Source organism: Tautonia sociabilis (assembly GCF_003977685.1).
GTDB lineage: Bacteria > Planctomycetota > Planctomycetia > Isosphaerales > Isosphaeraceae > Tautonia > Tautonia sociabilis.
The window spans coordinates 1-57671 of sequence record NZ_RYZH01000036.1; the positions used below are offsets into that span (position 1 = coordinate 1).

33 protein-coding genes and 1 pseudogene (1 of these 34 running past the window's edge) are annotated in these 57671 nt (G+C 70.6%); 8 read left to right on the forward strand and 26 right to left on the reverse strand.

The window, feature by feature from the left end; genetic code table 11:
- Positions 1 to 112: 112 nt before the first annotated feature.
- The 7 genes from TsocGM_RS17485 to TsocGM_RS17515 form a co-directional block, all read right to left on the reverse strand.
- The gene (locus tag TsocGM_RS17485) at positions 113 to 826 is read right to left on the reverse strand and encodes a DUF4396 domain-containing protein (protein ID WP_199756816.1); all 714 of its coding nucleotides are present in this window, start codon (positions 824 to 826) and stop codon (positions 113 to 115) included.
- A gap of 439 nt (positions 827 to 1265) precedes the next feature.
- Complete coding sequence (locus TsocGM_RS17490; protein ID WP_126726754.1) at positions 1266 to 2753, reverse strand: proton-conducting transporter transmembrane domain-containing protein; 1488 nt, start codon at positions 2751 to 2753, stop codon at positions 1266 to 1268.
- Positions 2753 to 4141 (reverse strand): proton-conducting transporter transmembrane domain-containing protein, encoded by a 1389-nt coding sequence (locus TsocGM_RS17495; protein WP_126726755.1) that lies wholly within the window; start codon positions 4139 to 4141, stop codon positions 2753 to 2755. The genes TsocGM_RS17490 and TsocGM_RS17495 overlap by 1 nt, the downstream gene beginning before the upstream one ends.
- A complete protein-coding gene (locus TsocGM_RS17500) occupies positions 4138 to 7260 on the reverse strand; it encodes a YbcC family protein (RefSeq protein WP_199756817.1) in 3123 nt (1040 codons plus the stop codon). The genes TsocGM_RS17495 and TsocGM_RS17500 overlap by 4 nt, the downstream gene beginning before the upstream one ends.
- Before the next feature lie 85 nt (positions 7261 to 7345).
- Positions 7346 to 8059 (reverse strand): PTS sugar transporter subunit IIA, encoded by a 714-nt coding sequence (locus TsocGM_RS17505; protein ID WP_126726756.1) that lies wholly within the window; start codon positions 8057 to 8059, stop codon positions 7346 to 7348.
- A 70-nt stretch (positions 8060 to 8129) separates the two neighbouring features.
- Positions 8130 to 8315, reverse strand: a complete 186-nt coding sequence (locus TsocGM_RS17510) for a toxin-antitoxin system HicB family antitoxin (RefSeq protein WP_126726757.1) — start codon at positions 8313 to 8315, stop codon at positions 8130 to 8132.
- Between the two features lie 169 nt (positions 8316 to 8484).
- A complete protein-coding gene (locus tag TsocGM_RS17515) occupies positions 8485 to 9414 on the reverse strand; it encodes a LysR family transcriptional regulator (RefSeq protein ID WP_126726758.1) in 930 nt (309 codons plus the stop codon).
- Between the two features lie 264 nt (positions 9415 to 9678).
- Between TsocGM_RS17515 and katG the strand changes: the two genes are divergently transcribed.
- Entirely contained in the window at positions 9679 to 12090 is a 2412-nt protein-coding gene (gene katG / locus TsocGM_RS17520; RefSeq protein ID WP_126726759.1) for a catalase/peroxidase HPI, read from the forward strand.
- 195 nt (positions 12091 to 12285) lie between these two features.
- Here the strand turns inward: katG and TsocGM_RS17525 are convergent, their stop codons facing one another.
- A complete protein-coding gene (locus TsocGM_RS17525) occupies positions 12286 to 13401 on the reverse strand; it encodes a 3-isopropylmalate dehydrogenase (RefSeq protein ID WP_126726760.1) in 1116 nt (371 codons plus the stop codon).
- Positions 13402 to 13779: 378 nt separating this feature from the next.
- On the opposite strand from TsocGM_RS17525, the gene TsocGM_RS17530 reads away from it, so the two are divergent.
- Positions 13780 to 15303, forward strand: coding sequence for a serine/threonine-protein kinase (locus TsocGM_RS17530; RefSeq protein ID WP_233578995.1), 1524 nt, complete (start codon positions 13780 to 13782; stop codon positions 15301 to 15303).
- 180 nt (positions 15304 to 15483) lie between these two features.
- Here TsocGM_RS17530 and TsocGM_RS17535 read toward each other — a convergent pair whose 3' ends face one another.
- Positions 15484 to 15798 carry a hypothetical protein gene (locus tag TsocGM_RS17535; protein ID WP_126726761.1) on the reverse strand — a complete coding sequence of 105 codons (315 nt, stop codon included), beginning with the start codon at positions 15796 to 15798 and terminating at the stop codon, positions 15484 to 15486.
- A 64-nt stretch (positions 15799 to 15862) separates the two neighbouring features.
- Positions 15863 to 18232 carry a hypothetical protein gene (locus tag TsocGM_RS17540; RefSeq protein WP_126726762.1) on the reverse strand — a complete coding sequence of 790 codons (2370 nt, stop codon included), beginning with the start codon at positions 18230 to 18232 and terminating at the stop codon, positions 15863 to 15865.
- Between the two features lie 270 nt (positions 18233 to 18502).
- Here TsocGM_RS17540 and TsocGM_RS17545 point away from each other — a divergent pair, with 270 nt between their 5' ends.
- Positions 18503 to 22237, forward strand: coding sequence for a HEAT repeat domain-containing protein (locus TsocGM_RS17545; RefSeq protein ID WP_126726763.1), 3735 nt, complete (start codon positions 18503 to 18505; stop codon positions 22235 to 22237).
- 25 nt (positions 22238 to 22262) lie between these two features.
- On the opposite strand, the gene TsocGM_RS17550 is transcribed toward TsocGM_RS17545, so the two are convergent.
- On the reverse strand, positions 22263 to 23717 hold the full coding sequence (locus TsocGM_RS17550; protein ID WP_158633611.1) for a glycosyltransferase family 39 protein: 1455 nt from the start codon (positions 23715 to 23717) through the stop codon (positions 22263 to 22265).
- Positions 23718 to 24110: 393 nt separating this feature from the next.
- Between TsocGM_RS17550 and msrA the strand changes: the two genes are divergently transcribed.
- Positions 24111 to 24830, forward strand: coding sequence for a peptide-methionine (S)-S-oxide reductase MsrA (msrA, locus tag TsocGM_RS17555; RefSeq protein ID WP_126726765.1), 720 nt, complete (start codon positions 24111 to 24113; stop codon positions 24828 to 24830).
- A gap of 291 nt (positions 24831 to 25121) precedes the next feature.
- Here msrA and TsocGM_RS17560 read toward each other — a convergent pair whose 3' ends face one another.
- Positions 25122 to 26819 carry a SpoIIE family protein phosphatase gene (locus TsocGM_RS17560; RefSeq protein ID WP_126726766.1) on the reverse strand — a complete coding sequence of 566 codons (1698 nt, stop codon included), beginning with the start codon at positions 26817 to 26819 and terminating at the stop codon, positions 25122 to 25124.
- Between the two features lie 78 nt (positions 26820 to 26897).
- Positions 26898 to 28589 carry a serine/threonine-protein kinase gene (locus TsocGM_RS17565; RefSeq protein WP_126726767.1) on the reverse strand — a complete coding sequence of 564 codons (1692 nt, stop codon included), beginning with the start codon at positions 28587 to 28589 and terminating at the stop codon, positions 26898 to 26900.
- 605 nt (positions 28590 to 29194) lie between these two features.
- Here TsocGM_RS17565 and TsocGM_RS17570 point away from each other — a divergent pair.
- Complete coding sequence (locus TsocGM_RS17570) at positions 29195 to 31018, forward strand: hypothetical protein (RefSeq protein WP_233578996.1); 1824 nt, start codon at positions 29195 to 29197, stop codon at positions 31016 to 31018.
- A 12-nt stretch (positions 31019 to 31030) separates the two neighbouring features.
- Here the strand turns inward: TsocGM_RS17570 and TsocGM_RS17575 are convergent, their stop codons facing one another.
- Positions 31031 to 32179 carry an alpha/beta hydrolase family protein gene (locus TsocGM_RS17575; protein ID WP_126726768.1) on the reverse strand — a complete coding sequence of 383 codons (1149 nt, stop codon included), beginning with the start codon at positions 32177 to 32179 and terminating at the stop codon, positions 31031 to 31033.
- A gap of 194 nt (positions 32180 to 32373) precedes the next feature.
- Between TsocGM_RS17575 and TsocGM_RS17580 the strand changes: the two genes are divergently transcribed.
- The gene (locus TsocGM_RS17580) at positions 32374 to 33840 is read left to right on the forward strand and encodes a sulfatase (protein WP_158633612.1); all 1467 of its coding nucleotides are present in this window, start codon (positions 32374 to 32376) and stop codon (positions 33838 to 33840) included.
- A 19-nt stretch (positions 33841 to 33859) separates the two neighbouring features.
- Here the strand turns inward: TsocGM_RS17580 and TsocGM_RS17585 are convergent, their stop codons facing one another.
- The 6 genes from TsocGM_RS17585 to TsocGM_RS17610 all read right to left on the reverse strand — a co-directional run bounded on the left by TsocGM_RS17585 (position 33860) and on the right by TsocGM_RS17610 (position 43198).
- Complete coding sequence (locus TsocGM_RS17585; RefSeq protein ID WP_233578998.1) at positions 33860 to 35290, reverse strand: DUF1501 domain-containing protein; 1431 nt, start codon at positions 35288 to 35290, stop codon at positions 33860 to 33862.
- A 37-nt stretch (positions 35291 to 35327) separates the two neighbouring features.
- Entirely contained in the window at positions 35328 to 38690 is a 3363-nt protein-coding gene (locus TsocGM_RS17590) for a PSD1 and planctomycete cytochrome C domain-containing protein (RefSeq protein ID WP_126726770.1), read from the reverse strand.
- A 130-nt stretch (positions 38691 to 38820) separates the two neighbouring features.
- Positions 38821 to 39555: a Bax inhibitor-1/YccA family protein gene (locus TsocGM_RS17595; protein ID WP_126726771.1), complete on the reverse strand. Its 735-nt coding sequence runs from the start codon at positions 39553 to 39555 to the stop codon at positions 38821 to 38823.
- A 100-nt stretch (positions 39556 to 39655) separates the two neighbouring features.
- Positions 39656 to 40510, reverse strand: coding sequence for a S1 family peptidase (locus TsocGM_RS17600; protein ID WP_126726772.1), 855 nt, complete (start codon positions 40508 to 40510; stop codon positions 39656 to 39658).
- Between the two features lie 101 nt (positions 40511 to 40611).
- The gene (locus TsocGM_RS17605; RefSeq protein ID WP_126726773.1) at positions 40612 to 42303 is read right to left on the reverse strand and encodes a hypothetical protein; all 1692 of its coding nucleotides are present in this window, start codon (positions 42301 to 42303) and stop codon (positions 40612 to 40614) included.
- Positions 42304 to 42451: 148 nt separating this feature from the next.
- Positions 42452 to 43198: a peptidase gene (locus TsocGM_RS17610; protein ID WP_126726774.1), complete on the reverse strand. Its 747-nt coding sequence runs from the start codon at positions 43196 to 43198 to the stop codon at positions 42452 to 42454.
- 172 nt (positions 43199 to 43370) lie between these two features.
- Here TsocGM_RS17610 and TsocGM_RS17615 point away from each other — a divergent pair, with 172 nt between their 5' ends.
- Positions 43371 to 44222, forward strand: a complete 852-nt coding sequence (locus TsocGM_RS17615) for a transglutaminase-like domain-containing protein (protein WP_126726775.1) — start codon at positions 43371 to 43373, stop codon at positions 44220 to 44222.
- Positions 44223 to 44373: 151 nt separating this feature from the next.
- Here the strand turns inward: TsocGM_RS17615 and TsocGM_RS17620 are convergent, their stop codons facing one another.
- The 6 genes from TsocGM_RS17620 to TsocGM_RS17645 form a co-directional block, all read right to left on the reverse strand.
- Complete coding sequence (locus TsocGM_RS17620) at positions 44374 to 45369, reverse strand: transglutaminase family protein (protein WP_126726776.1); 996 nt, start codon at positions 45367 to 45369, stop codon at positions 44374 to 44376.
- A gap of 34 nt (positions 45370 to 45403) precedes the next feature.
- Positions 45404 to 46369, reverse strand: a complete 966-nt coding sequence (locus TsocGM_RS17625) for an alpha-E domain-containing protein (protein ID WP_126726777.1) — start codon at positions 46367 to 46369, stop codon at positions 45404 to 45406.
- A 1-nt stretch (position 46370) separates the two neighbouring features.
- Positions 46371 to 47852: a circularly permuted type 2 ATP-grasp protein gene (locus TsocGM_RS17630; protein ID WP_126726778.1), complete on the reverse strand. Its 1482-nt coding sequence runs from the start codon at positions 47850 to 47852 to the stop codon at positions 46371 to 46373.
- Between the two features lie 341 nt (positions 47853 to 48193).
- Positions 48194 to 52924 carry a PAS domain S-box protein gene (locus tag TsocGM_RS17635; protein ID WP_126726779.1) on the reverse strand — a complete coding sequence of 1577 codons (4731 nt, stop codon included), beginning with the start codon at positions 52922 to 52924 and terminating at the stop codon, positions 48194 to 48196.
- Positions 52925 to 53260: 336 nt separating this feature from the next.
- On the reverse strand, positions 53261 to 55480 hold the full coding sequence (locus TsocGM_RS17640; RefSeq protein WP_148114882.1) for a glycosyltransferase family 39 protein: 2220 nt from the start codon (positions 55478 to 55480) through the stop codon (positions 53261 to 53263).
- 17 nt (positions 55481 to 55497) lie between these two features.
- The gene (locus tag TsocGM_RS17645; protein ID WP_126726781.1) at positions 55498 to 56955 is read right to left on the reverse strand and encodes a bifunctional glycosyltransferase/class I SAM-dependent methyltransferase; all 1458 of its coding nucleotides are present in this window, start codon (positions 56953 to 56955) and stop codon (positions 55498 to 55500) included.
- A 214-nt stretch (positions 56956 to 57169) separates the two neighbouring features.
- Between TsocGM_RS17645 and TsocGM_RS17650 the strand changes: the two are divergent.
- Positions 57170 to 57671, forward strand: a pseudogene (locus TsocGM_RS17650) (prolyl oligopeptidase family serine peptidase) (its annotated part continues 1943 nt past the right edge of the window); the annotation flags it as partial.

Genomic DNA, 57671 nt, shown 5'->3' on the forward strand with positions numbered 1-57671 from the left:
GCCACGGTGCGTCGTCGGATGCCTGACGCGGCATGGGTGCGGCTCCCGGGCGGGGCGATCGGACCCGCCGCGGGTATCGTCGCGTCGACTCAGCTCGCTTTCCAGACGCGGTTCATCGGACGGTTACCCCGGGCATGCTGCCGCCTGGGCGGACCGTCATCATCCCGTGCTTCAGATGGTTCGAGACCAGCCACCAGTTCGCCGGGTACGCCACCACGGCCCCGACGAGGAGGGCCATCGACATCACGAACCAGAACGCCGGAGAGGAGGGATGGTGACTCCTGGGGATCGCCTTCATCGCGATCACCATGACCGGAACCATCCCGGACATCAGCATGTTCATCGAAATCAATTCGGGCAGGAACGTGCTGGCCATCGCCTTGCGGTAGGTCCCGCCCGCCATGTCCTTCATGAAGAGGGCCTGGAAGATCGCCCATCCGAATCCGAATCCGAGGACGTATTCCAGGGCGATCTCCCCGAGGCGGGGGAGGGCGAGCAGGCTGCCGACCACCGCGCCGACGAGGATGCCCACGCCGTCCCCCGCGACGCAGTGCATCGTCGACCCCAGGGCCTGCCGCCATCGCGCCGAGACGTATTGCTCGTGGGTGCCGGGCAGCGGCTCCCGGCAGCCGAGCACATACAAAAACGCGCCGATGGGCCCCGAGTACGCGGTCACGAGGACGAAGCCCCACTTCATCACCGGCGACTCAGGCGTGGAGCGGATGTCGATCGCCACGAAGGCAACCGAGGCCGCCGTCAGCAGGAACCAGAGCAGCATCACCCCGTCGAGCATCGGCACGCCTCCTTCGGCAGGAAGATCGGCCATCCCGCCGGATCGGCTCAACCTTCGGGTCCTCCGTCGCCGGACAGCAACGGCAATCGATCGATCCAAGGCTCCCGATCACCCGCGCCAGCGCAATCCCTGCCGGCCGGCCAGCCAGAGCCGCAACGACAACCAGCTCAACCGGCTCGACCCGCGACATCATGCCGGAGCACGCAAGTCCTCGACTCGGCCGTCGGGGCGGGGAGAAGAAGGTCGACGACGGCTGCCTGACAAGGAGCCCGTCAACACCGACTCAACCGCCGCTGACCGCGTGTTCCGTCTGGGCGTCACTCGCCCCCCACGATGCTGCAACTGACCCATACAGCCGGGTTTGCTCCTGCTCGATCCGGTCCTCCCGGAAGGAAACGACAGCCGAAGGTGCGCCCGGCGGATTGAATGCGACATTTCACCGAGGAATGCCCAATTGACCACTGGTTCGAGCTTATCGACGCTCATCGCGGCGGGCCTGTGGAAGGGACGAGGGCGTCCCCGTCGTCGACGGATGGTGGGCCAACATCGGAGGCGGCCCGGGGGGGGAGGGGCTGTCGGCCGGCGTGTGCCGGCGCCGGGCCTCGACCAGCTCCAGGGCGGCTCGATAGCGGCTCGACACTCCGGGCTGGGGGATCAGCCCGCCGCCGAGGATCAGGGCCATCAGCGTCAGGACGGCGATCCGCTCCGGGCGGCGGATGCGCAGGTCGATCGAGGTCGGGTTCGGCTTCCCGGTGAAGATCCGGAAGAAGGCCTGCATCACGGCCAGGCCGTTGAGCGCCGTGATGATCACCACCGACGCCTCCAGAATCGACGAGGATCGGGACGCCCCCTCGACCAGCAGCTCCAGGCCGACGAAGCCGGCGGTCCCGGGGAAGCCGATGCTGGCCAGGCCGGTCAGCAGGAACAGCGCCGCCAGCATCGGAACGTGCGCGTCGAGGCCGTGGAAGTCCGCCAGGGAGACGCGGCCGATCCGAGACTCGACGGACCGGATCGTCAGGCCGAAGCCGGTCAGGGCCAATGCGACCGACAGCCAGAGGCTCAGCGCCCCGGTCAGGCCGATCGGCGTCGCGGCCTCCATCCCGACGAGCACGAGCGAGGAGTGGCTCAGGAACAGGTAGCAGAAGAAGCGCCTCGCCTCCCGTTGCACCAGGGCCATCCCGGCGGCGTAGGCCGCCGTGATGATCGAGGCGATCGAAATCGCCTCGAGGATCCCCGGCGGAGCGACGGGCAGCACCAGCCTCGCCATGCCGTACACCCCGACCATCGGCGAGACGAACAGCAGGGCCGTCCCGAACGTGGCGTGCTCGAACAGGTCGGTCATCCAGCAGTGGACCGGGACGATCCCGACCCGGAGCAACAGGGCGGCGGTCAGCAGCGCCGCGCCGAGGGTGATCGCGCCCCCTCCTGCGACCAGCGCCCGGCCCGCGACGAGCAGGGCGACGAACAGGGTCATGTGCGCGACGAAGACGCGGGTCGGTCGCCGGCGGGCCCGAAGCTCGAGGAACGGGGGGACCGCCCCCGCCGCCAGCAACACGACCAGGCCCCAGGGCCGGACGCAGGCGAGGGTCGCCAGCAGGATGGCCTCGGCGGCGAGGGACCGGGCGAAGGAGAAGACCCGGAACTTGGCCCTCAGGGTCGCCAGGTTGGTCAGGAAGCAGATCAGGGCGGCCATTGGCAGCAGCGGGGCCGTCAGCTCATCGACGGCGAACAGGGGTTCGCCGAGCAGGGGCGCCAGGGGGTCCCAGCGGTCCTGGGAAGACGGCGAGGGGAGCCGGGCGAAGTCCTGCCAGGCGGCGAGCGCGCAGGCCAGGGCCAGCCCGGAGGCGATGAGGCTCAGCCTCCGGGCCGCTCCCGGCTCCCGGAGGGTCGCGACCCGGGCCGCCGCGGCTGCCGGGATCAGGATGCAGAGTTCCAGCCAGGGGACGTGCAGCCCGAACATCACGACTCCTCCCCGATCGGGGACGAGGGCGGGACCCGATCCGACTCCCGGGAGCCGGAGCCGGTCAGCAGGTCGGTCCAGCGCCGCTCCATGCGGTCGCACCAGCGGAATGCCTTCAGGAAGGGGCCGACGACGAAGCGGTCGATCGCCGCGTCGAGGTGCCCGCGCTCGAAGCCGAACCGGCAGATCGCCCGCCGGGCCCGTTCCGGCAGCCAGCGATCCGCCAGGCCCTCACCTCTCGGCAGGTGGCCGCCGATGGCGTTCTCGAGCTGGTGGTAGTCGTGCAGCAGCGAGGGGGCCCGGAGCAGCTGGAGGGTCCGCAGGCAGGCGTGGCCGATCATGTGGATCAGCGGGATGTACCGCAGCCCGAGGCCGATCTCGGCGGTGATGATGCCGACCTGCGTCAGCGAGGCGAAGGCCAGGGCCGACTTGGCGTCGGCCTGCACCCGGCCGGCGATCGCCGCGAAGACCGCCGAGGCCAGGCCGACCGCCACGACCGCGGCGCCGAGGGTCTCCGAGCGGTCGATGATCGGGCTGGCCCTCAGCAGCAAGAAGGTCCCCAGGTGCACCGAGAGCGCCCCGTAGAAGACGGCGCTCGAGGGGGTCGGCCCCTCCATCGCCCGGGGCAGCCACCCCGAGAACGGGACCAGGCCCGACTTGCCCGACGCCGCGACGAGCAGGAGCAGCCCGACCCCCAGCGCCTGGCCCGGGGAAAGAGCCGCCTCCCCCTCCGGCCACGGGCTGGTCCCCGTGATCGTCGCGAAGTCTCCCTCCCCCGAAACGCGGTGCAGCGCCACCGCCGCCAGGAGGAAGGCCGCGTCGGAGATCCGGTAGACCGACCAGATCCGTTGGGCGTTGATCACCGGCGCGGCCCGCTCGTAGAAGAACGCCACCAGCAGCGCCGACGAGAGCCCGACCAGCTCCCAGCCGAGGAAGAGCGTCTCGATCGTCCCCGCGAGCGAGGCCACGACCATCCCCAGCAGGAAGACGGCGAACGACCGGAAGAAACGGCCGTACCCCGGCTCCCGGTGCAGGTAGCGGTCGGCGAAGGCTCCGATCGTCCCGACCATGACGAGGGTCAGGATCAGGAACGGCGTCGAGAGCCGGTCGAAGATGAATTTCAGGCGGAAGTGGAAGTGCTCGCTGGGGATCGCCACCCAGTCGCCGAACTCGACGGGAACGTGGCGCTGGCCCGTCGCCAGCATCAGGGCGAGCACCCCGAGGGCCGAGAGGAGCCCGGCCACCACACACGAGGCGGTCCAGCGGGCGATCGCGGCCTCTCCCATGGGCCGGCCGACCGAGGGGGCCAGCCCCAGGACGGCCAGCAGCAGGGCCGGCGACGCCAGGACCCCCAGCCCCAGGACCCCAGAGATTGAATCGATGGTCATCGACTCGAATCCTCGGCCCTCGCCGAAGGCAGCGGGCCCGCTCCGGCGCCGATGAGGGCGAACCCCAGGTGGTCTCGGGAGCCCCGATACCACGCCTCCGAGGTTGGTGCCCAGGGAAGAGCCGCCCCCCCCGGGGTGTATCGCTCGAACCGCCCCCCCCGGTAGACGTGGATGGCTGGCCCGTCCGGGTCGAGGGTCGCCAGCCGGACCCACTCGTTGCGCACCAGGCGGTCGATCGCCTCCTCTCGTTCGAGAATCGTCGCGAGAATCTCCGGCGTCGTTTCCACGACGACGAGCAAGCGCATCGGTTCGTGGATCTCGACCATCTGCCAGGACAGGCCGGGCCTCAGGTCGCTGGACGCGCCGTCCATCACGCCGAGCAGAGCGGTGAGGTTATGCGGCAGTTTCGTCCCGCAGCCATATCCGACGGGGTCGACCGCCGAAAAGAAATACTCCAGATTGATCCCGGCGCAGACCGGGATGACCGCTCGAAGCGAGCAGGCCAAGATCGACCCCGCGCCATCATCCGAGGTCGGGTCGTAGGACGCCAGGAATGCCCGGCGGTCGAGGAACAGGCCCCGAGTGCGCCGGCGACGGCCGACGATGCAGACCGCGTTGGTGGCGTGGCCGAGTTCGGGGCGGGTTTGCGAAAGGTCCTCGGCCCGGCGTTCGACGTGGCGAAGGGCCTCCTCGGGGGTGATCGTCAGCCTGGCCGACTCGAACCGCCGGCACCGCTCGTGCGCATTGCGCCGCCGGGCGGCCTCGACGGCGGATTGGACTTGGGCGAACGCTTCGAGATGGGAGCTCGGCAGGCGATCGAGGTCGAAGTAGGTCACCGAATCATCGCAGGTGTTGTGCTGGGCACCGAGGAAGTGAACCTCGTCGGGAAGGACCAAGCCGGTCGCGGCCAAGGCCCGGCGCACCCGAGGATCGTTGGCCATCTGGGCGAAGGCGCGGGCGTTCGGCCCTCCCGGGGCGCCGCCGCAGGCGCCGCAGTTGTAGGCGGCCTCCTGAGGGTTGTTCAGGCTCGACGAGCCGTGCCCCAGGACGAGCACGATCGGGGCGAACGCCTTCGTCCAGCCGATCGAAGTGAGCACGCCGCCGACGATGACCGCCATCTCGTCCACTCGGAAGCCGATCTGGCCGATGCCGGGGCCTGGCTCGGGCCGGGACCGTTCGAGCCGGAGCCGGGTCACGGGAGGCGTCACCAGTCGGCCGACCAGGCGTCGGACACGGGACGCTCGCCGGGGCAGCAGCACGCTCATGAGCAGCGGGACCGAGGCGATCGACCCGAACAGCCCCGTCACGACCCCCCCAACGACGGTCCGGGTTCCGACGTGCAGCAGGTGCCCGAGCCGGCCGAACCGACGGCGGGCCGCCTCCTGGAGTCGGCTGGTCTGCTCCAGAGAGAGGACCGTCTCCTCCCGAACGAAGTGCCTTGGCCGGATGCTGACCGGGCAGAGCGGCCGGTCATGGGCCTCGGCGACCCCCCTGTAGTACATCGCGACCCCAAAGAATCCGGCGACCCCGAACGTCTCGCAGCCCGGAGCGACCTCCTCCAGATGGCGGCGGAACGATTCCTCCCGTTCGTCGAGGCAGCAGATGACCTGAAAGCCGGAGACCTCTGGCTCCTTCGACCGGTCCTCGCCGGGGTGGGCCGCCAGCGCGTCGAGCACCTGGTTCCGGAAGCGGCGCTCGAAGGCGAGGTGGTAGACCCGTCGCCGTTCGACCCCGCCGAACGACTCGATCTCCTCGACCAGCCGGGCCCACTCCGCCTTGGAGCGACGGTACAGCTCCTCGGGGGTCCAGCCCCTCACCTGGGCGAGCTGGAACACGAGGTACGCCCCCTGGTCGACGCTCACCCGCGGCGGGTGCGGCAGCCGGTGCCGAAGCTCCTCCCGCAGGTCGGGCAACGGCGGATCGGCCCCCAGGGCCTCTCGGACGACCCAGGCCAGCGCGAGCCGGTCGAGGATCAGGCGGATCGCCAGGTACTCTGTCAGGGTCCCGGGAGGGGCCGGGTGGGCCGCCCATTCCGCGTTCGTCTCCATTTGCCGGAGGATCCCGGACCACCCGCGCAGCGCCAGCAGCGTCTCGGAGATGTAACGCTCCCGCTCCCCCTCGGGGACCCCCAGCAAGCGGAGCGACTCGTCAATTGATTCCGTCGGCGAGAGCCCCTCGCGATCGATCCGGCGCAGTTCCCCGGGCAGCCCCCGGAGCCACGAGGAGATCGGCGACGCGTCTCGGTAGAGATCCGAGAAACACCGGAAGAACCCGGCGTCCCGGCCAGGGAGGGCCCAGCGGGCGAATCCCTGGTCGAGGAACGCGGCGCAGAAGCGGATGAGGAGGTCGTGGACCAGCAGGTCGGTGTCCCTCCCGGTCGCCAGCAGGAGCAGGTCGCGATGCCGGGACGGTTGCGGCGGCGCCTCGTCGGTCCGGCCCAGCCCGTGCACTCCCTGGTGGCAGACGCGCCACAGCAGGTGCAGGGTGAAGGACTCCCAGGTCCGCTCCGACCAGCGTTCGATTCCCTCGGCGCCGAACCGATCGAGCAGCGAGCGGATCGGCCCGCCGCCGGGCTCCCCCGAACCGGGCCCGGTCGCGAGGTAGTCCCTCAGGATCCAGCGCCGGGTCCGATCGACCAGGCGACGCCTCGCCTCCGGGGGGGCCTCGGACCGGAAGCGATCCAGGGCGTCGGTCTCGGCGACGAGCCAGCGCAGCTCCTGGTCGGTCCCCAGCCGAAGCGGGTGCTCGATCATCGCCAGCCGGAGGTGATAGCGCGTCCCCATGAAGCCGAGGAGCAGGTCGGCGTCCTCGCCGAGGTCCTCCAGCAGCGCCTCGGCCAGGTCGTCCGGGCCGATCCGCCCCCGGGCGACCTCCCGGCGATAGCAGGCCTCCGGAAGGTAGGGCTGGCAGCCGTAGGTGGCCGCGCCCCGCCGCACCGCCTCGTCGAACCGAAGCTCCTCGAAGGCGTGAAGGGTGTTGTGGTGGACGAAGACCGTGATCGGGCCCTGCGACGGCAGCAGGTGCGCCGCGTGGTCGATGAGCGCCTCGAGGACCTCCGTATGTCGGTCCTCGCCCCGACCGAGCCCGCCAGAGGGCCCGGGAGTCATCGCGTCGTGCACGGCAGTGGATCCGATTGTCGGAACAAGAGCGCCGGGCGACCAGAGAGACCAGGAGGACTGGACCGCTTGCCCCCCGACCGGGCGATCAGTCAGAAGACCGGGCAGCGGGAGCAGGCTGACAATGGACGGCCAGCCGCCCCTCGGCCTCCCGCACCTGGGCAAGGATCACCTGCCGGGGTGCCTGGGTGCTGAGGCTGCGACGCACCTGGGCATCTCGGAGGACGAACGTCAGCGTTGAGAGCAGATGGAGGTGCGCCCTGGTCGTCGGGCTGATGATCGCGAACAGGATGGAAACCGGGTGGCCATCCAACGCCCCGTAGTCGATCGGACGCTCCAGGAAGCCCAGCGCGATGGTGGGCCGGTCGATGTGCAGGACAACCGGATTGCGCACATGAGGGATGGCGATCCCCTCCCCGACGGCCGTCGACGCCATCGCCTCCCGGGCCAGCAGAACCCGGAGCAGGAACTCGCGGTCAACCTCCCCAGGGAGCCTGAGAAGCTGAACCAGCTCCCTCAAGACCGACTCCTTGTCCGTCCCCGAGATTCGATAATGAACCCCGCCCGCCTCCAGCGCCTCGACCAGCGAGGGGACCGGCTGGCCCAGCGCCTCCGGCTCCGAGAGCAGCTCGCTGGAGACACTCAGCCGCCGAGAGGTGGCCCATTCGAGGATCTCAGCCCGGTTGAAGCGGTACTGTTCCTGGACCCGGTAGGCGGGGATCGACTGCTGCTTGATCCACCGGTAGATCGTCTTCTCCGAGACGCTCAGGAGCCGGGCGGTCTCACGAACCGAGAGATTCACCAGTGCGTCCTTCCCTCTGCCTCCCCCCGGAGTCGGGCGCGACTCCAAGGCGTCGGGAACGCCGGGCCGATCAGCGAGCCGACGGCTCTCCCGGCGGATCAGCCGTCCCGTCCCGCCCGGAGCACTCCTGCTCCCGCTGCAGGATGGAAACAATCAGCGCGTTCAGCGAGGTCTTCTCCGACCGCGCCCGGCTCGCGAGATGCTCGTGGAGCGAAGGCGGCATGCGGACCTGGAAATGGACAACCGTCTCGGGCATCTCGGATCTCCGACAGGGCCGCGCGGACACACCGGGAAAGGGCCAATCGTGGACGACCCAGGACATTGATGGACATTGTGGCGTCAGCGTCCCCTAATGTCAATGACACAACCAGAATGCCCAGAGCTCAGAACGCAGGGGGACCCGCCGGACGCACGATGAAACGCAATCACGACGTGATGGGCTTCTTCGGAATGATCGGCGTCGGCGGTGGTGCGTTGCGCCGAGCGGCGTCGCGGTGAAGATGGGTTCGGAAGGCCTTCAGCAACCGGCTCTGGAAGCGGTAGGGGTTCCAGGCGACCGCGATTGTGCGTGTCGGCTTCGGGCGACAGAGCGATCGGTAGACGCGGCGGTCGCTCTGGTCGCGACACCGGGCCATCTCGGGGATCATGGAAACGCCGTGGGACAGGGAGACCAGCTCCTGGACCATCGTCAGTTGGCTGGTCCGCTCCACGGCAACGGGCTGGAACGAGCGCTGGCGGCAGAAGGACACGATGGTGTCGGAGAGGCAGTGTGCCTCGTCGAGCAGCACGAACGGGAAGGGCTCCACGTCGCAGAGGCGGATCTTCGGCTTGTCGGCCAGGGGGTGATCGAGCGGGAGGACGAGCAGCAGCTCTTCCTCGAAGAGTTCCTCGAGCTCCAGGTACTTCGCCTGGATCGGGAGGGCGACGATCGCCAGGTCGATCTCCCCTTGGGTGCAGGCCTTCAGCAGCAGGTCGGTCGTGTTCTCCTGGACAATGATCGTGGCCCGGGGATGAGCGGCGGAGAACCGGCCGAGGACCTCGGGGAGGAAGTAGGGGGCGATGGTTGGGATCGCGCCGACCCGGACGCGGCCGCTCTCGCCGTCGTCGGTGATCTCGGCCTTCGTGTCCTCGAGGATGGAAAGCACCTGCTGCGCCCTCCCCTGCAGCAGCGTGCCGGCGTCGGTTAGGGAGACGGATCGCGTTTTTCGCTCGAAGACCGGCTGGCCGAGTTCCTCCTCCAGCCGCTGGATCGACCGGCTGAGCGCCGGCTGGGAGATGTTCAGGTCCTCGGCGGCCCTGGTGAAGTTGCCCCGCCGGGCGACCTGCAGGAAGTAGCGCAGCTGATCGAGTTCCATGAAGGGATTCCTCGCTCCTGGCGTGAGAACGATGCACGGAGGGTATGATACCCATCCGACGAATGCATTGGATCTCGGGGGGCGTCTCGCGAGATACTCGACCCTTGGCCGGGCATCCCCTGGCCCGGGGCCGAACCATGCTTCTGACGCATCGACCCGAACCGCCAGATGCATTGGGAAGATCGCCCGGAGTGTCCTCGGATCGCCCTCGGCGGGCCGGTCCGGCCGCGAACGATGCGCTTCACCCCCAAGCCGGGAGAGATCATGACGTCGACAACCAATCTCGCTCGTCTGCTGACGAGCCTCGCGGTGCTGTGCGCCGCGGCGTCCGCATCTGCCCAGCAGGCCCAGCCCGAGGGGCCGCACGGCCCGGGGGCGGCGGCCGGCTCCAGGTGTCCTGTGACCGGCGCGATCCGGGCGCTGACATCCCTGACGGCCGCGGTCGAAGGTCCCGGGAACCAAGACCAGGAGGCCCCCCCGGCCGTCGAGGCCCCCCGGCCGAAGCCCCGGTCGAACCAGGACTGGTGGCCCCAGGCGCTGAACCTGGGGATGCTCCACCAGAATTCCCCCATGGGCAATCCGATGGGGGAGGACTTCAACTACGCCGAGGAGTTCAAGACGCTCGACCTCGACGCCCTGAAGAAGGACATCGAGGAAGTGCTGACGACCTCTCAGGACTGGTGGCCGGCCGACTACGGCCACTACGGGCCGTTGTTCATCCGCATGGCCTGGCACAGCGCCGGCACCTATCGCGTCGCCGACGGCCGGGGAGGCGCCTCGGACGGCACGCAGCGGTTCGCTCCCCTCAATAGCTGGCCCGACAACGCCAATCTCGACAAGGCGCGTCGGCTGCTCTGGCCGATCAAGCAGAAGTACGGCCGGAAAATCTCCTGGGCCGACCTGATGGTCCTGGCCGGCAACGTCTCGCTCGAGTCGATGGGGTTCGAGACTTTCGGCTTCGGCGGCGGCCGAGAGGACGTCTGGGAGCCGCAGCAGGACGTGGACTGGGGGCCGGAGGCCGAGTGGCTTGGCGGTGAGCGCTATGACGGCAAGAGCATGCCCAACCCGCTCAGCGCCACCCAGATGGGCCTGATCTACGTGAACCCGGAGGGGCCCAAGGGCAAGCCCGACCCGATCGCCGCGGCCCAGGCCATCCGCCTGACGTTCGGCCGCATGGCGATGAGCGACGAGGAGACCGTCGCGCTGATCGCCGGCGGCCACACCTTCGGCAAGGCCCACGGCGCCGCCTCCCCCCACGAGTACCTCGGCCCCGCTCCCGAGGGGGCCGACATCACCGAGCAGGGCCTCGGCTGGAAGAACCGCTACCGGTCGGGCAAGGGCGCCGACACGATCACCAGCGGCCTGGAAGGAGCCTGGTCCTCGACGCCGACCAAATGGTCCAACGAGTACTTCGAGAACCTCTTCGGCTACGACTGGGAGCTGACCAAGAGCCCGGCCGGCGCCTGGCAGTGGACCCCCAAGGGGGGCGAGGGGGACGGCACCGTGCCCGACGCCCACGACCCGACCAGGTTCCACGCCCCGATGATGTTCACCACGGACCTGGCCCTGCGGATGGACCCGGCCTACGAGACGATCTCCCGGCGGTTCCTGGAGAACCCCGAGGAGTTCCGGCTGGCCTTCGCCAAGGCCTGGTACAAGCTGACCCACCGCGACATGGGGCCCGTCTCCCGGCTGCTCGGCCCGGAGGTCCCCGAGGCGCAGCTCTGGCAGGACCCGATCCCTCCGGTCGACCACTCGCTGATCGACGAGCAGGACATCGCCCGGCTGAAGCGAGCGATCCTCGACTCCGGCCTGACCACCGAGCAGCTTGTCTCGACCGCCTGGGCGTCGGCCTCCTCCTTCCGGGGCTCCGACTACCGAGGCGGCGCGAACGGCGCCCGCATCCGCCTGGCCCCCCAGAAGGACTGGGAGGTCAACGAGCCGGCCGAGCTGGCCAAGGTCCTGCCGGTCTTCGAGCGGATCCAGCGGGAATTCAACGACGCGCAAAACGACGACACGAGGGTCTCGATCGCCGACCTGATCGTGCTGGGCGGGTGCGCCGCCGTCGAGCAGGCCGCGAGGAAGGCGGGCGCTGAGGTCGAGGTCCCCTTCACCCCCGGCCGCACCGACGCCTCTCAGGAGGAGACCGACGTGCAGTCCTTCGCCGTGATGGAGCCGATCGCCGACGGGTTCCGCAACTACCTCGGCTCCAGCAGCGACCGGAGGCCGGAGGAGCTGCTGGTGGACAAGGCGCAGTTGCTCACGCTGACCGCCCCCGAGATGACGGCGCTCGTCGGAGGCCTCCGGGTCCTAGGCGCCAACCACGGAGACTCCCCCCTCGGCGTCTTCACCGACCGGCCCGGCACGCTGACCAACGACTTCTTCGTGAACCTGCTCGACATGGGCACGGAGTGGCGGCAGTCGGCCGAGGGCGCGGGCGTCTTCGAGGGGATCGACCACAAGACCGGCGAGGTCAAGTGGACCGGCTCTCGGGTCGACCTGATCTTCGGCTCGAACTCGCAGCTCCGGGCCATCGCCGAGGTCTACGCCTCCAACGACGCCCGAGAGAAGTTCGTCAAGGACTTCGTCTCGGCCTGGGTCAAGGTGATGAACCTCGATCGGTTCGACCTGGATCCGGCCCTGCGAGGCGGCTCGGGGGCGGTCGCTCGGAATTGATTCGACTCGAGTTGTGTTGACTTGACTTGACTCGACTCGACCCCGCTCCGAGCCTCGGAGCGCTCGCGATCGCACGGCGGCCTCCCCCTCGGGGGGCCGCCGTGTGCGATTGACGCCCGCGCCGCCCGGCTCCCCTCGTCCCGAGGGGGAGCCGGATCGACCGAGGCGGGGGAACGATCGAGCGGCCTGCCGCCGTCACTTCGCCGCGATCGCCTCTCGGACCGCGCGGCCGACCTCGCTGGTGGTGGCGGTGCCGCCCAGGTCGGGGGTCTTCGGCGCTCCCGGATCGGCCAGCACCCGGGCGACGGCCGACCGGACGTCGGCGGCGGCGTCGGGGGAGCCGAGGTGGTCCAGCAGCAGGCCGATGGAGAGGATCGCGGCGATCGGGTTGGCCTTGCCGGTACCCGCGATGTCGGGGGCCGAGCCATGCACGGGCTCGAACATGCTGGGATAGGTCCGCTCGGGGTTCAGGTTGCCCGAGGCGGCCACGCCCATACCGCCCTGGAGCACGGCGCCGAGGTCGGTGATGATGTCGCCGAACATGTTGGTGGTGACGATCACGTCGTAGCGCTCGGGGCTGACGACCAGGCGCATGCAGCAGGCGTCGACGTGGTGGTAGTCGGTCTTGATCGCCGGGTAGTCGGCGGCGACCTCGCGGAAGGCGCGGTCCCAGAGGTCGTGGGCGAAGGTCAGCACGTTGGTCTTGGCCACGAGGCTGACGAGCCCTCGCTTGCCGGCGGCCCGATCGGCGTCGGAGAGGCCGGGGAAGACCCGGGCCTGCGCGCGGCGTCCGGCCAGGTCGAAGGCGTAGCGGAGGCAGCGCTCGACGCCGGCTCGGGTGTTGATTGAGGTCTGGATGGCGACCTCCTCGGGGGTTCCCTTGCGGGTGAAGCCGCCGGCGCCGACGTAGAGGTCCTCGTTGTTCTCTCGGACGACGACCAGGTCGATCTGCTCGGGCCCCTTGCCCTTGATGGGCGTCTCGACGCCGGGGAAGAGCTGGACGGGGCGGAGGTTGATGTACTGCTGGAAGTCGAAGCGGAGCCTCAGCAGCAGCCCCTTCTCCAGCACGCCGGGAGGGACGCGGGGGTCGCCGATCGCCCCCAGCAGGATGGCGTCGCAGCGGGAGAGCTCCTGCTGGACCGACTCGGGCAGCACCTCGCCGGTGCGGAGGTAGCGATCGCTGCCCAGGTCGACGGGGGCGAAGTCCAGCCCCAGGCCGCGGGCCGCCCCCAGATCCTCCAGGATGGCGACCGCCTCGCGGATCACCTCGGGACCGACACCATCGCCCGGGATCACTCCGATCGTGGCCACTGCGTCTCCTCGCGCTTGCGCTCGAAATCGTGTCCGGAACCAGAAAGACCGGGTCACCCGGCTTGCCGGCGGGCCGTACAAGAGAGGGTGCACATCGAAACCGACGCGCCTCGCCTCGCGGACGGCCCCCCCGGGATCGGCCGGAGGCGCCCGTCTCGTCCCGCCCCCCGGGCCCGGGACGACCGTTGACAATACGTAGGGGCCCCTTATCCTACGAAATACGCCGGCTTCGTTCGACGCCCGGCCCCCCTCGCCGCCGTCCGGGCCGTCCGCGTCCGGCCATTCTCCCCCTCCGCACCGTATCGAGCACGTCCGAACCGAATCGAGCCGAGCCGAGCCGAGCCGAATCGAATCGAGTCGCCGACCGGGATGATGCATATGGCCCCCCCCCCCGCCGAAGGTAAGAGCCCGAGCCCGACCGAGGCCGCCCCGACGACGCCGGCTCCGGCCACCCCCGCGCCGGCTCCCGATGCGGCCAAGGCGTCGGCCGCCCCCTCGGCCCCGTCGGCGGGGAACGCCCGGAAGCCGAGCCCGGCCAACGGCGGCGGGGGAGCCAAACCCCCGGCCGCGGCCGGCTCCTCCGGGGCCAAGCCGGGCGTCTCGCCGCGAGCCGCCGACGCCAGCCTCTCGGGGATGACCGAAAAGACCCTGGAGCAGACGATCATCCGCCGGGGGTTGGTCACTCCCGAGGAACTGGAGGCGTGCAAGGCCCACCGCGCCCGGCTGGCCTCCTCGGGCAAAGAGGCGCCCAAGGGCCTGCTCGAGATCATGGTCGCCGCCAAGGCCCTCACCCCCGGCCAGGCCCAGCGCCTGATCAAGGAGGTCGGCAAGGAGACCCAGCAGCGCAAGACCGAGATCCCCGGCTACCAGATCCTCGACCGCCTGGGCAAGGGCTCGATGGGCATCGTCTACCGCGCCCGGCAGACGAGCGTCGACCGCATCGTCGCCGTGAAGGTCCTGCTCGACGTGCTCGCCCAGAACAAGGAGTTCGTCCGCCGCTTCCAGCGCGAGGCGACCATCGCCGCGAAGCTCAACCACCCGAACATCGTCAACGCGATCGACGCCGGCGAGGTCAACGGCCTGCAATACTTCGTCATGGAGTTCGTCGAGGGAAGGACGATCAAGGACGAACTGGAGACGGGGAAGATCTACGACGAGCCCGAGGCCCTGCGGATCGTCCTCGCCGTGGCCGAGGCGATGAAGCACGCCCACGAGCGCGGGCTGATCCACCGCGACATCAAGCCCGAGAACATCATTCTTACCAAGGAGGGAAACGTCAAGCTCGCCGACCTCGGCCTCGCCCGCCTCACGGCCGACGAGAAGCAGGCCGTCGCCGAGGCCGGTATGGCCATCGGCACGCCGTACTACATCAGCCCGGAGCAGGTCCGGGGGGCCACCGACGTCGACATCCGCAGCGACATCTACAGCCTCGGCGCCACCTTCTATCACATGGTCACCGGCCGTCCCCCCTTCCCCGGCGACGACCCGACCGAGGTGATGAAGAAGCACGTCGACAAGTCCATCACCCTCACCCCGCCCGATCACCTCAACACCCGACTCTCCAGCGGCCTGGGCGAGGTCGTCGAGACGATGATGGCCCGCAACCGGGAGAACCGCTACCGCGACCCGGGCGACCTGATCATCGACCTGAAGGCGCTGATCGAAGGCAAGCGCCCCGTCATCGCCGAGCAGAAGGCCGATACCCTCGCCAAGCTCGCCGAGGCCGACCCGGACGACGAGGACGAGTTCGATGACGACGGGCCCGGCGGCGTCGGCCTGTCTGAGGAGGAGCGGATCGAGCTGGCCGGGGTCGTCAACGCCCGGAACAACGTGATCGCCGTGCTGGCGATCCTGCTGGGGCTGGCCCTCGTCTCGAACGTCATCCTGCTGGTCGCCCGATAACGCCCGGGGCTCCTACCGCACGGACCGGCACGACAGCCAATCCGGCCGAGCCCTGGCCGTCAGAGATTCGGAAGCCGCCCGATCGGCCGCCAGGCAGTCCTCCCGGGGCGCCGGGGTCGGCTCTCTGGAGGAGAGCGCCCGGCGCGGGGCCCGCCCATCACTCCGAATCGATCGACCGGGTCAGTTGTTGCTGAAGTCGCTCAGGTCGAACGATCGGATCAGGTCCTTCCCGAGCGGATCCTTCAAGAACTTCTGGTGGCACGACGGGCAGAGGTCGTAGCGGAACCCCCGGTAGCCCTCCTCCTGGGAGGAGCCCGTCCCCTGGTTCTGCTCGCTGCGAAGGACTTCGGCAACGGCCTCCATGTGGTCCTCGTCGAGGTCGTCTTCCGTGATCTGGTCGGGGTCGAAGCCCGGATAGGCCGCGATCTTGACGACGAAGCGCGGCTCTCCCGCGCCCAGATCCTTGCCGCACAGATCACACGTGAAGTGGACCATCAGCGTCTCGTCCTTCGGACTTGGGGGGCCGTGTCCCTGCCGAGCGGAGACACCCCCGGGGATCTTAGAAATCGATTTTAACCCCAAGCTCGGAACCGGTCCAAGTGGCTTCGCGCCCTTTTTCAGCGTCTTTCGGGCCGGTTGCGAGCACTCCGAGGATGGCCATCCCGATCAGTGAGACCCCCATCGCCATCCGGACCTCCAGGGGGTCATACGTCAATTCGATGCGCCCGCCCCCAGCCGGGACCCGGACCCACAGGAACGGCCCCGACCCCGCCGAAACCTCCAGCGGCCCGAGGTCGCACCGCGCCCGCCACCCGGGGACGAAGGCAATCGGAATCATGATACGATCGCTCTTCGATCCGACCGATGGAAGCTCTCCCCGGCGGATCTCCGCGACCACCCGGCCGTCCCGGTCCTCGACGATCGTCGCCTGGGCCGGCGGAAGCTCCCAGTGGCCGACCCACACCGACCCGACCCGGACCACTCGGTCGAACAGCCCGACGGGAGGCGGCGACGCCCCGACGACCGCCGAGACCCGGCTCGCCTCCAGGCGATCCCGGGCGCGGGCGACCCCCTCCCAGGTGACCTCGCGCCGGCTCGACCGGGCGCCGCCCTCCTCGAACAGCGGGTCGAGCCATTCGGCCATGCCGATCAGTTCGATCGCGTCGTAATTCCTCACGTCGGCCAGACCGTAACGCATGAGCATATTCGGTGGCAGCTCCGCCCCCACCGCGAGAATGCGAGCCGGCGGCGAGGCCTCCCGCCTGAGGTGCTCGATCACCGGGCCGGCCGGCCGGTAGTCGTCCCGGTCGATCATCGGAAAGGCCCCCCGGTGGGCGGAGGCCAGGTCCGCCAGCACCACCGAGAGCACCAGCGCCCGGAAGGCGGCCGACCGGCGTCCCCGAGGCCGGCCGATCGCCCAGGAAGCCAGCGCCGCCAGGCCCGCCAGGATGGTCGAGGTCCGCAGCAGCGCCCCGGGGTGCGATTCGACGAGGTTCCGCACCTGCCGATCGGCCAGGGCCGCCGCGTCGGCCGCCGAGAGGTCGTCCGATCGGGCCGAGGCGGCCTCGTAATGGGCCAGGGCCCGATCCCGGATCATCTCCTCGAAGGTTGGCAGCGCCGCCGAGGCCGCCGCGAAGGCCGCCGCCCCGACGGCCCAGCACGCCACCCAGGCCCGCCACCGACGGCCCGGCTCCCAGCGGTGCAGGCGGTCCAGGCCGATCGCCCCCAGGCCGACCAGGCCGAAGGCGACCCAGAGCGCCATGCGGCGGTGGTCGGTCACGTCGAGCACCGGCAGCAGGCGGAGGATCGTGTCCGCCGGCGGGAGCTTCGCGCTGGCCAGCGCCCCGATCGCGGCGGCCGTCGCGAGGAACGAGACCGTTCGCCCCCGGCCGACCGCCAGGCCGACCGGGGCCAGCCAGATCAGGGTCGCCAGGCCGGCGAACCCGCCGGCGGACTCATTCACGTTGTCCACGCCGATCGCCTTCGCCAGGTTCGGCTGCCCGCGCCGCTGGCCGCCGAACAGGTCGGGCACCGCCGTGCAGGCCGCCTCCAGCAGCCGGGGCCTGGAGAGCTCCCAGGGCGGCCCCATCTCCTCTCCCCGGTCCCGCCAGACCGGGCTCCGGGAGAGATAGACACCCAGCGGGACAACCGCCACCGCGGCGGTCGCCACCCCGAGCGTCATCGCCGCGGCCCATCGGGCCAGCGCCCCCTTGCTCCCTCGGACAGAGGCGACCTGAAACGCGACGCCGACCGAGGCCAGCAGAAACCCGTGGGCGGCCGTCTGGACGTGCCCCCCCAGCAGCATCGCCGCCGCGAAGGCCGCCACCGCGGCCATCGCGCGGCGGCTCCCGCGCTCGACCAGCCGGGCCGAGGCCGCCAGCAGCCAGGGGAGCCACGCGGCGACGCTCGCCAGCGGATAGAGCAGCCAGAGGGTCATGAACCCGCAGCCCGGGTAGCAGAGCCCGGCGAACCACCTCCCCCACGGGCCGAGCCCCCAGGCCCGGGCCAGCACGAACATCCCGAGGCCGGCCACCCAGAGCCTCGCCGCGGCGACCCAGGCCAGGGCGCCCGGCATGGGGCCGAGGTAGGCGATCAGCAGGAACGGATCGAAGGGGGCACTCTGGCCGTTCGCCAGGTGCGGCGCCCCGCAGCCGACCTTGCCGTTCCACAGGGGCAACCGCCCCTGGCGGAACATCGCCCGGTTGAACTCGATCCAGGGCTCGAACTGGAGCATGGGGTCCGTCAGCAGCCGGTTGGCCGGCTCGAAGGCGTACCCCGACGGCTCGCCGGGCCGGTCGAAGCTGCGCTGAACGTACGCCAGATCCGATGGGCTCAGCACCCGATGGCCGATCAGCGCCGGCCCGAGCGGCACCGCGATCGCCACGGCCAGGGCCGCGCCGAAGATCGCCAGTTCGCGCCGCGGTGTCATCGCCGAGCCTCCGTGCCCGGTGCGTTCGAGGTACCGATCCTCTGGCCTGGAAGACAGGACCAGCCTAGGGCGGTTGTCGCGATCGATCAAGGCGAGTTCGACCGGTGATCGGACCTCTTGCAGACCCGAAGCGGATTGGGAAGAGGAGGGAGATCGGGCCTCGGGCCCTCGGTCCCCGGGATTTGGATTCCGTTGTCGATCTCCCACCTCGCGGGTAAGATCCCGGCCCGTCCTCGCCTTCCGTCGACCAATGGCCCGGGGGCCCTGCGCATGCGACGTCCCTCGCTCTCGATGCCCGCGATCGCCCTCCTCGCACTCTCCCCGATCGCCGGCGCCGCCGACGCCCCGCTGCCGGCCGTGCCCGAGGGGTGGAGGGTCGAACTCGTCGCCGAGGCGCCGGAGATCCTCTACCCGACGGCGATCGTCGCCGCTCCGGACGGGACCATCTACCTCGGGCAGGACCCGATGGACATGCCCGGCCCGCCGACCGAGCCGATCGACTCGGTCGTCTCCCTTCGGCCGGACGGGACGATCACCACCTTCGCCTCCGGCCTCTGGGCGGTCATGGGGCTGGAGTGGATCGAGGACACGTTGTATGTCGTCCACGCGCCGTTCCTCTCCGCCTTCCGGGACACCGACGGCGACGGCCGGGCGGACGAGCGACGGGACCTCGTCACCGGCCTCGGCCCCGAGAAACCGGGCTTCAGCGGGCTGAACGACCACGTCCCCTCGGGCATGGAGCTGGGGATGGACGGTTTCCTCTACATCGCGGTGGGAGACAAGGGGATCCCCCGAGCCGTCGGCACCGACGGGGAGACGATCCAGCTCAAGGGAGGCGGCGTCATCCGGGTGCGCCCCGACGGCTCGGACCTGCAGGTCGTCTCCACCGGAGAGCGCAACCCGCTCTCGGCCATGCTCACCGCCACCGACGAGATCTTCACCTATGGCAACGACGACGACAGCAAGAAGTGGCCCAACAGCCTGACCCACCACATCGTGGGAGGCCACTACGGCTACCCCTACGAGTTCCTCCTGCGCCCGGAGCGCTGCCTGCCGATCGTCTCGGGCCAGATCGGCGGGTCGGGGACGCAGGGAATGATCTCCAAGGGAGACGGCTTGCCCGGGCGATATCTCGGGAATCTGTTCCTCTGCGACTGGGGCCTCCAGACCGTCTTCCGCGTCGAGGTTTCCCCGAACGGCGCCACCTTCCGCATGGCCCGCCGCGAGCCGTTCGTGACCGCCGGGGAAGTGCCCGACTTTCGGCCCTTCTCGATCGCGCCGTCGGCCGACGGCGCGTCGCTGTACCTCGTCGACTGGGGGATCGGCAACTGGCTGCTCTCGGGAGCCCAGACCGGGAGGCTCTACCGCTTGTGGTACGACGGCCCCGATGCGGTGGCCGCCGCGGCCGAGCCCGAGACGCTCGGCATCGCCGCCCTGGACCACCCGAACCACGAGGTCAGGCTCCGGGCCCAGCGAGCGCTGGCCGGCAGAGGGGCCAGTGCGGTCGGCCCGCTGGTCGATCTTCTGGGAGACGCCTCCCGAGGGACGCAAGGGCGCCTGCACGCGATCTGGGCGCTCGATGCGATCGGCTCCCCCGAGGCGACCGCCGCGCTGCGGAAGGCGCTGGCCGACGCCGATCCGATCGTCCGCTCCCAGGCGGCGAAACGGGCCGGGCTCCGCAAGGATTCAGGGGCGAGGCCGACCCTGGAGCGGCTTCTCGACGATCCGGATCCCGTCGTCCGGCGTGAGGCGAGCATCGCCCTCGGCCTGCTCGGCGACCCGGCCTCGGCGCCGGCGCTGATGGCCTCGCTTGGCGACCCGGATCCGACCGTGGCCTGGTCGATCCGACAGGCCATCCGGACCCTCGACGCCTGGGACGCCGACCTGCTCCTGGCCGCCCTGACCGATCCCGGCCGTCGGGCCGAGGCGCTGAAGCTCACCGACGAGGCGTGGGCCGTGCCCGTCGCCGACGCGCTGGCGAACGCGGTCTCGGCGCTCGATGACGCCGGGGCAAGGGCCGAGGTCGTCGGCAACCTGGCCGGGATCCTCCTGGCCTATCCCGAGTGGGACGGCGAGTGGTTCGGCACCAACCCGCTGGCCGGGGCCATGCCGCGGAAGACCGAGCCCTGGGACCGGGAGGGGATGCGGCTGGCCCTCATTGGCTTGATCAAGGCGCTCGACGATCCCGATGCGACCGTTCGCGGCCGGGCCATCGTCGGCCTCCGTCCGGCGGGGCCGACCGTTGGGCCGTACCTCCGCGCCCGGCTCGATCGCGAGGCCGATGGCGAGAACCTTCGGGCCCTCGCCCTGATCCTCGGCGACCAGGTCGATGTGGCCGCCGTCCCCTCCCTCGCCCGCCTCGCCACCGACTCCCAGACGCCGATGGTCGCCCGTGCCGCCGCCGTCGACGCGCTGGGGAACATGCCCGGCCCCGACGCGCTGAAGGCCCTCTTCGGCCTCACGTTCGACCCCGACGCCCCCCCGGAGCTGGTCGCCCGCGCCCTGCCGCCCCTGGCCTCGTCTCGAGCCCTGCCGCCGAACGACCTGGCGAGCTTCCTCGACCGCGAGGCGCCGGCCATCCGCATCGCCGCGCTCGGGGCCCTCGCCGCGGTCGAGGGCCTGCCGGAGCACCTCAAGGCCCGGGTCGCCTCTCGGCTGGATGACCCGGATCCGACCGCCCGAGTGGCCGCCATCGCCGCCGTCGCGGCGCTGGGGCACCGACCGGCGGTGCCGAGCCTCGTCGCCATCGCCCGGTCGGCCGACGTCGACCCAACGGTTCGCTCCGCGACCGTCCGAGCCCTGGCCGCGTTGCCGGATCCCGACGCCTTGCCGGTGTACCTGGAGGCCCTGGGCGACCGCGACGCCGGACTGAGGCGATCGGCCGAGTCGGCCCTGCTGGCGATCCGAGACCGCGTCCGCCCCCAGTTGGAAGCTCGGGCGAGCGCGAGCGACCTGACCGCGCCGGAGGCGGCCTCGCTGGAGCGGCTCCTGACCCGATTCCGACCGATCGTCGACTGGCGAGTCATCGGCCCGTTCGCCCGGACGACGGCCCGAGTGTTCCTGGGAGAGCCGTCGATCGACTTCTCCCGGACCCATTCCGGCGTCGAGGGCCGGCCGATCTCCTGGCAGGAGCGTCGGGGAGACCCGCGAACCGGCCGCGTGGTGATCGACGACTTCAAGGGGGGCCGCGGCGACCTCGGCGGCTTCGGCTACGACGAGACGAGTTCTCCGGATCTGGCCGCCTTCGCGTTCGCCGAGATCCCGTCGCCGACCGACCGGGAGGCCCTGCTCCTGTTCGGCTCCAGCGGATCGCTGATCGCCGAGCTCAACGGCGAGCAGATCCACGCCTTCTCCGAGTACGCCGGCCGCCCGTATGCCCCGGACAGCGACCGCGTTCGAGTCCTCCTGAAGGCCGGCTCGAACCGCCTGGTGATGCGCGTCCGCCAGGGGATCGGCACCTGGTCCTTCAGCGTGCAAGTCTCCGAACCGGGCCAGAGGCTGCTGGCCTCGCCGCCGGCCGGGGAGGGGATCGAGGCGTTGCGGTCCTTCGCCCTCGCTCACGAGGGGGATCCGGCTCGGGGCGAGGCCATCTTCTTCGCCGCCGACGGCGTCGGCTGCGCCAAGTGCCACGCCGCCGACGGCAAGGGAACGGCCGACATCGGCCCGGACCTGACCGGCCTGGCGTCGAAGTACGATCGAGCCGAGCTGATCCGGTCGGTCCTCGAGCCCTCCCAGCGAATCGCCACCGGGTATCAGCCGGTGCTCGTCGCCACCGACGACGGCCGCGTGCTCACCGGCCTCGTCCGGGAGGAGACGGCCGACGAGCTCGTCCTCGCCGACGCCGAGGCGAACCTCATCCGGCTGCCCAAGGCCCGCATCGAGGAGCGCCGAGTCGGTCAGACCTCCATCATGCCCGGCGGCCTGGCCGAAGCGCTCTGCCCGGAGGAGTTCGCGGATCTGATCGCCTATCTCGGCACGCTGACCGCTCCGGCGGGTGAACCCTGAGCGGGCGATCGATCCCCCACGGGGATCATCGAGTCGGGTGGTCGACCACCTCGAAGACCGCCACCGATCCGGAGACGCTCTGCCAGGCAAGCCGCACCCGATCGGGCCGCTCGGCCACGAATCGGGAGAGGGGGTCGCTCTCGGCTCGGGCGAACCGGCCCTCGGCGAGGACGAGGTAGGCGACACCAAGGCGGTCGATCTCCCGGGCGATGGCGTCTGGCCCCCCGGCGGGGGGAACGACTCCGGGGCGATCGGTGAACCAGAAGGCCTCGGCGGGGTAGGCAGTCATGATCGGCCCAGGGAGGTCGCCGGATCGGGCAATCCAGTCGAGCGCGGCGTCGACCGGCTGCTGCAGCCTGCGCTCGGCCCCGGCGCGGTCGGTGACGACGGCATAGACCGAGTACGGCATCGCCGCGGCCAGCAACAGGGCCGAGACCCAGGAGAGCGGACGCCTCCGGCCCAGGAGACGGGCCAGGTCTGCGCCCCCCTCGGCCGCGACGACCAGCAGCGCCGGCACCAGGGGCACCAGGAACCGGCCCGCCTCGGTGTACGGCCAGGAGAGCAGCAGCGCCAGGTTGCAGACGACAACCAGCCCCGCCGCCCTCCGGCGAGGAGCCCTGAGCGAGAGAAACAGACCCCGAGCCACGATCAGGCTCGCCGCCACCGCGACGATCGCCGCCACCGGATAGGCCCGGGGCGAGAAGACCGTGCCGACCTCGACGAACGGGCCGGTCAGCGCGTCCGGCACCCTCAGGACGTAGAACCAGGCGTTCCCGGCGATCACGGAGGGCAGGGAGCCCTCGGGGAAGTAGCTCAGGTGCGTCCTCCCCTGGCCGGTCGCCAGCCGCCAAGCCCAGGGGGAGAAGACGACCGAGGCGACCGCCACCGACGCCGCCAGCGCCCCCCACCGTCTCCGGATCATCAGCTCCAGGCCGACCGCCACGGCGACCGCGGCGCCGATCAACCTCGTCAGCATCATCGCCCCGAGCCAAGCGCCGAGGCGAGCCCCCCGGCTCGCCCCCCCCTTGCCCGACGCCGCCAGGGCGGCCAGCAGGGCGAGCTGCTGGCAGAGCATGTAGAGCGGCTCCGACTGGATCTCCCCCCCCACCCGATGCCAGGTCCAGTTCATGGCCAGGGCCAGGCCGAGGAGCGTGGCCACCCGGGCCGGGAACAGCCCCCGGAACCACCGCCAGGCCGCCACCGCCGCCCCGGTCGTGCAGGCGATCGAGAGCGCATGCGCCGCCGCCGCCGACCTGCCCACCACCGCCCAGGCCGCCGCCAGCACGGCCGGGTATCCGGGGGGAAAGTGAACGTGAGGGGGGGCGTCGGGCTGGTCGATGCTCCGGTATCCCCGGCCGTCGAGCAGCGACCGGGCGAGCATGGCGTAGCCGGCGCCGTCGAACCGGGGGGGCTCGTCGAACCCGGTGTTCCCGGCCGCCCCGACCGCCATCACCGCCGCGATGAGCAGCGGAGGTCCCATGCGCCGCCTCAACCGCCTCGATCCCGAATGGTCCATCCCCGGCCCTCCCTCGCGACGCTTGGACCGAGCGATTCTACCAGGGTTGGTGCCGGCTCGGGACGGCACCAGCAGCGTCCCTCCCCGGCCAGGCCGTCCTCTCGGACGGGGGGCCCAACGGGCGGCTTGCCGGCCGGGGAGGAGCCGTCGGAGGCGGGTTCGACCTCGTCCGCCGACCGGATCCGCCCGGCCCGGGGCCGATCCCGAGGCCACCGCCCGGCACGCCCCAGGGCGGATCATCGTCTGGGAATCGGGATTCGGACGCCTACAATAAACCAGAGCCGCCGGGGGCCGTCCCCGACCCGGGCCGAGTCGCCCGGCCGTCGACCGGCCCCGGAACCCCGGGAGCCCGAGACGATGACGATCGCATGTTCGACCGCCCTACTGCTGGCGATCGCGGGGGCGTCCCCCGCCCCGGCCCAGGAGCCCGCCCCCTCCCCTCCCCCTCAGGAACAGGGGGATCGCCCGGCCGACCGACCGACTGAGGAGCCCGCCGTGGAGCCCGAGCAGGAGCCGACCCCCGAACCGAAGCCCCCCGTCTCCCCCGAGCCCAGGCTCGCCACCTTCGGCGGCGGCTGCTTCTGGTGCACCGAGGCCGTCTTCGAGATGGTCAAGGGGGTCCACGACGTCGTCTCCGGCTACTCCGGAGGCCGAGTCCCCTTCCCCTCCTACGAACAGGTCTGCTCCGGCCTGACCGGCCACGCCGAAGTCGTCCAGATCACCTACGACCCCTCGATCATCAGCTACACCGAGCTGCTCGAGATCTTCTGGAAGACCCACGACCCGACCACCCTGAACCGACAGGGGCCCGACATCGGCACCCAGTACCGCTCCATTATCCTCGCCCACGACGAGGAGCAGTTGCGGATCGCTCAGGAGCTGAAAACCAAGCTCAACGAGGCCAAGGTCTTCCGCAAGCCGGTCGTCACCCAGGTCGTTCCCTTCCAGGCCTTCTTCCCGGCCGAGCCCTACCACCAGGACTACTTCCGCAAGCATCCCGACGCCGCCTACTGCCAGTTCCAGATCATCCCCAAGCTCCAGAAGTTCAGCAACGTCTTCCGAGACAAGATGAAGTAAATGCTTCGATGACGGACCCTTGGGCCGAGGTGGCGGGGGGCGTGTCGGCTCCGACATCGGGGGCCATTCCCCTTCCGGGCGATCCTCCGGTTCTGCCCCGAGCACGAGGGTGGCCGGCTCGTCTGGGTCGGGTGCTGCTGCTCGGGATCGACGACAGCCGGGTCGAGGAGGCCGCCGGCCTCCCGCCCGGACAGTATCTGGAACCCTCGGCCAGGAGTTCGAGGTCGGTCGTCGAGGGGGAGCGCGAGCCGTCGCCGAGGCCCCGGCGGAGAGAGCCGGGGCATCCCGGGATCAGACGCGGCCGAAGCAGATGATGGTCATGTCATCGGCCTGGGACTCGCCGCTGGAGAACTCGCGGATCTCCTGGAGGATGGCGCGGCCGACGGACTCGGGGTCGCCCGAGAGCTCGGCCAGACGTCGAGGAAGGCGAGGCTGCTCGGCGTTGTGGTAGAGCTCCCCCGAGGGGCTGGTGGCGTCGGTGATGCCGTCGGAGTAGACGACGACCACGTCTCCCGGCTCGAGCTGGACGGCGCGTTCCTGATACTCGAAGCCGGGGATGATGCCCAGGGGGAAGCCGGAGATGTCGGCCCCGACCTCCTCGACCTTGCCGCCGGCCCGCCGGATCAGCAGTGGCGGGTGCCCGGCCGAGGCGATGGTCAGCAGGCCGGAGGGGAGATCAAGCAGACCAAGGCTCAGGGTGATGAACCGCTCCTCCAGACCGGCCTCGCAGAGCTGGTCGTTGAGCACGCCGACCGCTCGGGCGGGAGAGGGCTCGGTGAGGATGCAATACCGCGTGTTGCCGGAGAACTTGGCCATCATCAGGGCCGCGGGGATCCCCTTGCCGGAGACGTCGGCCAGGGCGATGCCGATGCGGTCGCCGGGCAGCGGGACGAAGTCGTAGTAGTCGCCGCCGACGTTGTAGGCGGCGTGGTAGTAGGCGAAGAACTTGTAGCCGGGGACCTTGGGGACCGACTCGGGCAGGAAGCTGCGCTGGACCTGCTCGGCCAGCCTCAGATCGCGGCGAACGCGCTCCTGGTGGAGCAGATCCTCATACATCCGGGCGTTCTGGATGCTGATGGCCGACTGGCAGGCGATGGCGACCAGCAGGTCGAGGTCCTCCTGCTGGAACTGCCGGGCGGAGGTGGTGTCGAGCTGGATGATCCCCAGGGCCTGGCCGTCGGGGGTCATCAGCGGGGCGCACATGACGGATCGGATCTTCAGGTCGGCGATCGAGGCGGTCACGGGGAGGTTGGCGTCGTTGCCGGCGTCTTGGCTGAGCACGGCCTGCTTGCGCTCGAGCACGTGGTTGACGATCGACCGGCTGATGTTCATCGGCGGCTCGTCGTCTTTGGCGGCGGCGGCCAGCGCGCCCAGCGGCGGCCGGCTGCGAGACTGGCGATGCTTGAACGCCTTGCGGACGAGCCGGTCGGTCTGGGGGTCCTTCAGCACGAGGAAGGCACGCTCGGCCGAGGGGAAGATCTCGAAGAGGGTGTCGAGCACCTTGGGGGCGACGGCGTCGATCTGCACGGCGCTGGAGAGGTTGCGGGTAATGTCCAGCACCGCCGCGAGCTTCCGCTCCGGCGGCACGCCGGAGCCGAGGACCCGGGTGGTCGAGGCGTCCAGGGTGTGCAGCGTCGATTCCTCGACGTGGTCGGTGACGATCACATCCGAGGCGTCGGAGTCGGGAGCGGCCAGCCGGGTGAGGTAGACGAACTCGACGTCGCAGATGTTGATCCGGTCCCCCGGCTTCAGCGGCAGGCGCTGCCAGGGGGGAACGGTCTGGTTGTTGAGCTTCGTCGTGTTCCGGGAGCCGAGATCCTCGAGGTAGAACTGCCCCGCGTCGCGGCCGATCTGGGCGTGGCGGCGGCTGACGCCCTGGGGGTCGAGCACCAGGCTGCAATCCGGGGCCCGGCCGATGAGGAAGGCGTCCCCCTTGAGCTCGATGCACTGGCCGCGCTGCTCGCCGTTCTCTCTCCGGAGGAAAGGCATCGCGGGAAGACTCCGATAACCGTTGCGTTCGCGAAGCGTTGCGGTGCGAGTGGGGAGCGCCGTGGTCGGCCGGGCGGGTCAGGGCCGGGAGAGGGGGCCGAGGCGGCCAGCCTCGAGGCGATCAGCGGGATCGAGGGTGACCACCCGGAGCGCCTGGAAGAGATCCTCCCGGACCTTGAGCCAGCGCGAGTCCTGCCCTTCGGCGTCTGCGCCGCCGCGGGCCCACTCGACGATCTCCAGGGCCAGTTCGGCCTGGGCGGGTTCGAGATAGTCCGGAGGCCGGGCGGTCAGGTGCAGAAAGGCGTCCTCGGGGCGGTTCTCCAGGGCGGCGGCGGCGGCCCGGCAGAGGTCGACCAGGCGAGTGCGGGCGTCGGCGGCTCCGCCGGGGGAGGCCTCCAGCGAGTCGGCCAGGCCGGAGAGCCCGTCGGCGTCGAGGCGGTCAAAGAGCACGCGGGCCAGGTGCGTGTAGGCCAGGGACGCCGCGTCGGACTGCTCGCCGAAATACCCAGGCACCGCCAGCAGGGCCGCCGGCCGAGAGGCAGGGCGGGCGACGAGCTGGGCGTAACGGAGCTGGTCCCGGGCCGTCGATTGCCTCGGGATCTCCGACCATCCCGGCGCCATCCAGAGGGCCGCCGGCCCCGACGGGGGGCCTCCGCCCATGAGATTCCCCGGCCGGTCCGACCATCCCAGGCCCGCCCCAGCCAGCAGCCCCAGGCCCGCGAGGGCCGCCAGGCTCCAGCCGTTCAGGGTCGCCCCCCCCAGCAGCGCCCCGGCCCGGGCGACCACCGCCCGGCCGACCCGGCGGCGGAGGGCCGGCGCCGGCCCTTCGGGCGCGGGGGCCTCGGGAAACGACGGGACCGCCTGGGTCGCCGTAACGATCCCCTTCAGCCGGGCCAGCTCGCGGTCGACCTCCCGGGCCGACTGGTAGCGGTCCTCCGGCTTCTTGGCCATCAGCGTCATGACCAGCCGGCAGAGCTCCGGGGGCAGGTCGGGGCGGTGGACCGACAGGTCGATCGGGCTCTCCTGCAGGTGCTTCAGCGCCATCGCCACCGGAGAGTCGGCCTTGAAGGGGGGCACCCCGGCGAGCAACTGGTAGAAGGTGACCCCCATCGAGTAGAGGTCGCTGCGGTGATCCAACTCCTTGCCCCGGACCTGCTCGGGGCTCATGTACATCGGCGTGCCGAGGGTGATCCCCTCCTGGGTGAGATGCATCGTATCGGCCCCCTGCTCGCGGCAGAGGCCGAAATCCGCCACCTTGACCTGCCCCTTGCGTGTCAGCAGCAGGTTCTCGGGCTTGATGTCCCGGTGGATCAGCCCGATCTCCCCGGCGGCGATCATGGCCTGGCAGGTCTGCCTCATGATCGTCATCGCCAGGGGAAGGGGGAGGGTTCCCTTCCGCGTCAGGTAGTCGCGCAGGTTGGTCCCGTGCACGTACTCCATGGCGATGAACCGCAGGTCGCCATGGCGCCCCAGCGTGAAGACCTGCACGATGTTCGGGTGGTTGAGCCGGGCGACGGCGGTCGCCTCGACCTCAAACCGGCTCAGGTAGGTGGGGTTGGCGGCCAGCTCGGGCTTGAGGACCTTCAGCGCCACCGGGCGGTTGAGCGACTGCTGCCGAGCGAGGTAGACCTCTCCCATCCCTCCCCGGCCGAGCATCCGCTCGACGAGGAAGTCGCCGCCGATGAGCTGACCAGTCAGGTCGCGCACGGCCCCGACGGCACCCGAGGAGGCGTCGCCCTGCCATCCGGCGGTCGTGTCCCCGCTGCTCATAATCCGTCGGGACTCCTCCGAGACGGTCCGGGCCCCTCGCCCCGGCCGGCGCCGCGCCCCTGACCAGTGTAGTGCCGGTCCGGCCCGGCTGCAAACATCAAAGGCGCCACCGATCCCCGGCTCCCCGGCTCCCCGGCCCCCGGCCGGCGCCTGGAGGCGTCCGGTTGCATCCGGGTCCGGGATCCCGGCCGGCGACGGCCGGCCCCCCGACCGCCTCGCCTCGACGGCAACCGTCTCGGCTTCAAGGCCCCCGCCACCGCCGCCGAACTCGATCGTCTGGGGAGAGGGGAACGCCCCCCCTGCCCCGCTCTCCCCCGGCGAGTCAAGCCCCGGCCTCCTCAAGAGGGCCGATCGAACCCGGCCACAGGGGCGCGAGGGGCCGATTGGCCCGGGACCGGCCGGAGGGGCAGACGACTCCCCGGCCGTTCCCTTCCGAGATCGCCCCGACCCGCCGACGCATCATCGTCGATCCGGAGAGTGGATCGATCCCCGGTCCCCTGATAGAACGGCGAGACAGACGCGCAGCTGACCGACGCCCGCGCGACCCCGGCGGCGGGGACGGTCCCGGTCGCCTCCCTCGACCGCGAACCTCGGGAACGTTGATCATGATCGATCGCCGATTCCGCGTGGCCGGGCTCGCCTCGGCCCTGCTCGTCGCCGCGCTGGCCGATCGAATGGCGGACGCCGCCGAACCGATCCGAGTCGAAACGCCGATGCCTCCCCCCGAGTGGGGCTTGCTGGAGCGGGCCCTGCTGCGAGCCAACGAGGACGCCGTCGAACAGTTCTTCGACCGCTACTTCGACGACCGCGGCTTCGCCCTCTGCGTGGAGCGCTGGGGGGGCGACGACGGCCCCGACGACGCGAGCGAGAGCTTCGGCGACTGGCCGCTCCTCCACGCCCTGGGGGCCTCGGATCGCGTGCTCGCGCTGGAGAAGCTCGCCTGGGAGGGGCACCTCCGCCAGTTCTCCCTGGCCCGAACCACCGAGGTCCCCCTCGGCCGAGACGGGATGTACTACCGAGAGTTCCCCACCCAGTTCGACTGGCTGCACCACACCGAGGGGCTCCGCCCGTTCTTCCTCCAGGGGCTCTCCGACCCGAACGACCCCGACCTGATCCGCCGATCGCTCCGCTTCGCGGGCTTCTACACTGGCGAGGACCCCACCGCCCCGAACTACGACCCCGAGCACAAGGTCATCCGAAGCCTGCTCAACGGCAGCCGAGGCCCCCTGCTCCGCCCGGCCACCGCGCTGGACTGGGCCGGCGACCCGATCGAGGTCGAGGGGCGCTTCGCCCTCCGGCACGGCGAGCGCAGCTACGAGGAGATGCTCGCGCACTTCAAGGACTATACCAACATCATCGGCGACCATCCCCAGAACCTCGCCAGCACCTCGCTCGGCCTGAACGCCTTCGCCCTCTCGGGGGAGCAACGGTACCGCGACTGGGTCCTCGAGTACGTCGACGCCTGGGTGGACCGCATGGCGGCCAACGGCGGCATCATCCCCTCGAACGTCGGCCTCGACGGCACGATCGGAGGAGGAGACGGCGGCCGGTGGTACGGCGGCGTCTACGGCTGGGCCTTCAGCGTCGAGGTCCCCCAGACCGGCGCGATCGCCCACCGCAATACCCACGCCCTCGGCCTGGTCGGCTTCGGCAACGCCCTGCTCCTGAGCGGCGACCGCCGCTACGTCGACGCCTGGCGCGGCATGATCGAGGCGATGGAGGCCCAGCGCCGCGTCATCGACGGGGTCGCGATGTATCCCACCATGCACGGCGACGACGGCTGGTACGCCTTCGTCCCGAACCCGTACCGCAGCGGAGCCCTGGAAGTCTACTACTGGTCGATGGACCCGGCCGACCGCGATCGGGTGCCCGGCTCCGGCTGGCTCGACTACCTCGACGGCCTCTCCCCCGACTACCCCTGCTCCGCCCTGCGCGCCGACCTGGACGCGGTTCGCCGCGCCGTCCAGGAGATCGCCGACGACCCGACGACCCCCGACACCCGGCTCTCCGACGACGTCCTCGCCCGCGACCCGGTCGCCATCGGCTCCCTCACCGAGTTGATGCTCGGCGGCCTCCCGACCGGCAACAACCGGCCCATCCTCCACGCCCGGCTGCGCTACTTCGACCCCGAGCGCCGCCGCGCCGGCCTGCCTCCCGACGTGGCCGCCCTGGTGGACGCCATGACGGCCGACTCCGTGTCCGTCACCCTGGTGAACCTCGACCCGACCCGGGACCACACCGTCTCGATCCAGGGCGGCGCGTTCGGCGAGCACCGCCTTCGCTCGATCCGGATCGGCGAGGAAACCACGCCGGTCGACGGCCGAACCGCCACCGTCCGGCTCTCTCCCGGCTGCGGCGCCCGGCTGGAGATCGCGATGGACCGCTACGCCGGGCCGCCGACCCTCCGGTTCCCCTGGGACCTCCCCTGACCCGGCTCTCGGTCAGCCCTTGAGCCAGCGGTCGAACCAGGAGAACGCCTCGGCCTGCATCGGGAGGTCGAACTTGTGCGGGCCGGGGTAGAAGGTCCCCCGATAGCGGTCCTCCGCCCCGGCCTTGGCGAAGACCTCGCCGAGCATGGAATCGGCCCGTCGCATCTCGGGAAGGGTGAAGAGGAAGTCCTCCTCATCGTACTGCACGAGCGTCGGCCGGGGCACGCGCAAGCCAAGGACCTCGGGATAGTCGAGGTCGTTCGGCAAACCGGGAACGTAGATCATCCAGGTGTGAGTGAACGTTTTGTTCAACAGATAGTCACGCCAAGTGCTCATCATGCCCACGCAGCAGGCGCAGGAGATCCGGTCGTCGGTGCCGGCCAGGTAGCAGGTCCGCAGGCCGCCGCCGGAGAGCCCGCCGCAGCCGATCCGGTCGGGGTCGACGTCGGGCCGGGAACTCAGGTAGTCCAGCGCCTTTCGGTCCTCGGCCAGGAAGACCCCCGGCCAGGTGGTGCCGGCGCAGAAGAGGCTCTTGGAAACGATATGCTCATGACCCGAGGCGAATCGGTTGTAGGCCCGAACCTCCTCGACCGATTCGGGCTCGACCTCCTCCAGGCCGTCCCGGATCCGGGCCGGCACGTCGGCCAGGCGGATCCGGCGGCTGGCGAAGGCGAAGGCGTCGTGCACCAGGACGAGATAGCCGCGGCGAGCCAGTTCGTTGGCCCAGCTCACGCCGCCGTAGTACTCGTCGCGGTGATCTCGCATGATCGGGTGCAGATCGTCGCTGATCTGGGCGACCTTCCGCCAGCCGAAAGACTTGTTCCCGCCGTGGTCGTGGAGCGCCAGCACGGCCGGCAGCCGGCCGCTCGCGCCGAGGGGCTTGAGCACGACCGCCTCGGTCGTCGGGCCGTAGGGGAGCTGCCAGCGGAGGTGCTCGACCTCCAGCCCGTCGTACTCGAACTGATGCTGGACCTCGGCGTGGGGGATCCCGCCGGCGTCGGGCTCGAGCATCAGGTCGGCCGTTCGCTGCCGGGCCTCTCGACGCCAGGCATCGAGTCCTTCCGGGGCGAACCTCGGGTTCCGGAATGAGAGTCGGGCCGGCCCCTCGCCGATCAGCGAGGCGGCCCAGGGGCCATAGGCCCCCAACATGTTCGGCTCCACGGCGGGGCTCCTGGTGCGAGCGGTACGAGGGTGAGGCGACCCGGTCGAATACTCCCGGTCGGTTATACCCCGAGACAAGGCCGGAGGCGCTCCCCGACCGATCGAATCCCCACGGTCGGCGGTTGCCCGTCGTCCGGATCGTGGTTACGCTCGGCCTCGGGAAGGATCGGCGGGCCGCCCTCCGGAGAGACGTCATGAGATCGATCCGATCGCTCGCGACGTTCTGGACCCTGCTTGGCCTCTCGGCGGCCCACCCCGCGAGTGCGGCCGAGCCCGGACGGCCCGCTTCCCGGGACCGGCCGCCGAACGTCGTCCTCATCCTCGCCGACGACCTGGGGTGGTCCGACCTGGCCTGCTTTGGCGCCGACCTGCACGAGACGCCCCGGATCGACGCGATGGCCCGGGAGGGCGTCCGGTTCACCTCGGCCTACGCGGCCCCGGTCTGCTCGCCGACCCGGGCCGCGCTGCTCACCGGCACTCACCCGGCCCGCCTGCACATGACCGTCTGGTACGAGCAGGCCCGGCGATCGCAACGCGACCGGCCGCTGATCCCCCCGGCCACGGTCGCCGACCTTCCCCACTCGGAGCGGACCCTGGCCGAGGCCCTCCGGGACGCCGGCTACCTGACCGCCCACGTCGGCAAGTGGCACCTCGGCGCCGCGAGCCACTACCCCGAGACGCAGGGCTTCGACGTCAACGTCGGCGGCACCTTCTGGGGGGCGCCTCCCACCTTCTTCTTCCCGTACCGAGGCCTGTGGTCGAACAGCGACGAATACCGATACGTCCCCGACCTGGAATGGGGGGCTCCCGGCGAGTACCTGACCGACCGCCTCACCGACGAGGCTCTTCGGATCATCGCGCGGGCCGGCGACCGCCCCGTTTACCTCAACCTCTGGTATCACGCCGTCCACACTCCCATCGAGGCCAGGCCGGAGGTGGTCGACCGCTATCGCGCCCGGCTGTCAGCCGAGCACCGCCACCGCAACCCGACCTACGCCGCGATGGTGGACATCCTCGACCACAACGTCGGCCGGCTCCTCGACGGCCTCGAGCGGCTGGGGACGCTCGACGAAACCATCCTCATTTTTCTGTCCGACAACGGCGGCTACATCAACGAATACCGAGGCGAGGTCGTCACCTCGAACGCCCCGCTCCGATCGGGCAAGGGCTCGCTCTACGAGGGGGGGATCCGCGTCCCCTTGATCGTCCGCTCGCCCGAAGGCGCCGGGGCCGGGACTGTCGTCGAGGAGCCGGTCACGGTCATGGACCTGTTCCCGACGATCCTCGACCTGGCCGGGGTTCCCGACGATCCCGTCCGGGCCGATCGGGGAGACGGCCGCAGTCTCGCCCCGCTCCTCGACGGCCCGTCCGACACGGCCTGGGACGGCCACGACGCCCTCTTCTGGCACTTCCCGCACTACTACCCGACGACGACCCCGGTGGGGGCGATCCGATCGGGGGACTGGAAGCTGCTGGAATACTTCGAGGACGGCCGCGTCGAGCTGTACGACCTCGCCTCCGACCCCTCGGAGCGGCACGACCGGGCCGAGGACTGCCCGGATCTCGTGGCCTCGCTCCGCCGCCGTCTTCGAGACTGGCGACGGGAGGTCGACGCCCAGATGCCCGAGCCGAACCCGGCGTTCGCCCGCTCACCGGAGTGAACGTCCGACGCCCCTGTCGTCAGGCGAGAAGCTCGCGCAAGACGCGGCCGTGGACGTCGGTCAGGCGGAAGTCGCGGCCGGCATAGCGGTAGGTGAGCCGCTCGTGGTTGAAGCCCAGCAGGTGGAGCATCGTGGCGTGCAGGTCGTGCACGCTCACCGGGTCGCGCTCGGCGCGGAAGCCGAAGTCGTCGGTGGCGCCGAAGACCGTGCCGCCCTTGATGCCTCCCCCGGCCATCCAGACGCTGAAGCCGTAGTGGTTGTGATCGCGGCCGAGCAACGACTTGCCGTCGGCCGACAGCTCGACGCTCGGCGTGCGGCCGAATTCCCCCCCCCAGAGGACGAGTGTGTCCTCCAGCAGGCCTCGGGCCTTCAGGTCGGTCAGCAGCGCGGCGATCGGGCGGTCGATCTCGGCGGCGAGGCGGCGGTGGTTGGCCTCGATGTTGTCGTGGTTGTCCCAGGGCTGTCCCGCGCCGTGCCAGAGCTGGACGTAGCGGACCCCGCGTTCGACCAGGCGGCGGGCGATCAGCGTCTGCCTCCCGTGGATCCCCTCACCGTAGAGCGCCCGCACGTGCGCCGGCTCTCGAGCGAGGTCGAACGCCTCGGACGCCTCGACCTGCATGCGGAAGGCCAGCTCGAACGACTGGATGCGGGCGTCGAGCCGGTCGTCTCGGATCGCCTCGCGGTGGTCGGCGCCGAGCGTCGCCAGCAGGTCGAGCTGCCGGCGCTGGGCGTCGGTGCTCGCCTGGGGATGGTCGATGTTCTCGATCATCCGGTCGATGCGCTCGTGCTTCGAGTCGATATAGGTTCCCTGGTACGCCCCGGGCAGGAAGCCAGCCTGCCAGTTCTCGACCCCCTTGATCGGGTAGCCGCCGGGGCAGAGGGCGATGAAGCCGGGGAGGTTCTGGTTCTCGGTTCCCAGGCCGTAGAGGACCCAGGCGCCGACGCTTGGCCTCGGCCTCACGGAGTCGCCGCAATTCATGAGCATGAGCGACGGTTCGTGGTTCGGCACCTGGGCGTACATCGACCGAATGACGGCGATGTCGTCGATATGCCGGGCCGTCTCGGCGAACAGCTCGCTGACCTCGATGCCGCTCTCGCCGTAGCGGCGGAACCGGAACGGCGAGGGGAAGGCGGCGCCGGTCTTCCGCTCGGTGAGCGGGGTCTCCGGCAGGGGCTGGCCGGCGTATTTCGCCAGCATCGGCTTGGGGTCGAAAGTGTCGACGTGAGACGGGCCGCCGTTGAGGAAGATGTGGATGACTCGCTTCGCCCGTCCCGGGAAGTGCGGGGTCCTCGGCTCCAGGCCACCGCCAGCGGCCGGGGAGGGGGCGGCGGCGAGATCTCCGGCGTCGGCCAGCACGCCCAGCGTCGCGAGCGCTCCCAGGCCGAGCCCCGACCGCGAGAGCAGCTCTCGGCGGGTCATCGGCGGTCGAGTCGCGAGCGGACGTCCCATGGCAGCCTCCCCGGGAGGCCGACGAACGATGTGTCCGTCAGTCGACATAGGAAAATTCCGTGGACATCAGCAGGACCTGGGCCAGTTGCTCCCACGGTCCGAGCCGTGGGGGCTCCTCGCCGACGAAGTCGGTCCGGGCATCCCAGGTCATCGCCCCGGCGGGGCCGACCTCTGAGATCACCGGGGCCCAGAGGAACTGGTCGCTGTTGAGCGTATCCCGGACGTCGACGACGAAGTCGATCGCGTCGCCCGCCCGAACGTCCAGCGCCTCGACGTCGAACCCGGCCCTGCCATCGTGCACCTCGGCCGATTGGATCAGGCCAAGCCGATCCCCGGCCAGGAAGCCTCGGATACCGTCCCCCTGGGCCACCTCGTGGATCAGGGTCGATCGGATCTGGATCGTCGCGTCCCGAGGGGCGATCCAACGCCGGACGGCGGCATGGTCCCGATCGTTGCCTGGATGGCCGCCCTCGGCGGTCAGGCGGACCCACCCGAGGGCCGGGTCGGGCCAGGATGGGCCCCCTTGCCAACCCTCTCCGGAGAAGTACGGCAGCGGGCGGAACCCGGAGACGGTTCCGGTCTCCTCATCGAACTGGCCGAAACCGTACCGCCAGGCCCCGGCCGTCGGCGGGGGGCCGGCGATCGGCTCGGCCTCGGCGGCTCGGACGAACGCCAGCGCGGCGTCGAGCTGCGCCGGGGTCGGATCCCGGAGCAAGGTCCGGCGAGAGAGCCGCCGCACCGCCTCCTCCGGTGTTCCCGCCGTCGCGACCTCCTCCCGGCTCGCGAGCGCCTGAGCCCTCCCCAGCACGAACGGGTGGTTCAGGAAGAACAGGGCCTGCTGCGGGACCGTGGTTTCGGCCCGCTCGGGGACGAGCAGGTCGGGGTTGGCGAAGTCGAAGACCCGGAGGACGGTCGGCAGATCCTGGCGGTCGACCCGGCCGTAGAGCGAGCGCCGCGTTGGGAACGGCCGCTCGAACATCGGCTCGGCCGACCCTCCGATCCGCCGATCGAGCTCCCCCGAGGCCGCCAGCAGCGCGTCGCGCAGTTCCTCGAAGGTGAGCCGGTGGGCCGTTTTCCGCCAGAGCAGGCGGTTCTCCGGGTCGATGCGCCGCGCCAGGTCGAATGCGGCCGGATCGCTCGGGCCGCCCGACGACTGGCGATAGACCGACGACGAGACGATCTCCCGGATCAGCCACTTGAGGCTCCACCCCTCCTCGACGAACCGAGAGGCCAGCCAGTCGAGCAGTCCGGGATGGCTCGGCGGCTCGGCCCGGGTGCCGAAGTCGCCGGGGGTACGGACCAGCCCCTCGCCGAACAGGTGCATCCAGACGCGGTTGACCGCCACCCGGGCCGTCAGCGGGTTCTCCGGGGCGACGATCTTCCGAGCCAGTTCCAGCCGGCCGCTGCCGATCTGGAACGGCTCGGCCTCGGGGCCGTCCAGCGCCTGGAGGAACCTCCTGGGGACGACCTCTCCCGGGTTGGCCGGGTTGCCGCGCCGGAAGACGCGGGGCTCGCTCATCGTCTCCCGATCGACCAGGACCCCCGCAAACGGCGGCGCCTCCGGCGATCGGATCAGCCAACGGTCGACCTCTCCCTGAAGCCGCCACAGCTCGACCGTCGTCGCCGTGGGGAAGAAAAACTCGATGTTCACCAGCGGCTCATCCGGCACCTCGCAGGGGGAGGAGGGGCCGAACAGCACGAGGCGGATCGCCTCGGCGTCGGGATCGGGCAAGGCCTCGGGGGCCGGCTTCCCCCCGGCTTCGGCCTCCTCGACGAGCCGTTCCCACTCCTGGGCGATCTGCCGGAAGACCTCGCCGTAGCGATCGGCCACCTCGTCCCGATCCGAGGGCGGATCCGAGAACGCCTGGGCGACGATCGGATTGACCGCTCCCGGAGCGGCCGACGCCAGGGACCGGCTCACTTCCGCGGCCCGGTCGGCGAACTCGGCCGGTGGGATGCGGGAGAATTCGACCCAGGGCAGGAAGACCGGGTCGCCCCGCTCGCCGGCTCGCCAGAGGGCCTCCTTCCAGCGGTGGACCGAGGCGGGAATCAGGTCGTCGGCGGTCAGGATCTGGCTGAACGCCTCGTCGGGGTAGTCGGCGAGCGAGAACTGGGCCCGCAGGTAGTCGGCCACCCGGTCTCTCGCCCGAGCCGCCGCCTCGGCGCGCTTCGCGGCGAGGGCCTCGGCGAGCTTGGCCTGCCGATCGCGGAGGCCGGTCTCGAACTCGGAGTCCTCCGGATCGCTCGCACCCTCTTCGGAGAACGCCGGCACAAGGCTCTCGGCGCTGTTGCGGAAGACGCCGTAGAGGGCGTAATAGTCGGCCGTCGGGATCGGGTCATATTTATGATCGTGGCACCGCGCGCAGGCGACCGTCAGGCCGAGCATCCCCCGCGTCACGACGTCGATCCGGTCGTCGATGATGTCGTGCGCCACTCCCAGGAACCGCCGCCCGATCGTGAGGAAGCCCATCGCGGCCAGGTCGCGGGGGTCCTCGGCGGCCCGGTCGGCGGCAACCTGGAGCAGGAGGAAGCGATCGTAGGGCAGGTCCTCGTTCAGCGCGCGGACGACCCAGTCCCGATAGGACTTCGCATGAACCCATGCCGACTCCTCCCGGCCGTAGACGTAGCCCTTGGTGTCGGAGTACCTGGCCACGTCGAGCCAGTGGCGCGCCCACTGTTCGCCGAAGTGCGGCGAGGCGATCAGGCGGTCGACCAGCCGCTCGTAGGCCTCCGGCGATTCGTCGTCAAGGAACGCCTCGACCTCCTCCGGGCTCGGCGGCAAGCCGGTCAGGTCCAGGCTCAGGCGGCGGATCAACGTTCGCCGATCCGCCTCCGGCGCGAGGCCCAGGCCGTTCTCCTCCAGGAGGGCGATCACGAAGCGGTCGATCGGCGAGCGGCCTCGGCCCCAATCCTCGACCTCCGGCGGGTTGACTCTTCGAACCGGCTGGAAGGCCCAGTGGTCGGCCGAGGTCCGACCGATCGACTCCTCGGCCCCCGGCGGAGCGGGGGTCCCGGAGGCCCCTTCGGACCCCGGCCAGGGGAGCCCCAGCTCGATCCACCGGCTCAGCGCGGCGATCTCCGCATCCGAGAGCCGGCCCTTCGGCGGCATCCTCGGCTCGGACTCATACCCGATGACCTCGACGAGAAAACTCTCGCCCGGCGATCCCGCCACGGCGGCCGGGCCGCTGTCCCCCCCGGAGAGGATCGCCTCGCGGGAGGTCAGGGCCAATCCGCCCTCGGGGTCGTCCCTCCCGTGGCACGACTGGCAGCGATCGACCAGCAGGGGCCGGATCGTCGTCTCGAAAAAGTCCTCGGCTGAACGCTCCTCCACTCCGTCCCCCCGAGCCAGTGGAGCCGGGAGGAGCAGGACGATCGCGATCCAGGCGGAAGAACGTCTCATGGCGGGAGGCGACGCTCCGATCCATCGGGCCAGGTCCGAATCGAGCTCAGGACGACGGCGGGCGGTGAGCCTCGAAGAGAGGCCACCACCGCTTTGGATCCGAAGCCGGATCGCTCCGATCGTGGAACAATTACTCTCGCTGGAGCTTGGAGAGCAGCCGCAGGATGCTGATGTACAGCCAGACCAGCGTGACCAGCAGCCCGAAGGCGCCGTACCACTCCATCGCCTTCGGGGCGCCGGCCTGGGCGCCGCGTTCGATGAAGTCGAAATCGAGCATCAGGTTGAACGCCGCCACGCCCACGACGACCAGGCTGAAGACGATACCGATGGTCCCCGAGCCGTGGATCATCGGCACCGAGACGCCGAAGAAGGAGACGAGCCAGCTGATCAGGTAGGTCAGGAAGATCGCCCCGGTGGCGGCCACGATCCCCGTGCGGAGCTTGTCCGTCACCGGGATGATCCGCGAGGAGTACAGCGAGAGCATCACCAGCAGCACGGTCAGGGTCAGGGCCATCGCGTTGAAGGCGATGCCCGGATACATCTCATTGAAGTACCAGGAGATGCCGCCGAGAAATGCCCCCTCGGCCGCGGCGTAGAATGGGGCGGTCACCGCGGCCCACTTCATGGCGAAGCAGGTGATCAGGGCGAGCACCAGGCCGCCGATCGCGCCGCCAATGATCCACGGGGTGACATTCGCGCCCGACTGCCCCAAGCCCCAGACGTAGGCGGCCACGCCCGTCAGAATCGCCAGGAGCAGGAAGCACTTCGAGGCGGTCCCCTGGACCGTCATCGCGTTGGCTCGGGACTGCTCGCGGGCCCAGTCGCCGAAGATCGTGTCCGAGAAGACGGGATTGGTCGTCTCCACCGTGATCAACCCTCCGAGTGCTCGCGTTGGGGCGGATGGCGCACGAGCACACATCGCCTGGTCGCGGGTTATTGTGATGGTTGGAAGCGGGATCAGCAAATCATTTCGGTGCCGAGTCGTCGGTTTCCAGTTGCTCCAGCACCTTGAGAATGCTCGGCCCCGAGGCAAAGAGGCCGATGGCGGCCTCCTCCCCGCCGGCCTGCTTGATCTCGATCCGGCCGACGCAGAGGCCCAGCAGCTTGCCTTCGCTCGAGAAGAGCCCGCCGCCGGATCGGCCCTTGATCGGCGGATGCTCGGTGATCAGGAACAGGCGGGGAGTTCCGCCCTTCCCCCGAGGCCCCGGATCGGGGCCATCCCCCTCCGGGGAGGCGGCGGTGCGGGAAAGCCAGGCAGTCCCTCGGACTCGCGATTCCCAGCTGTTCAGGTCGCTGGCATGGTCGATCCCCACCGACACCACCGCCGCTCCTTCCGTCGGCGGCCGGTCGATCCCTGTGTCGATGCTGGCGACGTAGGGCAGCTTCGCGAGCCCTTCCACCAGCAGCACGGCCACATCGGCCTCCGGGTCGGCCGCCACGGCGCGAGCCGGCACCACCTTCGGCCAGTTGCCGCCGAGTTTCCTCCCCTCGATCCCGAGGTTGTACCGGTGCAGCTCGATCTGGAGCTCCCCCGGGCCGTCGATCACGTGAGCCGCCGTCAGGATTAGCGATCGGCCCTTCGTCGACCCGATGATCGTGCCGCTCCCCCGGGCGGTCCCCTTGCGGACCATCACCGTCGGCCGGATCGTCAGGTCGTCGATCGGTCTCGGCAGGTCCGACGGTGTGGCCGACCGCGCCGAGAACCGCCGAGACGCCTCCTGCCCCGACGCCCCGGTCGGCCCCACTCCCATCCCCCAGGGCACCAGGACCACCAGGAGGGGAGCGATGACGGCCCGAATCGTTCGCGTTCTCGCTCCCATGCGGCTTCTCCCGGGGCCGTCGGGTCGAGCGTTGGCCGCTCCATTCTACGTCGCGAGTTCCCGATCGGCGAACCCCTCCGCCTCGGCGAGGGAAAACGGCATCACCGCCTCCTCGGCGCCCCCCTCGTGATCCCGGCGACTGCCGATCGCCGATAGACCCGCACCTTCCCTGAGGAGAACACCGGCCCCGAGCCCGCCCAACCGGCGGTGATCGGCTCCAGCCCCGGGTCGAGCCCCCAGCAGAGAACGACGTCCATACCCCCGCCGTACCGGCCGATCAACCCCTCCCAGCGCCGTCGGCGATCCGAGGGATCGCCCGACAGGGCCACGTCCTCGAACTCCTGGGACGGCGGGGCGTCCAGGTCGGGGAGGAGCTGGACGGGGAAGTAGTAATGCCGGGGCTCGTAGTTGCTCCAGACGACGTTCCCCGACCCGACCCCCAGCAGGCAATCGGCGTGCAGCAGCGGGTTCGACCGATATCGGCCCCGGATGTCGACCAGCAGCGTCCCGACCCGCTCCCCCCGGCCGACCGCCGGAGCCGACGCCAGCAGGGCTCCCGCCCGGCAATTCGACTCCAGGGCGAAGTCCCACACAAAGGCCGATTGCAACGCCAGGGCCGCGCCGATCAGCCCCGCGGCCAGCCTCCCCGACACGGCTCCCTCCCCCCAATCCAGCGCCGGCACCAGCGCGGCCAGGCCGAGCAGGGCGACGCGCTGCGCCAGGTAGTAGCCGTGCGCCTCGCCGAAGCCGTCCGGCCCGGCCGCCGAGCCGACCAGCAAGAGGATCGCCAGAGCGGTCCAGGCCCGGCGGGAGGGGAACGCCCCCGATCGGGGCCGCCCCCACGTCTTCCCGATCGCCGCGAGCAGGCCGAGCCCCAGCCAGAGGCTCGGCGCCAGCGCAAGGCACCACGGGCCGTCCATCCCCGACCACACCGGGGCGATGTCGCGCCGGCCGAGCGCGATCGGGTCGATCCAGGAGACGCGACGGGCCCACAACACCGGAGAGAGCCACGACCCCGACTGCTCCCAGGTCGGCTCGAACGCGCCGCCCTCGGCGGTCAGGGCCTTGTACAGGACGGCCATCGGCACGACCGGAGCGCAGGAGAGCAGCGTCCAGCCGAGCCTCCTCCGGAATCCCGACCGCCCCCCGGCGGCCGGGGCCGGGGCCGACACCGCCAGCACGACCAGCCCGGCGACCGCCAGGCCCAGGCTCACGAGGTGCCCGAGGTAGCCGAGCACCAGCAAGGCGCCAATCGCCCCCGCCCGACCCGGCCCGAGCCGGTCGCGGCCTCCCCACCAGACCCCCCAGGTGACGACCGCCAGCGACGCCCCCAGCAGGAAGTTCGAGAACCCCATCAGCCAGGGCATGTTGATCGCCAGCAACGCCGCCAGCACCGCCGACGCCTCGAGCCCCCGGGGACCCGCCACTCGCCACCGCAGCCAGAGGATCGCGAAGGCGAAGCCGGCCAGCGAGATCGTCGTCATCGCGCGGTCGGCCGCCCGGGGAGGAAGCACGGAGAGCATCCCCATCAGGGCGAGGTGCCCGCCCAGGTTGGGCAGCGGCCGCCAGTTCGGCTCGAAGACGCTGGCAAACGGCGAGTCGGGGCCCAGCCGCAGCGATTCGAGCAGGATGTGCGCGTTGTAGACGTGCGCCGGGCCGTCCTGGGTGACGAAGCACGGGACCGCCCAGATGGCCGAGACCGCCGGTGCCAGGGCCAGGGCCAGCGTCACGACTCCCGAGCGGATCCCGAGTGCCGGGGAGGGGCGCTCGCCGGTCGAATCGCCGAGCCGCATCGTCGAGGGCGCTCCTTCCGTGGGGCCGATCCGGGCGTCCGAGTCACCCCCTCCGCTCCCGGAAGGGGGCCGCTCCGGCGATCAGCCAGGATAGCAGATCCCCAGCGATCCGGGACCGGGGAACCGAACCGGGTGCTGCCGGCCCGCCTCAGCCGTCCGACGACGGCGGGGGATCGAAGTCGATCTCGGGCACCTCCTGCACGGCCTTGCGCAGGGCCTGCTCCCACTGGGTGTGGATGGCGAGCAGGTCGGGGTCCTTGGCGGCGAACCGGCGATAGCGGGAGACGCGCAGCTCGCCGTCGGCGTAGACGAGCAGGTCGATCGGCGGCCCGACGGTGACGTTCGACCGCATGGTCGAGTCGATCGAGATCAGGGCGTACCGCGCCGCGTCCTGCAGCGTGGTGCGGTCGTGGCGGATGCCGCGATCGAGGATCGGCCGGCCGTACTTGCACTCGCCGATCTGGAGGAAGGGGGAATCCTCGCTGGCGCGCAGGGGGTTGCCCTGGGGGTAGATCAGGTAGAGGTCGTGCGGCTGGCCCCGGATCTGGCCGCCGAGGATCAGGTGGACGTTGAAGCGGTAGTCGTCGCGTTCCAGGGCGGCCCGATCGAGGTCGGCGACGCGGCGGACCTGCTCGCCGACGGCTCGGGCGGCGTCGTAGAAGGTCTCGGCGGCGGCCAGGCCGCGGCCCTCCTGGAAGTCGCGCTCCAGCAGCGTGACGATCGACTGCGAGCAGGACAGGCTGCCGCTGGCCAGCAGGATGAACACCCGCTCCCCGGGGGCCTCGAACGTGTGCATCTTGCGGCAGACGTTCACCTGGTCGAAGCCGGCGTTGGTGCGGCTGTCCGAGGCCATGACCAGGCCGTCGTTCGTCTTGATCCCCAGGCAATACGTCATCGCCCCGCCCCCGCCCCGCATCGACCCCGCCGACCGCCGGCCCGCTCAGCTCTATAGCACACGGCGGAGCCTGGGACAAGAGGGCGGATGGCCATTGACAGAGCAAATGTTCAACGATAACGTCTTTTCATGGTCCCGCTGCCAGGGGGACGACGCCTGGAGGCGAGCCGCCATGCTGATTCGAGCCGGCTTCGAGCTGGTTTTCGACGTGCCCGAGCCGACGCCGATGCTCCTGGTCCTCGGCCTCCGTCCCGAACGTGAGCCGGCCGTCCGCCGGCCCGGCGGGCTTCGCGTCGAGCCCGAGATCCCCGTCGAGCGCTTCGCCGACGGCTTCGGGAACGGCTGCTCCCGGCTGGTCGCCCCGGCCGGCCGCCTGACGCTCTGGGACGATCTGGTCGTCGAGGACCCCGGCACCCCGGACGACCTCTCCCCGGACGCCAGGCAGGTCCCCGTCGGCGACCTGCCGCCGGAGGTCCTCCCCTTCCTGCTGGGCAGCCGCTACTGCGAGGTGGACCGGCTCTCCGACGACGCCTGGCGCCTCTTCGGCGCCTCGCCGACCGGCTGGGGTCGGGTGCAGGCCGTCTGCGACTGGGTCCACCAGCACGTCGAATTCGGCTACCACCACGCCCGGCCGACCAAGACCGCCTGGGACACCTTCCAGGAACGTGCCGGCGTCTGCCGAGACTTCGCCCACCTGGCCCTCACCTTCTGCCGATGCCTGAACATCCCGGCCCGCTACGCCACCGGCTACCTCGGCGACATCGGCGTGCCCCCCGCGCCGGACCCGATGGACTTCAGCGCCTGGTTCGAGGCCTACCTCGACGGCCGCTGGTACTGCTTCGACGCCCGCCACAACACCCCCCGGATCGGCCGCATCGTGATGGGCTACGGCCGGGACGCGGTCGATGTCGCCCTGACCACCTCCTTCGGCCCCGCCGTTCTGTCCGGGTTCACCGTCTGGACCGACGAGGTCGGCCCCGAGGCCCTCTGCCTGCCGATGGCGAGGCCGACGCCCCCAGGCTGAGTGAGGTTCCCGGCCCGAGGGCTCGCGCCGGGGATGGTTGATGCTTGATGGCTAATGACCGATGCGATGGGATCGGGAGCGTCTGGGGAGGGAGGTCCCGGCGCATGCCTGGCCATCCATCATCAGCCCGCCGACTTCCCCCTCGGCGGGCTCACTGCTGCTGGCTCTGCTGCTGGTGCAACTCCGCTCTTGGCCTCGGCTGGTTGGGATAGGCGGCCCGCCCCTGCCGTTGCGGCAAGACGCCCCGGGGGCCGAGCCGCTGGTACTGCGACTGGCCGTCGCCGGGAACGGGGGACGCCCACTCGTTCCACTCGAACGGCAGGCGGTCGACCGCGTCGACGGCCACGGAGACGGCGATCTGCTCCTCGGCCGCTCCCTTCCAGACGCCCCGATTGGGGGGCACGTCGGAGTAATCTCGGCCGATGGCGATGACCACGTAGTCGTCCCCCGAGAACTCGCCGGCGGTCGGGTCGACGTCGACCCAACCGATCCCCTCGCCGCACCAGGCCTGGCACCAGGCGTGGGTGGCGAGCTCGCCGGGGTGGTTGACATATCCGCTCACGTACCGGGCCGGGATCCCCAGCCCCCGGCAGGCGCCGAGGAACAGGTGGGCGAAATCCTGGCAGACTCCCTTGCCGCCGGCCAGCGCCTCACTCAGGACGGTGCGGGCGGTGGTCGCTCGCTTCTCGTACGTCAACCGGCCCCGCACCGAGGCCATCAGGGCGGCCAGGTCGTCGATCGCCCGCCCCGAGGGCGGGGGAAGCTGTGAGACGAAGGCGTCCAGGGCCGGGCTCGGGTCGACCAGCGGGCTGCGTAGCAGGTACTCCGAGGCGTCCACGTCGAACGGGCCGGCCGGCGGCCAGGGCACCCCGGCGAGCCGGTCGGTGACCGGTCGGCGGTGGGTCCTCACGAAACTCGTCGCCCGGATGACCAGCTCCCGGTACGGCTTGGCGATGTTGAACAGGTCCACCCGGTTGCCGAAGCCGTCGTGGAACGAGGTGACGGGCGCCTGAGGAGTGGTCAGCAGGCGGTAGCGGAGGGTTGTCTGGTCCTCGTCCGACTGCGGCGCCTTGCGGACCTCGAAGACCGTCTCCGTCACTGGCGCCGAGTAGGAGAAGCGGGTCTCGTGCTGGATCCGCAGGAGCATGGCGATCGGTCCCGGTTCGGGGGAGGGGTCGGGATCAGGTGAAGAAGTACGCCTGATGGATCTCGTCGCCGATGGTGTTGCAGGCGTCCTGGACGCCGGAGAGGAAGCGGCCGAGGCCGCGCTCGAAGATCTCGGCCGGGTCGATGTAGTGCAGCTCGCTGTCCAGCCGGCCGAGGCAGCGCTCGGCCTCCGAGCCGAAGCCGTCGCCGGCGGCAATGGCACGCAGCGACTCCAGGCACCGGGAGACGCAAAATCGGATCGAGCGGGGGAACTCCGGGTCGAGGATCAGGTAGCGGACGACCCCCTCGGGATCGACCCGGTCGTGGTAGTCGCGCAGGTACGCCTCGTACGCGGCGCAGCTCCAGAGCAGACTCGACCAGTGGACGATCCGCAAGGGAGACTCGACCACCGGCCCTCCCTCCCTCAGGCCGTGCAGCTTGACGCTGAGGATCCGGCTGATCTGGTTGGCCCGCTCCAGGTGCCGGCCGAGCTGGAGGAAGTGGTAGATCTCAGTTCTCGGCAGGGTGCCGTCGACCAGGCCGTCGAAGAGGATGCAGGCACGTTTGATTCCCTGGAGGAACCGTGGCGGGCTGTCGGCGAACCGACGGCGGGCCTTCTTGCCCTGGAGGTAGAAGTGCAGGCGGTTGAGCTGGTGCCAGGCCTCGGCGCTGATCGTCTCCTGGGTGGCCCTGGCGTTCTCCCGGGCGCGTCCCAGCATGGCGACGATCGACTGGTCGTTCCCCCGGTCGAAGGTCAGGAACCGCATGACCGCCTCGCGGTCCAGCCGGCCGGGCCCGTGGGCGCGTTCGAAGGCGTCTCGGCAGGCGAGGATCGAGAGCACGCTGGCGATCGGCGCCGGGTCGGCCCCGGGGGCGTCGCCGTCCAGCCCGGAGGCGTCCAGCTCCAGGTGAAAGCCGACGTCGAGCAGGCGGGCCACGTTCTCGGCGCGCTCCACGTATCGGCTGATCCAGTACAGGTTCTCCGCCACCCGGCTGAGCATCTCAGGGGGCCTCCGATCGCTTCGGAGGCCCGGCCCGGAGCACCCAGGTATCCTTGGTGCCGCCCCCCTGCGAGCTGTTGACCACCAGGCTCCCCCTCGGCAGGGCCACCCGAGTCAGGCCGCCGGCCAGGACCTTGACCGTCTCGCCGCAGAGGACGAACGGCCGGAGGTCGACGTGCCGTCCTTCGAGGTGGTGGTCGACCAGCGTCGGGTGCTGGCTCAGGGTGATCGTCGGCTGGGCGATGTAGCCGCGCGGGTTGTCGGCGATCCGGCGGGCGAACTCCGCACGCTGCTCGGCCGTCGAGGCCGGGCCGATCAGCATTCCGTAGCCTCCCGAGGCGTCGACCGCCTTGACCACCAGTTGGTGCAGGTTCGCCAGGATGTGCTGCCGGTGGGCGGGGATCTGGGGCCGGAAGGTCTCGACATTGGGCAGGATCGGGTCTTCCTTCAAATAGTACCTGATAATCTCGGGAACGAAGGGGTACACCCCCTTGTCGTCGGCCACTCCGGTACCGATGGCGTTCGCCAGGCCGAGCCGGCCGGTCCGGTAGGCGGCCACCAGGCCGGGAACGCCAAGCTGGCTGTCGGGGCGGAAGGTCATCGGGTCGAGGAAGTCGTCATCGATCCTCCGGTAGAGCACGTCCACACGCTGGGGGCCGCGGATGGTCCTCATGAAGAGCTGGCCGCTGTCGAAGAACAGGTCGCGGCCCTCGACCAGCTCCACCCCCATTCGGCGGGCGAGGAAGCTGTGCTCGAAGTATGCCGAATTGTACACTCCCGGTGTCAGCACGGCCACCACCGGCTCATCCACCCCCGGCGGGCCGATGTGCCGGAGCACGGCGAGCAGGTTCGTCGTGTAGTCGTCGATCGGCCGGATGTTGTGTTCGGCGAACAGCAGCGGGAAGAGCTGCTTCATCACCTGTCGGTTCTTCAGCACGTAGCTGACCCCCGAGGGGGTCCGGCAGTTGTCCTCCAGCACCAGGAACGTGCCGTCGGCGTCCCGGATCAGGTCGATCCCCGAGACGTGCACGTAGATGTCCCTCGGCACCCTCAGGCCGACGCACTCTCGGCGATAACCCGAGGCCCCCAGGATCAGCTCCGACGGCACCACCCGGTCCCGGAGGATATGCCGTTCGTGGTAGACGTCATGGATGAACAGGTTCAGCGCCCGGACGCGCTGGATCAGGCCCTGCTCGATCCGATCCCACTCCGAGGGGGAGATCAGCCTTGGCACCGGGTCGAAGGGGATGATGCGCTCGACCCCCTGCTCCCGGCCGTAGACGGTGAAGGTGATCCCCTGGTTCCGCATCATCAGGTCGGCGGCCCGATGGCGGTGCTCCAGCTCCTCGGGGCCGAGCCGCACCAGGCGGTCGTGCAGCGCCCGGTAGTGCGGGCGGACCTGGCCCGGCCCGGCGAACATCTCGTCGTAGCCGGCCAGGGCATACCGGTCGAAGAGTCGCGTCTGCGGGGGCGTCGTCGCCATCGTGGCCCACCCGTCGGTCGCGAGTGTCGGGATCATCGCCGGGCTGGCCCGCCGACCGGGCCTCCCCAGTCCCCGAGGGCCTCGCCCCCTCGCCCGGCCCGGGAGCAGTCCCCGCCGGAGACGTCGCTGACGCGATGACGGACTTGCAATCCGCGCACCAGCGGAACGAGAACACCACAAGCCAAACAAACAAAAGAACTTACACGAACAGACCCAGGCAATCCATCCTGATTCCTGCCCGGACCGCCGGCACCGTCTCCCCGCTCTGCCGCGCCATCGGGCAGGAGCGAAGCCCGGGCCCGACCGGCCGATCCCCGGGCCAGCCCCCCGGGGCGGGGGGCTTAGCCGGCCGATCCGTCGTCCCTCAGCAGGGCGATCACCGCGTCGACGTCGAGGGGTTTGACGACGAAGTGGTCGAACCCCGACCGGAGGGCACGCTCCCGATCCTCGGCCGAGTCCCGGCCGGTGACGGCGACGGCGATGAGGCCTTCCAGCCCGTCGAACGATCGGAGCCTCCCGATGAGTTCGATGCCGTCGAGGTCGGGAAGGCCGAGGTCGAGCAGCGCCACCTCGGGGCGGAACGTGGCGGCGACCTCGAGGGCCGTCCGGCCGTCGGCGGCCGTCCGGACCTCGTGGCCGGACCACGACAGCAGGCGGGCCGTCACCCGGCGGATGTCCTCGGAGTCGTCGACGACGAGGATTCGGAAGCCTCCCGAGGCCGAGGCGGCAGGGGCGGACGAGGCAGCCGGAGCGGCGGGGACGGCGGGAAGGGGCTCCTCCCCCCGGCAGAGCCGGCCGACCGTGCCGACCAGCCGGCGGGGGTCGATCGGCTTGGGCAGGTACTCGTCGCAGCCGGCCTCCAGGCAGCGTTCACGATCGCCTCGCATGGCCGAGGCGGTGAGGGCGACGATCGGCCTCCCGAAGCCCTCCGACCGCAGCCGGGAGACGGTGCTGTAGCCGTCCAGCCGGGGCATCTGCATGTCCATCACAACCACGTCGAACGGCGAGCCGGCCCGGTCGGCCTCCCGGACGGCCTCGATGGCCGCCAGGCCATCGTCGGCCGTCTCAACCCGGGCGCCGGCCCCTTCCAGGAACATCCGAGCCAGTGACCGGATGTCGGCCCGGTCATCAACCACCAGCACGCGGCCCGAGATCCGGAACGGCGGCTCAGTTTCGCAGTGAGCGCGGTCGGCCGAGTGAACGACCACGTCTCGGTGGACCAGCCCGACTCCCTCCAGCGTCCCGGTGGCGATGGTAAGGGTGAACCGGCTGCCCCGTCCTGGCTCACTCTCGACCCCGATCGAGCCCCCCAGCAGCTCGACCAGACGCCGGCTGATCGCCAGGCCCAGTCCGGATCCGCCGTAGAGCCGGGTCATTGACGAATCGGCCTGCGAGAACGGCCGGAACAGCCGACCCAGGTGCTCCGAGGCGATCCCGATGCCGGTATCGATCACCTCGAACCGCAGCCGGGGATCGTGTGCATCCTGCTCCAGGCGACAGGTGACCAGGATCGAGCCGGACTCGGTGAACTTGATCGCATTGCCGATGAGGTTGACTAGGATCTGGCGCAACCGGGTCGGGTCGCTCTCGATCTGCTCTGGCATCGGCCCGAGGAACTGGGCCTCCAGCCGCAGCCCCTTCTCCCAGGCTCGAATGCTCATCAACGCAATCACCTCGTTCACGATCGCGTCCGGAGCGAACTTCCGCCGCTCGATCTCCAGCCCTCCGGCCTCGATCCGGGACAGATCCAAGATGTCGTTGATGATTTCCATCAGGTGTTGGCCGTTGCGCCGGATCGTCTCGATGCACTGCAAATCGTCCGGGTCGGTCACTTGGCGTGCCAACACGTCGGCGTAGCCGAGAATCGCGGTCATCGGCGTCCGGATCTCGTGGCTCATGTTCGCTAGGAATTCGCTCTTGGCTCGGCTGGCAGCCTCAGCCTGCCGCTTTGCCTCGGCCAACTCGGCCTCGGTCCGGCGTTGGTCGGTCACATCGGTGTTGGTGCCAAACCATCGGGTCACGCGGCCCGAGGAGTCACGGATCGGCACCGCCCGGGAGAGGAACCAGCGATACCGGCCATCCTTGCCGCGGAGGGGAAAGGTGTCTTCCCAGACCTGCCCGGACTGAAAACACCGGCGAATCTTCTCAACGACACGATTGACGTGGTCTGGGTGGTGGACCACTTGCCAGCCCCAGCCTCTCACTTGCTCGAGGGTGGTACCGGTGTAGTCGTACCAGCGGCGGTTGTACCAGAAAATCGAGCCTGATGGGTCGGCCATCCAGGCCAGTTGCGGGATGTTCTCGGCCAGGGCTTCGAAGCGGGAGGCATGCTCGCGGAGCCCCTCCTCGGCCCGCTTCCGCTCGGAGATATCGATCACCGAACCGATGTAGCCGAGGAACGCGCCGTCGTTGTCAAATCGGGGACGCCCAGAGTCAAGCGCCCAGCGGTAGGAACCGTCACGCTGCCAGAGGCGGTAGTCGAGTGAGAACGGCTCGCCGCGCTCGCTGGCCCCTCGGAAGATCTCGATGGTTCGTTCGCGGTCGTCCGGGTGTACCATCTCCAGCCATCCGGTGCCCAGTCCTTGGCTCTCCGTCTGCCCGGTGAACTCGGTCCACGCCCGGGAAAGGAAGGTACAATCGCCGTCCGGCCCGGTCATCCAGAGCATGGCCGGAGCCGTATCGGCGACCATCCGGAACCGGCGCTCGCTCTCCCGCAAGGCCCGATCAGCCTCCTTCCGCTCGGTCAGGTCGTAGGAAACACCAACAAACCCCACACGCTTCCCCTCGCCGTCGAGCACCGGAGAGCCGGTCACAAAGGCGGGGAAGGTGCGGCCGTCCCGCCGACGGGCCTCGACTTCGCCGCTCCAGCCGCGGCCGGCGGCCGTCGCGTCCCGGATCCCGGCGACTGTCTCCCGGCCCTCGGGCAGCGGGGCCACCTCGAGGATCGGACGGCCGATCACCTCGGCGGCGGGCCAGCCGTAAAGCGACTCGGCGAAGCGGTTCCAGTAGACGATCCGCCCTCCGGCGTCGGTGGCGACGACGGCCTGCTCCACGGCGTCGAGCAGCCGGGCCTGGAAGCGGATCAGCCGCTCGGCCTTCCGGCGCTCGGTCACCTCCTGGGCCACGATGTTGATGCCGGCCACCTCTCCGGCGGCGTCGCGCAGCGGCAGCCAGCTCTCCAACCAGGTCCGATGCTCCCCCGGCCGAGCGGCCGTCTGCCCCGAGAGCTCCAGGTCGATCACCGGCTCTCCCGTCTCCAGCACCCGGCGCAGGGCCGGCTCCACCTGATCGGCCAGCTCGGGCAGCATCTCCCGAACGGTGCGGCCGATGTGCTCGGCCGCCGGCCGGCCGTTGAGCTCGGCCAGGCGGTCGTTGATCCGCACGAAGCGCAGCTCACGGTCGAGCACGCAGAGCCCGACCGGGGCGCTGGCGTAGGTCGCCTCCAGTTCATCCAGCGCCAGCCGGGCGGCGGCCTCGCTTTGCCGCACCGCCGCCTCCCAGCGCATCCGATCGCTCAGGTCGTAAAAGTAGCAGACGATTCCGAACCGGTCGTCAGGGAGGATGATGCGATCGATCCGCCAGTCGTAAGCCCGCACTTCGTCGAGATCTCGGCGGCGTTCGATGATGCTCGGGGCCCGATACAGTTCCCCTGTCTCCAGAGTGTGGCGGAAGCGGCCGATCGCCTCGGAGGCGAACGGCTCCGGCCAAATGGCGCGGACCACCTCGGCGAAATCCCGACCGATCACCGGGTGGATGTCGCGAAAGACTTCCTGCGCTCCCTGACTCACCAGTCGGAGCCGGAAATCGGAATCGACCACGAAGACGCCAAACGGGTTGTTCTGGATCAGGTCGCGGAAGGTATCCTGGTTGCGCCGAAGCCGTTCCTCGACGCGCTTGCGTTCGGTGATATCCTCGGCCACATAGGAGAACCGCGTCCAGCCTGGCGTCTCCCCACCGACATGAGTGAACACACAAGAAAGCCAAGCTTTCCGGTTTTGGGTTTCGTGCTCATACTCGAAGCGAACCGGGCAGCCCAGGCGCTGGCTCTCGCGACAGCGGGCGATCCATTCGGCCACCAGCTCGCCCGGCACGCCGAGCTCGCGGGCCTCTCGCCCTTCAATCCCCCCCGGGGGCAGGCCAAGGAAGCGCTCGGCGGTTGGATTAGCATAGAGATAAACGATCGACGAATTATCGTCCGGAAGCTTCACAACCCCTTTTTGCAGCGGAGAGCTCTCATAGAAGCTCCGCAGTATCGACTCGCCACGCTTCAGCCGATTTTCGGCCTCCTTCCTGAGGGTCAGATCGATCGCCGAGCAAACCAGGTGCGTGATCCGCCCGACATCGTCCCGAACGGGAGCGATCCGGACGTCGATCCACTTCGGCTGCCCCTCGGCCGAGCGTACCGGCGCATCGAAGCGCACCACCTCGCCGAGCCGGGCTCGGCCGATCGCCTCGCGCAGCCGGCCCCGCTCCTCGGCGGAGTCGGCCCACCAGTGGCAGTCCCAGAACTTTCGGCCCCGAAGCTCGTCGACGACGATGGCCTCGGCCCGGGGGGGCGTGTCGATGACCTCGACCAGCGTGCCGTCGAGGTCCAGCAGCCCCACGAATTCAAACACGTCGTCCACCGCTCGGCGGGCGAGGAGCTCCCGATACGGGAAGGCGAGCGCGCCCCCCATCCGGACGTCGAGATCCAAGGCCGAGCCGAACCAGCAGAGCGGCCGCTCGTCGTCGTCCCGAAGCAGTTCGGCCCTCGCAAGGAACCGGCGGTACGACCCGTCCCTGGCCCGCAGCCGGCATTCCATCTCGAACGAGCTCTCGGATCGAATCGCCTCATCCCAGCGCCCGGAGCAGGAACCACGGTCGTCGGGGTGGATCGAATCGAGCCATCCGAACCCGATCACTCGATCGATCGGTTCGCCGAGGTACTCCAGGAACCGGCGGTTGACGTAGTCGCAGGCCCCGTCGGCGCGGCCGATCCAGGCGAACAGCGGCAGCGACTCCGCGAGCATGCGGAACCACCGCGCCTCCCGGCCCCTCTCGCCCGACGGTGATGGACTGGATCGCCGCTGCATCAGAGCGGGCCTCTCATTGCCGGGCGGGGGGAGCGGGCGACGGCCGGGCTCCGGGGCACCGTCGGCCCGAACCAAAGCCGCATCCCCGGCGACCGGCGAAGGGCTCGGGCCAGCTCTCGGGGGATGGGTCCCCGATCCCGACGTCGATCGGGCCCCGGCATCACCCAGACAGATCGACCGACGTGTTCAACGATACGGCCGGGGCGCGACCCGAGGGCGGAGGGGTCGAAGAGGGGCGAGGGGACCAACAGCCGATCACCATCCTCGCCCATCAGCCTATCTCCCAGCCCGGCAAACGTCAACGCTGCCGGCACCGGCACGGCAGTCGGGCCGCCCTCACGGCGAGGGGCCGACACGGTAGACCCGGAACAGGGGGTCCTCGGGCGCCCCGCCGTAGGAGAGCCGGAAGATCCCGGGACGCTCGTCGGCCCACCGGCGCTCGACCGGCCAGGGCTCCCCCGGGTTGTGCCGGGCGACGACGAGCAGCTCGATCCCCTCGGCGCGCAGGTTGGCCAGCCAGGCGTCCGGGTCCTGCTCCTCGCGGTCCCACCCGGGCATGTCGCCGGGCCAGTTGGGCTGGCCTCGGCGGACGGCCTGGCGGTGGTAGTCGTGCAGCAACCAGCCGGGATGCGCGTTGATGTTCACGTACCGGACCGTGTTTCTCATCCCCGGTCCCAGCAGGTAGTACGGCAAGTTCGTGCCCGAGTAGGCGATCCGGGCCCCCTCGGGACCGGCCAGGCGGTCGAGGGCGACCCATCCCCGGTAGTAGTCCGGGTAGGCCGGGAAGAAGCGCAGCGGCTCCGGGTAGCCCCACGGGTAGGCCACGAGCCCCGCCGCGACGAGCACGCCGGCGATCCCCCCGCCGGCCGCCAGCCTCGGCCCCGCCGCGCCGGAACAGCGAATCGCCCTCCCCATGGCCCAGGCGGCGAGCATCGCCGCCGCCCCCACCGCCGGCGGGCCGGCCACGGCGAGGACCAGGCCGGCCAGCTCGGCCGTCCTCCCCGCGTCCAGCGCCGCCGACGCCGACGCCCGCCAGGCCCCCCCGGGAGCGACCAGGGGCAGCGTCCCCGCCATGGTGTTCGGGATCAGCGGCGAGAGGTCCCAGGGCACCGCCTCCTCCTCCCCGGCGCCGGCCCAGGGCCAGGCCTGGGGAGTCAGCAGGTGCACCGCCAGCAGCGCCACCCCGAGGATCCGCAGCCCCCTCGCCCGGTCCAGCAGCAGGGCCAGGGGCACCGCCATCAGCCCGACCGCCGGGAAGAGGAACCGCTGCTGCGTCCGGTACGGGATGACCCCCCAGTAGATCGCCGCGTCCAGCACCGCCAGCGCCGCCGCTGCCCACGCCCACCGTCCCCGGCCGCCGTCCCGCCCCCGACCGAGGGCCCAGAGCCCCGCCAGCGCGCCGAACCACAGCGGCGTCATCCTCGGGTCGAGCACCTGGAGCAGGATGTCGACCCCGGCTCGCCAGTTGGCGGGGTCAATGTAATAGCGGCTCCCCTTCATCACCTCGGGGGCGTACCAGCCGGTCAGGACCGTCCGGCCGAACAGCTCGACCTGGACCGGGTACAGCGGATTGCCGCTCAGCCACAGGTTGCGGACGTACCAGAAGCCGGCCGTCAGCATGGGCAAGGCCGCCAGCATCGCCAGGTGCCCCAGCTTCGCCCTCGGGCCGATCGGCCGCAGCAGCACCGCCAGGCCGACCGCCGCGAGGATCGGGGGCACCAGCACCAGCCCCGTCGGCTTGCATCCCCAGCAGCACCCGGCCGCCAGCGCCCCCAGCGCGATCGCCTCCCCGCCTCCGTCTCGCATCGCGTAGCGCAGGAAGAAAAAGGCGGCGGCGAGGTAGCCGGCCTGGAGAATCGTGTCGACGTTCGCCTCGAAGCCGAAGACCAGGAACGGCGAGGCCGTCACCATCCACCCGCTCGCGATCACCGCCGCCGACCTTCCCGCCCCCACCTGCCGGGCCATCGCATACGACGCCAGCCAGGTCATCGCGTGGAAGGGCGCCTGGCCGGCCTTGGCGAGCAAGTCCCCCCCCCAGCCGATCATCAGCCAGGAGAGCCACAGGTCGCCGTTGGCCGGGAAGTAGGTCACCACGTTGTCGCCGAAGGGCGCCGCCACCAGCTCCAGCGCCCCGGCCTTCCACCACCGGGCCGCGAACCAGAGGTGGTAGATCGGCCCGTCGCTGACCACCTTCACCGGCAGCAGCAACGACCGCATCCCCATCAGCGCCGACACCCAGAGCGTCAGCCCCAGGCCGACCGTCGCCTCGGCCTGCCAGCGGGGGTCGCCGCTCGGGAACGCCTCGCCCGACGGCTCCCGGCGGATCCGCCCGGTCGCCCACCCGAGCCCGGCCCCGAGCAGCGACCAGCCCAGCAACGGCCCCCGAGTCATCAGGCCGACCGCCCCGAGCGTCTGCATGCCGAGCGTCACCCACGCCCAGGAGATCACCGCCGCCGCCAGCCACCGGGCCGCCCCCCGGGGCTGGCCGAACCCGTCCCGGGCCGCCCAGTACCCGCCGAGCAGCAGCGGCCCGTTCAGCAGGATCGTCCAAAGCACGCCCACGCCGGCCTCCGTCATCCCGAGCCCGATCCCCCCTCCGGCTTTCTCCCCACGGCGATCGTCGACAGCGCCGGCCAGCCAGGGAGACGCTCGACCAGCTTCGCCACCGGCAGGAGCAGGTCGAACAGCCGCATCTGCCCGGGAGACAGCCGGTCCTTCCCGAAGATCTTGCCGCTGACGTACCAGCCGACCGTGCCCAGCCGGTTGAACCCCTGCTGATGCACCACCTCGAAGCCGGCCTCCTCCAGCTTCCGCCGCAACTCATCGGCCGAGTAGCGCCGCTCGTGCCCCAGCGCCCGGTCGGTCGGCGAGTAGAGCCACGGGTGCTGCGGCACCAGGATGATCGCGTGCCCCCCCGGCTCCAGCGAGCGGAAGAACAGGCGGAGCACCTCCTCGTCCGGCGCGATGTGCTCCAGCACGTTCAGGCAGACGATCGTATCCAGCCGCTCCCCGGAGAGCCGATCGTAGTCGGACTCCCGGGCCAGGTCCATCTCGACCGTCTCGACGTTCTCCAGGTGCCCGAACCGCCGGGAGATCATCTCGACGTAGAACGCCTCGTTGTCGGTGGCGACCAGCCGCTGCCGCTCCAGCAGCAGCTCCGTCAGGTTCCCGATCCCGCAGCCGGCCTCCAGCACCCGATTTCCCACCCACGGCTCGATCTGCCGGAACAGCCAGCGGTTGAGCCCCCTCGCCTTCCTCATGGCGACGAGCACCGCGTACCCGTCATGCGTCGTGAATCTCCGGTCGAGGAACCGGCAGCGCAGCAAGACGCCGATCGCCCGCAGGCCGTCGGCCCAGCGGACCTTCTTCCCCTCCAGATACGTCCTCCCGGCGTAGCTGATCGGCACCTCGTACAGCCGGATGCCCCACTGCGACAGCCGCACCGTCAGCTCCGGCTCGACGCCGAACTTGCGGCTGCGCAGGGGAGTCTGCCGCAGCAGGTCGGCTCGGACGGCCTTGTAGCCGGTTTCCATGTCGGTGAGGTTCAGGTCGCAGAGCACGTTGGTCAGCCCGGTGAGCAGGGCGTTCCCCAGGCTGTGCCAGAAGTAGAGCACCCGGCGATACTCGCCGCTCAGGAACCGGCTCCCGAAGACGGCGTCGGCCCGGCCGTCGAGGATCGGCCGGACCAGCCGGGGCAGGTCGTCGGGGTCGTATTCGAGGTCGGCGTCCTGGATCACGGCGATCTCGCCGCGCAGGTGGGGCAGCGCCGTCCGGATCGCCGCCCCCTTGCCCCGGTTGCGATCGTGCCGGAAGACTCGAATGCGCGGATCCGCCTCGGCCAGCTCGCGAAGCACCTCCCCCGAGCCGTCGGTCGAGCCGTCGTCGATGGCGATCAGCTCGAAGGGGGCCGGCAGCGGCGCCTCCAGGACGCGCCGGATGATCGTCCGCAGCGTGCGACGCTCGTTGTAGACCGGGGTGATCAGGCTCAACAGCGGCCGGCTCGTCGCCGCGTCGGGGCTGGGCTCGGACATGCGTTCGCTTCGCGTCTCGCCGCGTCGTGGGGAAGGACGCCCCCGACACGATACCGGATCGCGGCCCGAAGGCTCCAGGGCGCTCCGCCCCGGGCGAGCCCTCCCAAGAGGCCGAGCCCTCGAAGTCTCGACGAGAAGCGGCCAGAATCGCGACGGTGGCTCGAATCCGAACCCCGAACCCCGAACCCCGAACCCCGAACCCCGAGCAGGAGCGATGACGTTGAGGCCCCGTCCGACCCTCCTGATCCTCGCCACGGCGATCGCGCTCTCGATCCCGACCGGCCGATCCCCCGCCCAGGGGACCCCGGCCGACTACCGCCGGGCCGACACCCTCCGCGAGCGGACCCGAGGCACCGTCTTCCGGGACCGAGTCCGAGCCGACTGGTCGCCCGACGGCTCCCGGTTCTGGTATCGCAACGACCTCCCTGGCGGGACCCTCGAGTTCGTCCTCGTCTCGGCCAAGGACGGGGATCGCCGACCGGCCTTCGACCACGCCCGGCTGGCCGGGTCGCTCGCTGAGGAGACGGGTATCGACATCGACCCCGCCCGCCTGCCCATCGACCGCCTCGACTGGGACGATGACGGCACCTCTTTCCGCTTCCGAGCCCTCGACCGATCGTGGCGGCTCGACCCCGAGACGGGGGAGCTCCTCGCCGACGACCGCCCCCTTCCCCCGGCCTCCCGCCGACGTTCCTTCGTCCCCCGGGCCAGCCGGA

Excerpts from the sequence above, each read along its gene's own strand:
- TsocGM_RS17485 (WP_199756816.1), bottom strand. The coding sequence starts at position 826 with ATGGCCGATCTTCCTGCCGAAGGAGGCGTGCCGATGCTCGACGGGGTG.
- TsocGM_RS17490 (WP_126726754.1), bottom strand. The coding sequence starts at position 2,753 with ATGTTCGGGCTGCACGTCCCCTGGCTGGAACTCTGCATCCTGATCCCG.
- TsocGM_RS17495 (WP_126726755.1), bottom strand. The coding sequence starts at position 4,141 with ATGACCATCGATTCAATCTCTGGGGTCCTGGGGCTGGGGGTCCTGGCG.
- TsocGM_RS17510 (WP_126726757.1), bottom strand. The coding sequence starts at position 8,315 with ATGCCCGAGACGGTTGTCCATTTCCAGGTCCGCATGCCGCCTTCGCTC.
- TsocGM_RS17515 (WP_126726758.1), bottom strand. The coding sequence starts at position 9,414 with ATGGAACTCGATCAGCTGCGCTACTTCCTGCAGGTCGCCCGGCGGGGC.
- katG (WP_126726759.1), top strand. The coding sequence starts at position 9,679 with ATGACGTCGACAACCAATCTCGCTCGTCTGCTGACGAGCCTCGCGGTG.
- TsocGM_RS17530 (WP_233578995.1), top strand. The coding sequence starts at position 13,780 with ATGGCCCCCCCCCCCGCCGAAGGTAAGAGCCCGAGCCCGACCGAGGCC.
- TsocGM_RS17535 (WP_126726761.1), bottom strand. The coding sequence starts at position 15,798 with ATGGTCCACTTCACGTGTGATCTGTGCGGCAAGGATCTGGGCGCGGGA.
- TsocGM_RS17540 (WP_126726762.1), bottom strand. The coding sequence starts at position 18,232 with ATGACACCGCGGCGCGAACTGGCGATCTTCGGCGCGGCCCTGGCCGTG.
- TsocGM_RS17545 (WP_126726763.1), top strand. The coding sequence starts at position 18,503 with ATGCGACGTCCCTCGCTCTCGATGCCCGCGATCGCCCTCCTCGCACTC.
- TsocGM_RS17550 (WP_158633611.1), bottom strand. The coding sequence starts at position 23,717 with ATGGGACCTCCGCTGCTCATCGCGGCGGTGATGGCGGTCGGGGCGGCC.
- msrA (WP_126726765.1), top strand. The coding sequence starts at position 24,111 with ATGACGATCGCATGTTCGACCGCCCTACTGCTGGCGATCGCGGGGGCG.
- TsocGM_RS17560 (WP_126726766.1), bottom strand. The coding sequence starts at position 26,819 with ATGCCTTTCCTCCGGAGAGAGAACGGCGAGCAGCGCGGCCAGTGCATC.
- TsocGM_RS17565 (WP_126726767.1), bottom strand. The coding sequence starts at position 28,589 with ATGAGCAGCGGGGACACGACCGCCGGATGGCAGGGCGACGCCTCCTCG.
- TsocGM_RS17570 (WP_233578996.1), top strand. The coding sequence starts at position 29,195 with ATGATCGATCGCCGATTCCGCGTGGCCGGGCTCGCCTCGGCCCTGCTC.
- TsocGM_RS17580 (WP_158633612.1), top strand. The coding sequence starts at position 32,374 with ATGAGATCGATCCGATCGCTCGCGACGTTCTGGACCCTGCTTGGCCTC.
- TsocGM_RS17585 (WP_233578998.1), bottom strand. The coding sequence starts at position 35,290 with ATGGGACGTCCGCTCGCGACTCGACCGCCGATGACCCGCCGAGAGCTG.
- TsocGM_RS17590 (WP_126726770.1), bottom strand. The coding sequence starts at position 38,690 with ATGAGACGTTCTTCCGCCTGGATCGCGATCGTCCTGCTCCTCCCGGCT.
- TsocGM_RS17600 (WP_126726772.1), bottom strand. The coding sequence starts at position 40,510 with ATGGGAGCGAGAACGCGAACGATTCGGGCCGTCATCGCTCCCCTCCTG.
- TsocGM_RS17605 (WP_126726773.1), bottom strand. The coding sequence starts at position 42,303 with ATGCGGCTCGGCGATTCGACCGGCGAGCGCCCCTCCCCGGCACTCGGG.
- TsocGM_RS17610 (WP_126726774.1), bottom strand. The coding sequence starts at position 43,198 with ATGACGTATTGCCTGGGGATCAAGACGAACGACGGCCTGGTCATGGCC.
- TsocGM_RS17615 (WP_126726775.1), top strand. The coding sequence starts at position 43,371 with ATGCTGATTCGAGCCGGCTTCGAGCTGGTTTTCGACGTGCCCGAGCCG.
- TsocGM_RS17620 (WP_126726776.1), bottom strand. The coding sequence starts at position 45,369 with ATGCTCCTGCGGATCCAGCACGAGACCCGCTTCTCCTACTCGGCGCCA.
- TsocGM_RS17625 (WP_126726777.1), bottom strand. The coding sequence starts at position 46,369 with ATGCTCAGCCGGGTGGCGGAGAACCTGTACTGGATCAGCCGATACGTG.
- TsocGM_RS17630 (WP_126726778.1), bottom strand. The coding sequence starts at position 47,852 with ATGGCGACGACGCCCCCGCAGACGCGACTCTTCGACCGGTATGCCCTG.
- TsocGM_RS17635 (WP_126726779.1), bottom strand. The coding sequence starts at position 52,924 with ATGCAGCGGCGATCCAGTCCATCACCGTCGGGCGAGAGGGGCCGGGAG.
- TsocGM_RS17645 (WP_126726781.1), bottom strand. The coding sequence starts at position 56,955 with ATGTCCGAGCCCAGCCCCGACGCGGCGACGAGCCGGCCGCTGTTGAGC.